Source organism: Streptomyces katrae (assembly GCF_000717655.1).
GTDB classification, from domain to species: Bacteria; Actinomycetota; Actinomycetes; order Streptomycetales; family Streptomycetaceae; genus Streptomyces; species Streptomyces katrae_B.
The window spans coordinates 1-55589 of the sequence record NZ_JNZY01000012.1 but is presented as its reverse complement, the minus strand read 5'-3'; the positions used below and the strand labels follow the sequence as shown (position 1 = coordinate 55589).

The window sequence follows — 55589 nt, the reverse complement described above, 5'->3', positions numbered from 1 at the left end:
CAGCGTGGCCGGGCGCCGGCTGCTGACCGCCAACTACACCTCCGGCAGCGTCAGCAGCATCCCGCTCGCCCCGGACGGCGCCCTGTCCGGGCCCCCCGCGGTCCTCGCCCACCGGGGCTCCGGGCCCGACACGAGCCGCCAGGAACGGCCGCACGCCCACCAGGTGCTGCCCGATCCGAGCGGCCGCTGGGTGCTCAGCGTGGACCTCGGCACCGATTCGGTCCGTATCTGCGCACCGGACCAGACCGCCGGGGCGCTGCGCCTGCACGGCGAGACCGCGCTGCGCGCCGGGACGGGGCCGCGCCACCTGGCCTTCCACCCGGACGGCGAGGCGGTCTACGTCCTGCACGAGCTGGAGCCACAGCTGACCGTCTGCCGCTGGAATCCGGTCTCCGGGCAACTGGAACCGGTCGACGAGGTTCCGATCGCCTCTGCGGGCGCTCCAGGAGGCGTACGGGCCTATCCCTCGGCCGTGGTGGCCTCGCCCGACGGCCGGTTCGTCTGGGCCGCGGTCCGCGGAGCCGACACCATCGCCACCCTCTCGCTCGCCGACGCGGCCGCGAAACCGCGGCTCACGGGCAGCGTGGACTGCGGAGGCAGCTGGCCGCGGGACCTCGCCGCCGAACCCGGGGGGCGCCGGCTGTACGTGGCCAACGAACGCTCCGGGGACGTCACCTGGTTCGACGTCGACCCGCTGACCGGGCAGCCGCGCCGGGCCGGCTCGGTGGCGGTTCCCGCCGCCACTTGCGTGGTCTTCGGCTGACCACGGCCACCCGTGTGCGCACGGCCGAGGGCCCGCGCCCCGGCAAGAATCCGGGGCGCGGGCCCTCGTACGAGCGGTCCTGGGAAGGATCAGTGGGCAGCGGCGCCCTGGGAGAGGCCGAGCGCCGCGGAGTACTGGGTGACGACGAGCTTGCCGAGCGCCGAGTAGGCACCGAGTACCTCGGAGGCGGCGCAGTCGGCCTCCTTGCACGCCGTGTCCAGCAGCCCCTCGGCGGCTTCCGGACCGATCAGGTAGGGGGCCAGCGCGAGCTGCGTGGAGCCCTCGCTGCGCAGCTGCTCGGCGACCGCGGCCACCGAGCCCTCCTGGTCGAGCGCGGCGGCCTTGACGGGCACCGCGAGGCGGGCGGCCAGCAGCATGCCGGTGACACCCGCGACCTGGACGGCCTCCGCGCCGCCGGTGGTGGCCACGATGATGCCGTCGGCGGCGGTGGTGACGGTGAACAGCCGCGCGCGGTCGGCGCGGGCCAGGCCCGCCTCGGAGAGCCGCACGTGCAGGCCCTCGGCGAGCAGCGGGTGCGGGCCGAGCACCTCGGCCAGCTCGGCGGCGGCCGAGGAGTCCATGACGGCCTGGCGCATCCGGCGCAGCAGGTCGGCGTCGGGGCCGGCCAGCAGCGGGACGACCACGGCATCCGGGCCGGTCGGCGCGGGTACCTCGTGGCCGGCGGCGCGGGCGAACTCCGCGCGCGCGACGCGCTCGGCCGCGACCGCGGTCAGCACGTCGGCGAGGGCCGGGAACTCGGAGCCCTCGGCGTCGTCACCCTCGAGGAAGCCGATGCGGGCGTCCAGGCCCGGCAGCTCGGAGCGGCCGATGCTGATGATCTCTTCCGCCAGCCCCCGCGAGGCGGCCGAAGGGGCACCGGGCACGGCGAGCACCAGCGCGGGCGCGCCCTCGGGCGCCACCGCGGGCTCGGGTCGGCGGTGCCGTCCGGCAGGGCGGGGTCGCGGCATTCGTACGGGCAGGCCATTTGCGGGCCCAGTGGGGGAGCTCATGGCGCCGCATGCTACTGGCTTATCGGAACCGAGTGTTCGGGCAGGGCCTCATCGGGCGGCTTCTGTCCGTATTTATCCGTTGAATGTCGTATACCGTTCAACGGATAAATCAACTGGCGGAGGGGAGCCGCCAGTCCACCGGCTGTGCTCCCTGGCGGACCAGCAGGTCGTTCGTCCGGCTGAACGGCCTGGATCCGAAGAACCCGTTCGCCGCGGACATGGGGGAGGGGTGGACGGACTCCACGGCCGGCAACTCGCCCAGCAGCGGCCGCAGATTGCGGGCGTCCCGGCCCCACAGCACCGACACGAGGGGCTTCCCGCGCGCGGCCAGCGCCCGGATGGCCTGCTCGGTGACGGCCTCCCAGCCCTTGCCGCGATGGCCCCCGGTCTTGCGCGGGGCGGTGGTCAGCGCGCGGTTCAGCAGCAGCACCCCCTGCCGCGTCCACGGGGTGAGGTCCCCGTTCGCCGGCCGGGCCACCCCGAGGTCCGCGTACAGCTCGCGGAAGATGTTGTCCAGGCTGGGCGGCCACGGGCTGACGTCGGGAGCGACCGAGAAGGACAGGCCCATCGCGTGCCCCGGGGTGGGGTACGGGTCCTGGCCGACGATCAGCACCTTCACGTCGTCGAAGGGCTGCTGGAAGGCGCGCAGTACGTTCGCCCCGGCCGGCAGGTACGTCCTCCCCGCCGCGATCTCGGAGCGAAGGAAGTCGCCCATCGCGGCGATCTGCGTCGCCACCGGCTCCAGAGCCCGGGCCCAGCCCGGCTCGACGATCTCGTTCAACGGTCGTGCTGCCACGGGGAGTCACTCTACTGGCCCATTCAGTGAGCCAGCACCGCCGCCCGTACGCACAGCACGTCCGGCAGGTGCTCGGCCAGCAACTGCCAGCTGTCCCCGTCGTCGTGGCTGGCGTACAGCTCGCCGTTGCGGTTGCCGAAGTAGACCCCCGCCGGGTCCGCGTCGTCCGTGCACAGGGCGTCCCGCAGCACCGTCCCGTAGTGGTCCCCGGCCGGCAGCCCGCGCGTGAGCGGCTCCCAGGTGGCGCCCGCGTCCTGCGTACGGAAGACGCGGCAGCGGTGCTCCGCCGGGACCCGGTCGGAGTCGGCGTTGAGCGGGAAGACGTACGCGGTGTCCGGCCGGTGCGGGTGCGCGGCCACCGCGAAGCCGAAGTCGGAGGGCAGGCCCGCGCCGATGTCGGTCCACCGGGCCCCGGCGTCGTCGCTGCGGTACACGCCCCAGTGGTTCTGCAGGTACAGCCGCTTCCGGTTGCCGGCATCCTGGGCGACCTTGTGCACGCACTGGCCGAACTCCGGATGCGGATCCGGCAGGAACACCGCCGAGACCCCATGGTTGGACGGGGCCCAGCCGGCGCCGCCGTCCAGGGTGCGGAACACCCCGGCGGTGGAGACCGCCACCGTCACCGCGTCGGGGTCGGCGGGGTCCGTCAGCACCGTGTGCAGGCCCTCACCGCCGCCGCCCGGCACCCAGCTCTTGCGGCTCGGGTGCTCCCACAGCGGGCGGACCAGCTCGAAGGACTTCCCGCGGTCCGTCGAGCGGAACAGCGCGGCCGGCTCCGTCCCCGCGTAGACCACGTCCGGCGCCTCCGGGCCGGCCGGATGCAGCTGCCAGACCCGCTCCAGCGAGGCTCCGGTGTCCTTCGGGAACTTCACGGCGGGCTCCGCGGGCTCCTGCCAGCTCGCCCCCAGGTCGTCGGAGCTGAACACGGACGGCCCCCAGTGCGAGCTGTCCCCGCCGACGAGCAGCCGGGGTACCGGCCGCCGCCGGTCGACCGCGACGGCGTAGACGGCCTGGGCGTTGAAATGCGGCCCGTTCAGCTCCCAGGGGCCGCCGCCCCGCCTGCGGCCGATGAAGAGGCCCTTGCGGGTCCCTGCGAGCAGGAGCACCTCGGACATGGTCGACACCTCCGGACTGCGCCGTCACGGTCGGGCTGAACTTCTTTCCAGCCAGTCTGCACCCGCCCGCCGGCAGCGGCGGGGCAGCCGCTCCGCTGCGCTGACCAGCCGGTCGCCATCGATCAACAGGCGTATCCAAAGGGTGGCTACTTGATCGTAGGAGTCCGAAAGGGGTTGACTTCCACCTCTGCCACCGCACGAGAGGCACTACGTGGCCACCGAGCACCTTTCGCCGCTCGACCTCGCCTTCTGGCGGATCGAATCCGCCACCCATCCCATGCACCTCGGCGCCCTCGCGGTCTTCGAAGCCGCCCCGCAGCACCCGGGCTCCGATTCCGCCGCCGGTCCCGGCCGGGGACCCGACCCCGCGGTCCGTGCCGCCGCACTGCTCACCGCCCGCTGCACCGCCGTCCCCGGCCTGCGCCGCCGCATTCACGACGTGCTGCTGCCGATCGGCGCGGCCGCCTGGTCGCCCGACGCGGACTTCGATCCGGCCCGGCACGTCTTCCTCGTCCGCACCGGCGACCCGCAGGCCGCCGCCGGGCCCCTCATGGCGCGGCCGCTGGACCGCAGCCGCCCGCCCTGGGAGGCGCACGTCCTGGCCGGACCCGATCCGGGATCGTTCGCGGTGCTCTTCAAGTTCCACCACGCCCTCGCCGACGGGCTCGGCGCCCTCGCGCTGGCGGCCATGCTCTTCGACGAGGGCCCGGCCATACGGGGTCCCGCGCGGCCGGCCCCCGTACCGCAGCCCGGCGGCTCCGCCCTGCGCAGCCTTCCCGGCGTCCTGGCCGCCCGGGTCCAGGACGTCGGCCAGGCCCTGGAGATCGGCGCGTCCGTCGCCCGCGCCGGCCTGCCCCTCGGCGTCCCGGCCGCCCTGACGGCCGTCCCGGCGCAGACCGGCACCCGCGCGGTCGCGGGCCTCGCGCTCGACCTCGACGACGTCAACCGCATCCGGAAGGTCGCCGGAGGCACCGTCAACGACGTCCTGATCGCCATGGTCGCGGGCGCCCTGCGGCGCTGGCTGGTGGGCCGCGGCGACCCCGAGCCGGAGGGGCCCGGGCCGCGCGCCCTGATACCGGTCTCCCGTCGCCGGCCGGGCGGCGCGCAGTACGGCAACCGGCTCTCGGGCTACCTGCTCCGGCTGCCCCTCGCCGAGCCGGACCCGCTGCTGCGCCTGCACCGGGTGCGGACCGGCATGGACCGCAACAAGGAGGCCGGACCCGCCCGCGGCGCCGGGGCCGTCGCGCTGCTGGCCGACCACGTCCACCCGCTCGGCCACCGGCTCGGCGGCCCGCTGGTCGCGCAGGCGGCCCGGCTGCTCTTCGACATCCTGGTCACCAGCGTCCCGCTGCCCAGCTTCACCTTCTCCCTCGGCGGCAGCCGGGTCCGGGAGGTCTATCCGCTCGCCCCGCTCGCCCGCGGCCACTCACTCGCGGTCGCGGTCTCCACGTACAAGGGCACGGTCCACTACGGCCTGGTCGCCGATGCGGCGGCGGTGCCGGACCTGGCGGCCCTGGCCGAGGCGCTGCACGCCGAGCTCGACGAGCTTGTACGAGAAGTCTCGTAGTACGAGAAGGTTCGTAGTACGGTGGTGCTCGTACAAGCCGCCGATCCCCGGCGTGCCCCGCCCCATCCGGAGAGTCCTTCATGAGTGCTGCCCCGATCGCCCCCGCGACCCCTGCCGCCGACGTTCCCGCCGCCTTCGCCGCCCTCTTCGCACCCCTCACCCTGCGCTCGGTCACCGTCCCGAACCGGGTGTGGATGGCGCCGATGTGCCAGCACGTCGCCGAGGCCTCCGGCCCGAACGCGGGCGTGGCCCACGCCTGGCACTTCGCGCACTACGCCGCCCGCGCGGTGGGCGGCACCGGCCTCGTCCTCCAGGAGGCCACCGCCGTCTCCCCGGAGGGCCGCATCTCCCCGTACGACCTCGGTATCTGGAACGACACCCAGGTCGAGGCGCTGCGCCCGATCACCTCGTTCATCAAGGCCCAGGGTGCCGTTCCGGGCATCCAGATCGCCCACGCAGGGCGCAAGGCCTCGACCGGCCGCCCCTGGGAAGGCGGCCGCTACGTCGGCCCCGAGGCGGACGGCTGGCTGCCGAGCGCACCGAGCCCGGTGCCGTTCGCCGAGGGCGACCCGGTACCGCACGAGCTGACACGCGCCGAGATCCACGAGATCACCGGCCGGTTCGCGGCCGCAGCGCGGCGTGCACTGGCCGCCGGCTACGAGGTCGTCGAGATCCACGGCGCCCACGGCTACCTCATCGGCCAGTTCCTCTCCTCGCAGATCAACCGGCGCACCGACGCGTACGGCGGCTCCTTCGAGAACCGGGTCCGCTTCGCCCTCGAAGTCGTCGACGCCGTACGGGCGGTGTGGCCCGAGGAGCTGCCGCTGTTCTTCCGGGTCTCCGCCACCGACTGGCTGGAGGAGTCCGGCTGGACCCCCGAGGACACGGTCCGGCTGGCCGGGCTGCTCCAGGCGCACGGAGTGGACCTGCTGGACGTGTCCAGCGGCGGGATGGCCCCGAAGGCGGACATCCCGGTGGGCCCGGGCTACCAGGTGCCGTTCGCGGCCGAGGTCAAGGCCCGTACCGGCCTCCCGGTGGCCGCCGTCGGGCTGATCACCGAGCCCGAGCAGGCCGGGAAGATCCTGGCCGACGGGCAGGCGGACGCGGTCCTGCTGGGCCGCGAACTGCTGCGCGACCCGTACTGGGCCCGCCGCGCGGCCGCCGAACTCGGCGCCGGGGTCAGGGTCCCCACCCCGTACCACCGCGGCTGGTAGCGGAACCGAGGGGTGGTGCGGTCGCCCGGTGTACTACGGTATTTCTCGTACAACACACCGGACCGGGGGCGAACGGAGCAGCAGACGTGACGGATACGGCCACCACCCGTGCGCTCGCCCACCCCGAGCCCGCGCAGATCCGGCTCGAGGCGGTGCTGCACGCGCTGTCGGACCCGGTGCGGCTGTCGATCGTGCGGGACCTCGCGGTCACGCCGGACGAGCTGGCGTGCTCGTACTTCGTCCTCCCGGTCACCAAGTCGACGACCACGCACCACTTCCGCGTCCTGCGGGAGGCCGGCGTGATCCGCCAGACCTACCGAGGGACGGCGAAGATGAACGCCCTGCGCCGTGCGGAGCTGGAGAGCCTGTTCCCAGGGCTGCTCGACAGCGTGCTCAGCGCCGCCGATGCGGAGGAGGGCCGCCGGGCGGACACCACCCTCTAGCCGCCGGCCGCCGCGCCCAGCAGGCCCGTCCAGTCCGGGATCTTCACCGAGCGGCGGCCCAGCGAGCGCCCCAGGTCGGCCTCCGCCGCCTCGATCGCGAGCCAGCCCGGCCACTCCACGGGGTGGAGTCCCGCCGCCCGCAAAGCGTCCAGCGGGTCGCCCGGCAGCTCCCGCCGGGCCAGCGCCCCCGCGTCCTGCAGCAGCGAGGAGGCCGTCTCCTTGGCGCAGGGCCGGTTGGTGCCGATCACACCGGTCGGGCCGCGCTTGATCCAGCCCGCCACGTACTCGCCGACCGAGGCCCGGCCCGCGCGCATCACCCGGCCCGCGGCATGCGGGACCGTCGCCCTCGCGGGGTCGAACGGCAGACCGGGCAGCGGGACCCCCTGGTACCCCACCGAGCGCAGCACCAACTGCGCCTCGACGTCCTCGTACACGCCCGTCCCGGCGACCCCGCCGCGGCCGTCCGGGGCGGTCCGCTCGAAGCGCATCCCGGTGACCCGGCCGTCGGGGCCGCCCAGCACCTCCACGGGGCGCAGGTAGAACCGCAGGGCGATCCGGCGCCGGGCGTCGCCCGGTTCCTGCTCGGCCCAGCCGCGCAGCACCTCGAGGTTGCGCCGGGCCACCGCGGGCAGCGCGGCGGCCGCGCCCTGGCCGGCGTACGCGGGGTCGAGCGCCAGCTCGGCGGGGTCCACCACCGCGGCCACGCCCGGCAGCGTGCCCAGCTCCCGCAGCTCCTTGGTGGTGAACTTGCCCTGCGAGGGCCCGCGCCGGGCCACCATCGACACCGACTTCACCCCGCTCTCGGCGAGTGCGCCGAGGGCCGGCTGCGGCATGTCGGTCGGGGCCAGCTCGGGCTCGCCCCGGGCCAGCATCCGCGTCACGTCCACGGCGACGTTGCCCGCCCCGACGACCACCGCCGAGTCCACTCCGGGCAGGTCGAAGGCCTCGCCCACCGCGTCCGGGTGCCCGCTGTACCAGGCGACGAACGCCGTCGCGGAATGCACCCCGGCCAGCTCCTCGCCGGGGATCCCGAGCATCCGGTCCCGGGCGGCGCCCACGCAGTACACCACCGCGTGGTACAGCTCGAGCAGCCGTTCGGTCGTCAGCTGGGGCCCGCCGACCTCGACGTTGCCGAGGAAGCGGATCCGCTCGTCCTCCAGCACGGTGCGCAGGCTGCCCTGCAGCGATTTGATCTTCTCGTGGTCGGGGGCCACCCCATAGCGCACCAGCCCGTACGGCGCGGGCAGCCGGTCCAGTACGTCGACGCGGACGCCCGGCACCTCACGCTGCTGTACGAGTGTCTGAGCGGCGTAGACCCCGCTGGGGCCCGAACCGACGACGGCGACACGAAGCACGGCGGAGCTCCTCCCGCAGGTGCTCCCAGCATGCCACCGGGTCCGGCGGCCGTCAGCCCATCGCGCGCATCCGGTGGATCTCGGCCGTCTGGGTGGCCACCACCTCGTTGGCCATTTCCTCCACCGCCCCGTTGTTTCCGGTGGCCAGCACCTCGCCCGCCATCTTCACCGCGCCCTCGTGGTGGGCGGTCATCAGGGTGAGGAAGAGCCGGTCGAAGTCGGCGCCCTTCGCCTCGGCGAGCTGTTTCAGCTGCTGCCCGGTCGCCATGCCCGGCATCGCGCCGTGGTCGTGGCCGTCCGGGGCCCCGGAGGGAGCCCGGTAGCGGGCCGACCAGCTCTCCATCGCGCGGATCTCGGGCTGCTGGGCGGCCGAAATGCGCTCGGCGAGCCGCTTGACCCCGTCCGAGGAGGCCCGCTCCGGGACCAGCGCGCTCATGGCGAGCGCCTGCCGGTGGTGTTCGACCATGTGCTGCACGTACGCCCGGTCCGCCGCATTGGGACTGTCGTCCGGCTGCCGGTTCGCGGCCTCCCCGGGGGAGAGGGTGCGGGCCTTCTCGCCCGGTCTGCCGGGGGCGATGACCTGCGCACCACCGCGCTCCGCCGCGCCCTGTCCGTCGTCGCCCCGGCAGCCGGCCAGGGCGAGCAGGACGCCCGCGGCCACGACCGCCCCGGTGGTTCGACCGAGTAAGCCCTTTGCCATGTCCATGGTAAGGAACATACTGCCGGGGTCCTGGTTCCGTTCCCACCACGAGCGGAATCGATCGGACTCCCATGGGAGGGCACAGTGACCTCGAAGCACACCACCAGAGTGCGGCACAGGAGTCTGGGGGCGGCCGTGGCCGCGGCCGGGCTGCTCGCCACGCTGTTCGCGGCCGGTCCCGCGGCCGCCACCCCCGATCCGGGGGACTTATCGCCCGGCGTCCCGACGCAGGGCGCGGACCCGGCCCCGGCCCGCGAACTCGCCCCGGGCGAGATCCCGGGCCAGGACGAGATCGTGCACAGCGCCAACGTCAGCCACCTGACCAACATCCCGAGCACGTACCCGGGCGTCATCAACACCGACCTGGCCTTCCAGGGCAGATACGCCTACGCCGGCAACTACAACGGCTTCACGATCTACGACATCGCCAACCCCAAGGCCCCGAAGGCCGTCAGCCAGGTGCTCTGCCCCGGCGGCCAGAACGACGTCTCGGTCCAGGGGGACCTGCTCTTCCTCTCCACCGACTCCTCGCGCAGCGACGACTCCTGCAACAGCGTCTCGCAGCCCGCGACGGAGAAGTCCTCGTGGGAGGGCATCAAGATCTTCGACATCAAGGACAAGAAGAACCCCAAGTACATCAAGTCCGTCGAGACCAATTGCGGCTCCCACACCCACACGCTGGTGCCGGGCGAGCGCGACATCTACCTCTACGTCGCCTCGTACTCCCCGAACGAGGCGTTCCCGGACTGCCAGCCTCCGCACGACGGCATCTCCGTGATCAAGGTCCCGAAGAAGAACCCGACGCAGGCGGCGGTCGTCGCCTTCCCCGTCCTCTTCCCGGACGGCGGAAACCCGGGCGGGCCCACCAACCCCGGTGTCACCAAGACCACCGGGTGCCACGACATCACCGTGCTGCCCTCGAAGAAGCTGGCCGCCGGCGCCTGCATGGGCGACGGCATCCTCTTCGACATCAGCAAGCCCGAGCAGCCGCGGGTCATCGACCGGGTGCAGGACAACGTGAACTTCGCGTTCTGGCACTCTGCGACCTTCAACGAGAAGGCCGACAAGGTGGTGTTCACCGACGAGCTGGGCGGCGGTGGCGGCCCCACCTGCAACGAGGCCACCGGCCCGAACCGCGGGGCCGACGGCATCTACGACATCACCGGCCGCGGCGACCAGCGCAAGCTCGTCTTCCGCAGCTACTTCAAGATCCCGCGCCTGCAGGCCGACACCGAGAACTGCGTGGCCCACAACGGCTCGCTGATCCCGGTCGGCGGCGGCCGCGACATCATGGTCCAGGCCTGGTACCAGGGCGGCGTCTCGGTGTGGGACTTCACCGACTCCGCCCGGCCCAAGGAGATCGGCTACTTCGAGCGCGGCCCGCTCACCACCGACCGGCTCGGCCTCGGCGGGTCCTGGTCGGCGTACTACTACAACGGCCACATCTACTCGAACGACATCGCCAAGGGGCTCGACGTGCTGCGGATCGACGACTGGCGCACCGACGGCGCGAAGTGGGTGCGGATGGACCGGCTCAACGTGCAGAGCCAGCCCGAATACCACTGACGGCCGACGGTGTCACCCCTTTGAGGGAAACGTTCCGCCGGGCGGTCCGCCGTCCGGCGGGACGCCGAGCTCCCAGTCCAGCCCGTACCGCTGGAACAGCTCCGCCCGCAGCCGCGCCAGCGGCATCGGAGCCCCCGGCAGCAGGACCGCGACCACCGCGCCCATCAGCAGCGCCCGCAGCAGCGGGTAGTCGGTGTCCAGGTCCGCCGACCCGTACCGCGTGACCGTGTCCCGGAGCAGCTCCGCCAGCCGCTGCTGCTCCGGGCACTGGACGAACCCCTCGGCCTGGAGGATGCCCGCCATGTGGGTCCGCATCAGCAGCGGCTCGTCCCGGGCGAGCCCGAGGATCGCGTCGACGGCACGGGCGAGCCGCTCGCGGCCGTCGCCGCTGCGCGGCTCCCGCTCCAGGGCCGCGTCCAGCGTGAGGTGCATCAGCCGGTGCACCGCCGACTGCAGCAGCTGCCGCTTGCCCGGAAAGTAGTACGAGACCAGGCCGCGGGCCGTGCCCGCCCGGTCGGCGATGTCGCCGAGCGTGGTGGCCTCGTAGCCGCGCTCGGCGACGAGATCGACCGTGGCCTGGAGCAGCCGCTCCCGGGAACGTCTGCGCAATTCTTCATTGACCGATGCGCTGCGCGGGGACATGCTTACTCCTGCGTTGACTGGCTCCCAGCCAATATACTCAGCGCACGGGAATCACCTGCTCTGGGTGACGCGGGGGATCACCCAGAGCAGGGGCTCCCACGGGGGAACGGCGGATTTCGGCCTCTCCGCACCCTGGCGGGCGGATCAGGCCGGCGTGACCGGACCCGGCCGATCAGGCGAGCGCGCTCAGAGCCGGCATCAGGGCCACCACCAGCGGTACCGCCGGGACCAGCGTGGCCAGGGCCGTCAGCCGCAGCCGGCGGCCCGCCGACAGCCGCGGCGCAGCCGACAGCAGCCGCCGCACCCGCTCGGACACGTGCGGCTGCGGGCTCGGGTAGGGCCCGAACACCCCCCGGTCCTCGTTGAGACCGACCAGCGCCAGCGCGATCGTCAGTCTCCCGTACCGCCGCGAGGCCACGTCGTCGGCGGCCAGTTCGACGAGCCGGTGCATCTCCGCCTCGAACGCCGCGAACACCGGCACCTGCGGGAATCCCCCCGCCAGCGCCCGCGAGCAGTGCAGCAGCCAGTCGTGCCGGGCCTCCGCATGCCCCTGCTCGTGCGCCAGCACGGCATCCAGCTGGCTCCCCTTGAGCCGCCCGAGCGCGGCCGTGGTCACCACCAGCTGCGGGGCAGCGCCCGGCAGCCACCACGCGTCGGGCCGGGTCCCTTCCAGTACGACGAGGCGCGCCCCGGCCGGGTCCTCCCCGGGCAGCAGCGGCGCCCGTACGAGCAGCTCGGCGCCCCGGGCCCGGCGCCGGGCCCGGGCCCGCAGCACCTCCCGGGTCAGCCGGGCCCCGGTCCACAGCCCGCCGCCCGCCAGGGCCAGCGCGGTGCCCACGGCCCACGGGCCGCCGGTCGGGCCCAGCGCGTACGCGTCGACCACCCCGTGCGGCGCCGCCGCGAAGAGCCGGCCCCGGACCGCCAGCCAGGCCGCGGCCGCGCTGAGCACCATCGACAGGGCGAAGCACAGGAGGACCGCACCCACCACGCACTGCCACACCCACAGGGCGACGACGGGCTCACGGTCGGGCCATTCGGCCCGGGCCAGCAGACGGGGGGCGAGCACTGCGGTCAGGGCGCCGAGCAACAGGAGTGCGGCGGGGACCATCATGCACGCCAGCCTATGAGCGCGGGGCTACCTGCGGGTACGGGCTTTCGTGATTGGTGACGCAGGACACGTTTGCCCGCCGCGCCCCGAAGCGTCACACGCTCAACAGCATCGCCAACATCCCCATCCCCATGGCCAGTCGGCACGCCCGCGTCAGCTCCGTGGGCACCACCTGCGGCCCGCCCGGGACCGGCTGCACGCCCCCGCCCGCCGTCACCAGCCGGGCGCCGCCGAGCAGCACGTACCCCGCGAAATACAGCAGCAGCGCCCCCGTGATCAGCGGCGGGCCCCCGCCGTGCCCGTGCCCGGCGGCCATCGTCAGCGCCATGTACGCCATGGCCAGCGAGCCGACCAGGTGGTGCGCGTGGTGCACCCCGCCGCGCAGCAGCCACAGGGCGTGCAGTGCGGCCCCGCAGAACACGCCCAGCAGGATCCCGGGCCCCCACGGCCCGATGCCCGACGGCACGGCCATCGCCGCCATCCCGAACCCCATCAGCGCCTCGCCCGCAGCCCCGCCGCGTGCCTCGCCGCCCGATCTGCGCACCCGCCGCAGGCAGTACGCACCGCTCACGGCGCACAGCAGCACGAGCAGCCAGGCGGGGAGGGAAGCGGAAAGGGACAGCGCGGGACCGTGCACGGCGGAACCCCCGGTTCGTCGGCGTCACCGGAAGAGATGCCCCGGCCCCGGCGCCCGCACGCCGCCCCGGGTTAGGCTCTGCGTGCCGCACCGGGCATGTCATATGCCGCTGAGCCGAACGGAGCCCCCGATGCCGACCGCCCACCCCACCGCCCTGAACTTCCGCAGTGCCGTGGAGGCGGACGTACCGGACCTGGTGGAGCTCGTCGAGTCGGCCTACCGCGGCGACGCCAGCCGCGCCGGCTGGACCACCGAGGCGGACTACCTGGACGGGCAGCGCACCGACCCCGAAGGGGTCCGCGCGATCATCGACTCCGCCGACGGCGTCCTGCTCGTCGTCGAGCGCGCGGGTGAACTCGTCGCCTGCTGCCAGCTCGAACACCGCGGTGACCACGCCTACTTCGGGATGTTCGCGGTCCGCCCCGGGCTGCAGGGCGGCGGCCTCGGCAAGGAGATCCTCGCCGAGGCGGAGCGCCGCGCCCGCGAGACCTGGGGCGCCGAGGAGATGCGGATGACGGTGGTGAACGTACGGGAGGAGCTCATCGCCTACTACGTGCGCCGCGGCTACCGGCGCACCGGCGAACTGAGCCCCTTCCCGTACGGCGACGAGCGCTTCGGCGTCCCGCTCCGCGAGGACCTGGCCTTCGAACTGCTGGTCAAGCCGCTGTAGCGCGGAGCGGGGAAACCGGGAGCCCGGGGCCGGGCGCGGCCGTCAGGCCAGGAACCGGCCCGTGCTGCGGATCTCCGGGAAGCCGGTGGCCGCGCCGTCCAGTTCGAGTGCCCGGGCCAGCCGCAGCTGCTGCAGGGTGTTGACGGTCCAGCCGGTCACCCGCAGTCCGGCCGCGTGGACCGACTCCACCGTGTCCAGGGTGAGTTCGCGGATGTTCAGGGCGACCGTATGCGCACCGGAGACGAGCGCCCGGGCCACGACGCCCTCGGCCCCGCCGCTCAGCTCCGAGTGGAGCACGGTCCGCACCCCCGGCAGCAGCCGGGCGGTCTCGGCGAGGACCTCGTCGTGGAAGGAGGCCACCTCCACCCGCGCGCTCAGGTCGCGGCGCAGGACCAGCTCCGCCAGCGCGGCGGCGGCGGCCAGGTCCCCGACCGACACCTGGAGCGGGGTCCGGACCGCGTCCACGACCTCCTCGAAGGCCGGAACGTGCTCACCCTGGCCGGCGTCCAGCTCGCGCAGTGCGGCCAGGGTCAGATCGGCGACGGCCCCGGCGCCGTCGGTGGTCCGGTCCACCTCGGGGTCGTGCAGGACGACGAGCACGCCGTCCTTGCTCAGCTGCACATCCAGCGCGATGACGTCCATCCCGGACCGTTCCGCGCGGACGAACGACCGCAGGGTGTTCTCCGGTTCGACACCCATGACCCCGCGGTGACCGATGGTGAGGAAAGTCAAGGTTCTCTCGCTTCCGTCGACGGCGGCTCCCCGCGCGGTCACGGTGTCCCGACCGGCCGCGCGGTGAGGACGCATGCTAGTGCGCCGCGGATGCGATGAGACCGCCCGTGCAGCGCCCGCAACGAGGCCGCCGGCCGGTTCCCGCCAGGGCTGTACGCTGCCGCCGGCCCCGGGGCGGCCCTGCCGCGTCACCCGGGCGTGGGCGCGTCCCCGCCGGCTTGACGATCACCCTGCGCAGCCCCCTTCGCGGCACCGGCCAGCTCGGCGAGATCCGTCAGCAGGGCCTCGCCCAGCTCCAGTTCGGCCAGGTGCTGCCGCTCGCTCCAGCGCAGCGCGAGCGCCGGGAAGGCCCACTCCGGCACGTCGCCCGCCTGCTCCATCGCCTCCCGTACGGCGGCCAGTTCGCCCCGGGTGCGCTCCAGATGGTCGCCGACCATCGCGCGCAGCCGCTCCGGCTCGGCGAGGTGGCCGAGCCAGACCCGCAGCAGCAGCCCGTGCTTGAGCACCGGGGGTCCGGCCTCCGCGGTGTCCGCGGCCCAGCCGGCGAGGGCCTCGCGGCCGGCGTCGGTGATCGCGTAGCGCCGCTTGGCCCGGACCTCCTCGGGGCCCGAGCGCGCGGAGGCCGCGTACCCCAGCTCCTCGAGCCGGCGCAGTTCGGCGTAGATCTGGCTGATGGCCGGGGACCAGTAGAAGAAGCGCAGGGAGGAGTCCGCCCACTTCTTCAGCTCGTAGCCGGTGCGCTCCCCGGGGAAGGACAGCAGGCCGAGCACCGCCCATGCGGTCGGCGGAAGGTCTTGCTTCTTCGACGTATGACTACTAGTCATATTCCGAATTGAAGTGTGGCCGGGCACGGGACGCAACCCTGGAGGCATCGTGAAATTCTCCGTGATCTTCGAAGCTCAGCTCGCCGACCCGACCGTGGAGCGGGAGCACCAGGTCATCCACGACTGCGTGGAGCAGGCCGTGCTCGCCGAGCGCATGGGTTTCGACCGGATCTGGGCCGTCGAGCACCACTCGTTGAAGTGGTACGCGCACATGAGTGCCCCGGAGGTCTTCCTGAGCTGGGTCGCGGCCCGGACGCACACCATACGCATCGGCCACGGGGTCGTCTGCATGCCGTTCAACTTCAACCACCCGGTCCGGGTGGCCGAGCGGGCCGCCATGCTCGACCTGCTCTCCGGCGGCCGCCTCGACCTGGGCGCCGGGCGCGGCGGCACCGTGCAGGAGACCTCCCTGTGCGGGGTCGACCGGGAGCGGACCACCCAGGAGGTCGAGGAGGCGCTGCGGATCATCGGCAGGGCCTGGCAGGAGGAGGAGCTGGAGTACCACGGAGAGCTGATCGACATCGCGCCGCACCCGGTCCTGCCCCGGCCGCGGCAGACCCCGCATCCGCCGCTGTTCCTGGCGTGCAGCCGCACCGAGACCCTCGTACAGGCCGCGGAACTGGGTGTCGGGGCCTTGGTGATGGGCTTCGCCGGGCCGGAGTCCATCGCCGCGATGAGGGCCGTGTACGACGGGGCGGTCGCCGGCCGGGACGGCGCCCGCTTCGTCTCCACCGCGGTCAACGACCACTTCTCGGTGCTCTGCCCGACCATCGTGCTCGACGACCCGGCCGAGGCGCGCCGGATCGGCATCCGGGGCCAGCGGTTCTTCGCCCAGTCCATCGGCCACTGGTACGGCGGGACGGGCATCCCGGACGAGGCCGTGGTCGCGGGCGCCGACGAGGCGGCGGAGATGCAGAGGGCGGCCGAGCAGGTGGTGGCCCGGCTGCACGAGCAGGACATCCCGGTGCGACCCACCTCGACGGCCACGTTCCGCGCCGACCACGCGTACGGGAGCGCCGACGACGCCATCGCGTACGTGCAGCGGCTCAAGGAAGCGGGGGCGGACGAGATCATGTGCCTGATCCAGATGGGCACCGTGCCGCAGGAGGCCTGCCTGGAGACACTGCGGCAGTGGGGCGAGAAGGTCATCCCGCACTTCCGCGGCGCGTGAGCGGCACCGTCCGAGCGCGTGTCCGCCCGGGGGGTGACGGACGTCACCCCCCGGGCGGACACGGGCTGCCCGCTGGGCGGGGCAGACGTGAACCTCGGTACACGAAAGGGGCGAAGCCGTCGCTCGAAGGGCGGACGGCGGGAAGAATTACGGCGTCGGTAGGGGTCTCGCAGGATAATTTCCCGAGCAACCTCTTGAGCAGGAGAGGCCCGCACCCATACGCTGTGTTGACGCGAGGTTCTCCTGTGGAGGAAGTGACATGACGGAAATTCTTGTGCCGGGTTCTGGCGGTGCGGTGATAACCGCCGGTGCGCGGGTGGTCGACCACCCGGCGTGGCCCGGACTCAAGGCCGCCGTGGAGGAGATCCGGCCCTGGCAGTCCAAGGACGGCTCCATCGACTTCGAGGCCGCGGACGCCCCCGCTCCGGCCGATGTCGAGGCCGCCGTCGAGCGTGTGATCGACGCCGTCGAGGCGCTGTCGCCGCTGCTGCCGCACGCCACCGCGTACCACCGTGCGCTCGTCTCCGACCTGCGCAAGTGGGTCGCGGACGGCTTCAAGGTGCCGGACTTCCTGGACTCCCTGCTGGCCTTCCACCCGGCCGCCGAGCGCGCCGACGGGCTCCAGCACCTGGTCGTCTTCCCCATGTACACGCAGAACGGCAACCTCGACCGCAACTTCGAGGCCGTCGTCCTGAAGATGGTGTGGCCCGAGTGGCTCTCCGAGCTGGAGCGCACCCGGTACGACAACCCGCTGTTCCTCGGCATCACCTTCGAGGACTTCACCCCGGGCTACGACACCCACTCCGCCGTGCTCTTCCCGGAGACCATCGCCGTCCGCGAGGCCCCCGAGCGCTTCACCTGGGGCGGCATCTTCTGCGACCGCGAGGCGGCCCGCTACCGCAAGGTCACCGAGGCCGCCGTCGACATCCTGGGCATCGAGCTGCCCGAGGACATCGCCCGCATGGTCGAGGACCAGGAGCGCTGCGAGAAGGCCTTCGTCCTGTGGGACATGGTCCACGACCGCACCCACAGCCACGGCGACCTGCCGTTCGACCCCTTCATGATCAAGCAGCGCCAGCCGTTCTGGATGTACGGCCTGGAGGAGCTGCGCTGCGACCTCACCGCCTTCAAGGAGGCCGTGAAGCTGGAGTCCGAGGGCAACGAGCACGGCCGTGACGTGCAGTACGCCGTCCTCTTCGACCGGATGTTCCGCTTCCCGGTCTCCGGCGACCGCAACCGCAACTACGACGGCCTCGGCGGGCAGCTGCTCTTCGCCTACCTCCACAAGCACGACGTCGTGCGCTGGACGGACAACAAGCTGAAGATCGACTGGATGCGTGCCCCGCAGGTCACCAACCAGCTGTGCGCCGAGATCGAGGACCTCTACCGGGCCGGCATCGACCGCCCGAAGCTCGTCCACTGGTTCAAGGCGTACGAGCTCGTCTCCACCTACCTCGCCCCGCACCCGGGCTCCAAGTGGGCCAAGGGCCCCGACGCCCTCGACCTGACGCAGCCGCCGCGGAAGCTCGTCGACGACGTGCTTCCCGACGAGTTTCCGCTGAGCATGTTCTATGAGGCGCTCGCCAAGAAGCTCAAGGGAGTGATCGCCTCCACGAAGGGCATCACTGCAGTGAACGCCGATTCGGCCGAGCGGGTCGCCGCGTGAGCGCTCGCCCACAGGAGGCTGCACAGATGAACAGCGCTGGGAAGACCGGGAACGGCAAGCTCCAGGGGGCTGTCGTCGCGGTGGCCGGGGCCGGCGGCCCCGCCGGCCACGCGGCCCTGCTCCGCCTCGCCGAGGCGGGTGCCGTGGTCGTGGCGGCCGACGCCGACCCGACGCGTCTCGCGGAGTCCGTGGACGCGGCCCGCTACGCACACGGCGGCGCCACCGTCACCGGTGACACCGTGGACCTGCTCGACCTGGAGGCCACCAAGGCCTGGGCCGAGCGGACCGAGAAGGAGTTCGGCCGCGTGGACGGGCTCGTCCACCTCGTGGGCGGCTGGCGCGGCAGCACCACCTTCACCGACACGGACCTCGCGGACTGGGACTTCCTGGAGAAGCTCCTGATCCGCACCGTCCAGCACACGTCGCTCGCCTTCCACGACGCGCTCCTGCGCAGTGACCGCGGCCGCTACGTCCTCGTCAGCCAGTCCGGCGCGCACAAGCCGGTCGCCAACAACGCCGCGTACAACGCCGGCAAGGCCGCTGCCGAGGCCTGGACGCTCTCCCTCGCCGACTCCTTCCGCAAGGCGGGGGGCGAGGAGGGCCCGGGCGCCGCGGCTGCGATCCTGGTGATCAAGGCACTGGTGCACGACGCCATGCGCGCCGAGCGCCCCAATGCGAAGTTCGCGGGCTTCACCGACGTCAAGGAGCTGGCCGAGGCCATCGCCGGCGTGTGGGAGCGGCCCGCCATCGATGTGAACGGACAGCGTCTGTGGCTCACTCCGCAACCGTGAAAACCGATGCCCGCCGCCACCACGATCCGGCGGTACGCGGTTTCGCGAGCGACAACTACGCGGGGGTCCATCCAGAGATCCTGGAGGCCCTTGCCCTGGCCAACGGCGGCCACCAGGTCGCCTACGGCGAGGACGAGTACACCGAGAACCTGCAGAAGATCATCCGCAGTCACTTCGGCCCGTACGCGGAGGCCTTCCCGGTCTTCAACGGCACCGGCGCGAACGTCACGGCCCTCCAGGCCCTGACGGACCGCTGGGGTGCGGTGATCTGCGCCGAGACGGCGCACATCAACGTCGACGAGGGCGGCGCCCCGGAGCGGATGGCCGGGCTCAAGCTGCTCACCGTCCCGACCCCGGACGGCAAGCTCACCCCCGAGCTCATCGACCGGCAGGCCTGGGGATGGGACGACGAGCACCGGGCGATGCCGCAGGTCGTCTCGATCACCCAGAACACCGAGCTCGGCACGGTCTACACGCCGGACGAGATCCGGGCGATCTGCGAGCACGCGCACGGCCACGGCATGAAGGTCCACCTCGACGGAGCCCGGATAGCCAACGCCGCGGCCTCGCTCGACGTGCCGATGCGCACGTTCACCAACACGGTGGGCGTGGACGTGCTGTCGTACGGCGGCACCAAGAACGGCATGATGTTCGGCGAGGCCGTGGTGGTCGTCAACCCCGACGCGGTCCGGCAGATGAAGCACATCCGCAAGATGTCGATGCAGCTCGCGTCGAAGATGCGGTTCGTGTCGGTGCAGCTCGAGGCCCTGCTCGCCAAGGACCTGTGGCTGCGCAACGCCCAGCACGCCAACGCGATGGCGCAGCGGCTGGCGGCGGGCGTGCGCGAGACCGACGGGGTGGAGATCCTCTACCCGGTGCAGGCCAACGCGGTGTTCGCGAAGCTGCCGCACGAGGTCTCGCGGCGGCTGCAGGAGCGCTACCGCTTCTACTTCTGGGACGAGGTCGCCGGGCACGTGCGCTGGATGTGCGGCTTCGACACCCAGGAGGAGGACGTGGACGGCTTCCTCCAGGCGCTCAAGGAGGAGCTCGCCCGTTAAGGGTGCCAGCTCCTTCGGTAGCTGAATAGATATACCCTCGACCGTAAATTCATTGATCCGCGGTCGGGGGTATGCCTATGCTCCGGGCCATGCAGCTGATCCCGCAAAGCCCAGACGTCCACGCCTATGTGGCGGCGGACGAGGTCATCGACCACGAGCATCCGCTCGTCCGGGAAACCGCCGAAACCCTCTGGACCGCCACCGGCGACGCATATTCATACGCCAAGGTCGCCTTCGAGTTCGTCCGCGACACCATCCCGCACTCCGCCGATTCCGGGGACCTGCGCGTCTCCTGGCGCGCCTCGGACGTGCTGGGCACCCGCAACGGCATCTGCTACGCCAAGTCCCATGCGCTGGTCGCCCTGTTGCGCGCCCGGGGCATCCCGGCAGGCCTCTGCTACCAGCGGCTGGCCGACGACGACGGCACCAACCCTGTCGTCCACGGGCTGATCGCCCTCCGGCTGCCCGGCGCCGCGGACTGGGCCCGCCAGGACCCCCGGGGCAACAAGCCCGGCGTGGACGCCCGGTTCGCCCTGGACGGCGAGCAACTCGCCTACCCCGTACGCCCCGCGCTCGGCGAGGTCGACTACCCCGAGCTGTACGCCACCCCGCACCCGGCCGCGCTCAGGGCCCTGCGGGAGTCCGCCGACCGGCCGGAGCTGTGGCGGAACCTCCCGACGGCTCTGTAGCTGCCGCGGCGCCGCCCGGTCGTGCCGGTGCCTGCCGTGCCACCAGCGCGTGCAGCAGGGCCGCCGCCAGGATCAGTAGGGAGATCCCGGCCAGCAGCGCCTGCGGCGGTGCGGCCGCGGCGAAGCCGACGAGCGCGGCGCCGACCGACGCGGCGGTCAGCTTGAGCCCCGCCCCGAGGGTGAACACCTGGGTCCGCACGGCGTCGGGGGCGTACTCCGAGCGGATCCGGAGGGTGGCCGTCAGCAGCGGCCCGTCGCACACCCCCGCGGCGGTGAACAGCACCGCGGCGAGGGTGACGGACGGGGCGAACGCGGCTGCCGCCAGGGCGGCCCCGGTGCCCGCCATCGCCCAGCGCGCCAGCCGCCCCGGCTCCACCGCCGTGATCCGGCCCAGCGTCAGAGAGCCCGCCAGTGCGCCCACCGCGAAGGCCGTCATCAGCACGCCCCCGGCGCCCGGGCTGTCGAGCCGTGAGGCCAGCAGCACCGAGGTGGTGGTGAGCGTGCCGATACCGACGAAGGCCAGCGTCGTGGCCGAGGTGATCGCCCGCAGCTCCCGGATCCGCCACAGGGCTGCCAGCCCGGCGCCCAGACCGGCGGGGGGAGGGCCGGCGGGTGCGCCCGGGCTGTTCGCCGGGTTCGTCGCCCGGGCCGGCTGCGGGGCTCCGTACGGGAGGGTCGCGGCCAGTGCCGCCGCGAGAGCACCGGCCAGCGCGAGCGCCGCCATCGCGGGCGCGGCCGAGCCCAGCGCGGCGGCCAGGCCCACCACCGCCGGGGCCGTCACCGCGGCGGCGTTGTAGGTGGACGCGTCCCACGCGTACGCCCGGTCCCGTGCGGCGCCCGCCGGGACCAGACCGGCGACCAGGCTGGACATCCCGCCCGTCACCATCGGCCCGCAACTGCCGCCCAGCAGGGCCACCGCGAGCACCAGCGGCGCCGGGGCCCGGCCGAGCAGCACGGACAGGGCCGCCACCGCACAGGTGAACCCGGCCAGCGCGCCCACGTGGAACAGCCTCGGCCGGCGGGTCCGGGACGCGGCCACCCCGGCGAGCGGAGCCGCCAGGATGTGCGGAGCCAGCCAGGCGGTCAGGACGAAGGCCCCGTGCGCGGCGCTCCCCGTGCGCTCGAGGGCGAGCAGCACCACCGCGAGGCTCATGCCCTCCGAGGCGAACCGCGCGGCCAGCGCAGCGGCCAGGTACCGCCCGAACCCGTGCATCCCCGGACCCCCCTCGAGATGTGTAACGTGATAGCGGCACGAGACGTTACGCCAAACGGATGTAGAACGAAAGGATCCGGGGATGACCGACTCCGCGCACGGGTTCTCGGCCGGCCGGCGGCTGATCGATCTCGCCGAGGCGGTTCGCCTGGATCCCGAACTCCCGCGCGCCGAGCTGGCGGCGCTCCTCGAGCGGCACGGTGAGCACCCCCGCGACCTCACCGAGGAGGCCTTCACCGAGGCCGGCGCGGCCGAACTGCGGTCCGCCGCCCGGCGGATGGGCGCGGTCCTCGCCGAGGCCGACGAGGACCGCGCCGCCGAGGCCCTCAACGCGCTCTTCGCACAGTACGGCAGCCGCCCCCGCCTGACCCGGCACGACGGTCACCCCTGGCACCTGCACGTGGACAGGGGGGAGCAGGCCGGGTGGGGCGAGTGGTTCCTCGCCTCCGGGGCCCTGGCGCTCTCCCGGCTCCTCACCGAGTACGGGCGGATCGCGTGGGGTGCCTGCGCCGTCGGGGGCTGCGGGCGGTTCTTCCTCGGCGCCGGGCCCGGCAGCGCCCGCCGCTACTGCTCCACCGCCTGCGCCACGCGGGCGCGGGTCGCCGCGCACCGCAGACGCAAGCGCGCCGAGACGTCCGGGCAGGTGGGGGCGGCCGCGGAGGCGTAGGCGGCCCGGCGGGTGGAAGCAACAGGAAAGTTTCCTGTCGATAACGTTGTCAACTTGGCATGCCCATGGGTACTTTCGGCGGCAGGAATTCCCCGTTCCCCCCACCTGCGACCGGAAGGCGCTTCATGCGTTACGGAGTCCCCGCCGGGCTGGCCGCCCTCGCACTCGGCTTAACCGCGGCCCTGACCCTCACCCCCTCCGCCCACGCCGGACGCCCGCGGCCGGCCCCCGCCGCCGCGGCAGCCCCCGCCCCCTTCGCCCACCCCGGAGTCCTCAGCAGTCGCGCCCAGCTGGACTTCGTACGCACCAAGGTGCAGGCCGGGCAGCAGCCGTGGAAGGGCGCGTTCGACGCGATGCTCGCCAGCAAGTACGGCTCCCTGTCGCGCACGCCCAAGCCGCGCGCCGTCGTCGAGTGCGGCTCGTACTCGAACCCGAACCTCGGCTGTTCCGACGAGCGCGAGGATGCCATCGCGGCGTACAGCGACGCCCTCGCCTGGTACATCACCCGCGACGCGAAGTACGCGAAGAAGTCGGTCGAGCTGATGGACGCCTGGTCCGCGAAGATCAAGGACCACACCAACAGCAACGCCCCGCTGCAGAGCGGCTGGGCGGGATCCACCTGGCCGCGCGCCGCCGAGATCATCAAGCACACGTACACCGGCGGCTGGCCGAACCAGGGGCGGTTCGCGGCCATGCTGCGCGACGTCTACCTGCCCGAGGTCATCAACGGCAAGCCGAACAGCAACGGCAACTGGGAACTGATCATGATGGACGCCGCCGTCGGCATCTCCGTCCACCTCGACGACCGCGCGAGCTACGACAAGGCCATGGCCGTCTACCTGGGCCGGGTCCCCGCGTACTTCTACCTGGCCTCCGACGGCCCGCAGCCGAAGTACCCGCCGCGCTCGAGCATCGACACCAAGAGCGAGCTGGTCGACTACTGGCACGGCCAGAGCACGTTCGTGGACGGCCTCGCCCAGGAGACCTGCCGGGACTTCGGCCACACCGGCATGGGGATCGCCGCGACCATGCACGTCGCCGAGACCTCGCGGATCCAGGGCCGCGACCTCTACCCGGAGTTCAAGGACCGCTTCCGGCACGCGCTCGGCTTCCACGCCGCGTACGAACTCGGCGCGCCGGTGCCCTCCTGGCTGTGCGGCGGGAGCCTGACCAAGGGCATCGGCCCGGCGACCGAGGTCGGCTACAACGCCCTGCACACGCGGCTGGGCATCGAGATGGACAACACCCGCAAGCTCACCGAGGGACGGCGCCCCGCGGGCAGCGAGAACCACTTCGAGGCATGGGAGACGCTGACCCACGCCGAGAACCCCAACTGACGGGCGCGCGCTGACCGGCCGGCACGCTGCTCGACCGGCACGGTCCGGTGGCCCCGCCGTGAACAGCGGGGCCGCACGATCACCCGACCCGGTGGTCCGGGATCAGCCCGCTTCCTTGACCTGAGCGGCCGTCGGCGCGGTGCCGCCCAGGTGCGCCGGCAGCCACCAGGAGTCCTCGGGACCCTTGGGGGCGGCCGGGTAGGCGCGCTGCGCGGCATCCAGCAGCTCCTGCACCCGCTCGCGCAGGCGGCGGGTGATCGCCCCGGCGTACTGGTCGCTCGGCGCCTCGATGGGCTCGCCCACCCGCATCGTCACCGGGATGTGGCTGCGCTTGAGGTTCTTCGGACGGCCCTTGGTCCACAGCCGCTGCGTGCCCCACAGTGCCACGGGGATCAGCGGGACGCCGGCCTCCTGGGCCATGCGCGCGGCGCCCGACTTGAAGCTCTTGAGCGTGAACGACTGGGAGATCGTCGCCTCGGGGAACACGCCGATGATCTCGCCGGCGCGCAGCGAGTCGAGGGCGTACTGATAGGCCGTCTCACCCTGCTTGCGGTCCACCGGGATGTGCTTCATCGCGCGCATCAGCGGGCCGGACACCTTGTGCCGGAACACCGACTCCTTCGCCATGAAGCGGACCAGGCGCTTCTGCGGCCGCGCGGTCAGGCCGGCGAAGATGAAGTCGAGGTAGCCGATGTGGTTGGACACGAGAACCGCCCCGCCCTTGCGCGGGATGTTCTCCGTGCCCTTCATGTCGATGCGGATGTCCAGCGCCCGGAACAGGGTGTGGGCGGCGCCGATCACCGGAGGATAGACGAGCTCAGCCATCAGGGGGAGACCCCGCTTTCTGCCTGGGGAGGTACTCCCGGCCGGAAGTTACGGCTGCGTAGGTACGCGGCCCTTGGGGATCGTGCCCCAAACGCGGCCTGCTGGCCAGCCCAGACGTCTGTGCCCGAGGAGATTCTCGTCACGCCGGGAATGCGGCGCGTGTCCGGGGCGCTCGGATCACCGTACGAACGCATCAATGATGCAGGGAACGAGGTCTGCGGTGACGGCGGGTGTGGTGCGGCTGGGCGTGGCGGAACTGGGTGCGGAGCCCGGGGAGCGGGCCAGCCTGGTGCAGTTCTCCAGCGCGTTCTGCCAGCCCTGCCGGGCCACGCGGCGGATCCTCGCCGAAGTGGCGGAGCTGGTCGAGGGGGTCGCGCACATCGAGATCGACGCCGAGGCCCACCTCGGACTCGTGCGCGCCCTGGGCATCGAGAAGACGCCGACCGTGCTCGTCCTGGACTCCGCCGGCCGGATCGTGAGGCGCGCCGCGGGGATGCCCCGCAAGGTGGATGTGATCGCCGCCCTGGGTGCCGCGGTATGACCGGTGCGCCGGTACACACGCCCGCACGCAGCGTGACGCGCCTCGCATCTGCCCCGTGCGGCTTGACTGTGTACACGAGAGATCGCCAGGCTGGCCGCATGCGGTATGAACTCCTGCTTTACGGGCGGGTCCACGTGGACCTCGTCCGCTACGCGAGCGCGCGTTGTCGGAGCCACTGAACGACCCCGGCCTCCGACCTGATCCGACCGCGCCCGTGCCCGCCGCCTGTGCGGCAGAAGGAAGCTCCTCGATGACAGCCCCGCCGGCAATTCCGACGGCCCATTCCGCACGATTCGACGCCGCCCAGCCGGGCTCGCCCGACCTGCTCCGCTCCGTCTTCCGCCGGCACGCCGCGGGAGTGGCCGTGATCACCGCCGCCGACGAGGGCGGCCGGCCGGTCGGGTTCACCGCGACCTCGCTCAACTCCGTCTCGGCCGATCCGCCGCTGCTGTCCTTCACGATCGCCACCGGTTCCTCCAGCTGGCCCGCGATACGCGACTCCGAGCACCTCGGCGTCCACATACTCGGCGAGCACCAGACGGAGCTCGCGGGCCTGTTCGCCCGCAGCGGAGCCGACCGCTTCGGGCCGGCCACGGGCTGGGCCCCGGGTCCGCACGAGGTCCCGCTGCTCGACGGCGTACTGGCGTGGCTGGTGTGCCGCGTCGTGGCGCGGGTGCCGGCCGGGGCGCACCGGGTGATCATCGCGGAGGCCGTGGCCGGGGACCCGGCGGGGGAGGGCCGCCCGCTCCTGTACCACCAGGGTCGCTTCAACGCGTTGCGCGACTGAATCGTCCCTGCTGGGGCGGGTCTGGGCGGCGTTGGACAGATCACAGTTCACCGGCCTTGCAACCGTGGGGGACCCACGGTGTACTGACGAGTAACATTCCCATCGGAGCGCGGGCCGCCCCGACCGGGATCCGCCCGACAAGGCGCCTATGCTGCCTGCACAAGGCGGTATCAGAAAAAAGACGATGCGGTAGGAGAGCCGGCGTGAGCCTGAGGATCGTTGTCTGTGTGAAGTACGTGCCCGACGCCACCGGCGACCGGCACTTCGCCGATGACCTGACGGTCGACCGCGACGACGTCGACGGTCTGCTGTCGGAGCTCGACGAGTACGCCGTCGAGCAGGCGCTGCAGATCGCCGAAGAGGCCGACGACGCCGAGATCACCGTCCTGACGGTGGGCCCCGAGGACGCCAAGGACGCGCTGCGCAAGGCGCTGTCCATGGGCGCCGACAAGGCCATCCACGTCGAGGACGACGACCTGCACGGCACCGACGTCATGGGCACCTCGCTGGTGCTCGCCAAGGCGATCGAGAAGGCCGGCTACGACCTGGTCATCACCGGCATGGCCTCGACCGACGGCACCATGGGCGTGCTCCCGGCGATCCTGGCCGAGCGCCTGGGCGTCCCGCAGGTCACCCTGCTCTCCGAGGTCAAGGTCGAGGACGGCACCGTGACCGGCCGCCGCGACGGCGACTCCGCGAGCGAGCAGCTGGAGGCCTCCCTCCCGGCGCTCGTCTCCGTGACGGACCAGTCGGGCGAGGCCCGCTATCCGTCCTTCAAGGGCATCATGGCCGCCAAGAAGAAGCCGGTCGAGTCCTGGGACCTGGAGGAGCTCGAGATCGAGTCCGACGAGGTCGGCCTCGAGGGCTCCTGGACCGCGGTCGACTCCGCGGCGCAGCGCCCGGCCCGTACCGCCGGCACGATCGTCAAGGACGAGGGCGAGGGCGGCAAGGCGCTGGCCGAGTTCCTGGCCGGCCAGAAGTTCATCTGAGAACTTCGGCCACCCCCTCATAGCCCCCAGACACTTCGCAATAGCAGGAGAGCAGTCCCATGGCTGAAGTTCTCGTCTACGTCGACCACGTGGACGGTGCCGTCCGCAAGCCCACCCTCGAGCTGCTGACGCTGGCCCGCCGCATCGGCGAGCCCGTCGCCGTCGCCCTCGGCGCCGGTGCCGCCGACACCGCCGCCGTGCTCGCCGAGCACGGTGCCGTCAAGGTCCTCACCGCCGACGCCCCCGAGTTCGCCGACTACCTCGTCGTACCGAAGGTGGACGCGCTGCAGGCTGCATACGAGGCTGTTTCCCCGGCCGCCGTCCTCGTTCCCTCCTCCGCCGAGGGCAAGGAGATCGCCGCGCGGCTGGCCGTCCGCATCGGCTCCGGCATCATCACCGACGCCGTGGACCTGGAGGCGGGTGACGAGGGTCCGGTCGCGACGCAGTCCGCGTTCGCCGCGTCCTTCACCACCAAGTCCCGTGTCTCCAAGGGCACCCCGGTCATCACCGTCAAGCCGAACTCGGCTCCGGTCGAGGCCGCCCCGGCCGCCGGTGCCGTCGAGGCCCTCGCCGTCACCTTCGGCGCCCTCGCCACCGGCACCAAGGTCGTCTCCCGCACCCCGCGCGAGTCGACGGGCCGCCCCGAGCTGACCGAGGCCGCGATCGTGGTCTCCGGCGGCCGCGGCGTCAACGGTGCCGAGAACTTCCACATCATCGAGGAGCTCGCGGACTCCCTCGGTGCCGCCGTCGGCGCCTCGCGCGCCGCCGTCGACGCCGGCTGGTACCCGCACTCCAACCAGGTCGGCCAGACCGGCAAGTCGGTCTCCCCGCAGCTGTACATCGCCTCCGGCATCTCGGGCGCGATCCAGCACCGGGCCGGCATGCAGACCTCGAAGACCATCGTGGCCATCAACAAGGACGCCGAGGCCCCGATCTTCGACCTGGTCGACTACGGCGTGGTCGGCGACCTCTTCGCGGTCGTCCCGCAGCTGACCGAGGAGATCAAGGCGCGCAAGGGCTGACCTGCGCTTCTCTTCGTCGTCTGACCTTTGGCTGACCGTCTCGGGGCCGTGTGGTGTTTCTCACCGCACGGCCCCGAGTCGTTTGGCCGTGTCGGTGGAGGGACCATTGACTGGGCGGAACCTCGACACTAAATTCTGCTATGCGGATCTAAGCTTCCGTGAAGCGGAAAAGAGGAGAGTGCACGATGGGTCAGCAGGAGAAGGTGGCGACGAGCCTCGCAGGCGCGGTCAGCGAGGGCATCAGCGCCTCCCTCGCGCCGGTGGACGCGGAGCTCGCGCGCCACTACCCGGGCGACCCCGGCACCCGCCAGCCCATCCACACCGTCTACGTCCCCGGTGACGTCTTCGCCGCCGACACCATCCGCTCCTGGGGCGACCAGGCCCTCGCGGCCCTCGACCAGCACGCCCCGGACGCCGCGACCTTCGCCAAGGTGCTCGGCATCAGCGACGAACTGGCCGTACCCGTCTACGACCGCGTCCGCGCCAAGCTCGCCGCCGAGCCGATCGAGGACCTCCGCGTCGACTTCGAGGACGGCTTCGGCGTCCGCTCCGACGAGGAGGAGGACCAGGCGGCCGCCCGCGCCGCCCGCCTCGTCTCCGAGGCCTTCTCCAACGGCGCGAACGCCCCGTACATGGGCATCCGCATGAAGTGCATGGAGTCCAACGTCCGCGACCGCGGCATCCGCACCACGGACATCTTCCTGTCCGGGCTGCTGGAGCACGGCGGCCTTCCCGACGGACTGGTCCTCACCCTCCCCAAGGTCACGTACGCAGAGCAGGTCAGCGCGTTCGTCAAGCTTCTGGAGGCCTTCGAGACCGCCCGCGGCCTGCGCCCGGGCCGGATCGGCTTCGAGATCCAGATTGAGACCAGCCAGTCGATCCTCGCCTCCGACGGCACCGCGACCGTGGCCCGGATGATCGAGGCCTCCAAGGGCCGCGCCACCGGCCTGCACTACGGCACCTTCGACTACAGCGCCTGCGTGGGGGTCTCCGCCGCCTACCAGTCGAGCGACCACCCGGCCGCCGACCACGCCAAGGCGATCATGCAGGTCGCGGCCGCCGGCACCGGCGTACGCGTCTCCGACGGCTCGACGAACGTCCTGCCGATCGGCACCACCGAGCACGTCCACGAGGCCTGGAAGCTGCACTACGGCCTCACCCGCCGGGCCCTGGCCCGCGCCTACTACCAGGGCTGGGACATGCACCCGGGCCACCTCCCGACCCGCTACGCGGCGGTCTTCACCTTCTACCGCGAGGGCCTCGAGACGGCCGCCGCGCGCCTGAAGGCGTACGTCGCGAAGGTCGAGGGCGACGTGATGGACGAGCCCGCCACGGCCAAGGCCCTGGCCGGCTACCTCGTCCGCGGCCTGGACTGCGGCGCGGTGGGCGCCGACGAGGTCACCGCCCTGACGGGCCTGACCCGCGCCGAACTGGACGCGTTCGCCATCCCCCGCCGCTCGGCGACCCTGACCGCGACCGCCTGAGGGACGTCCTGCTCGTAGCGCTCGCACGGCCTCGCACGGCCTCGCGCGGCCCCGCCCGGACGACCCCGGGCGGGGCCGCGGTTCTTTGGTGCGATATGTCCTGAAGGTGGTGGTGCGCGTCATGGAGCGCACCCTGGCGAACCCTGGCGAATAGCCGCCACAGGCCCCGTGACCGACAGGCGTCCTGGAGCATGGCGCAGGAACCGGAGTGCCCGGCATGCCCGGTATCCCGCGCTTCCCCTCTGCCGTGCCCGCCGTCTCGCATGCTCCAGGAGATTCACCCATGATCGAACGTCGGGACGTCGTCTCCCGGACGACAGAATCCGTCGTCCGGGAGACGACGTTCGAAGGCCGCCCCGCGGCCGAATACGACCGGCCGAGCGCCTGGCTGCTCCTGACGACACGACCGGTCCAGCCCGAGAACAAATGGCTCGGGCGCCTCGCGGAACTGCCGAACATCCACGACTCGACCCGTCAGTTCATCGAGATCGCCGAAAAGTACGACCACATCGCGCGCTGCGTCGAGTACGACGCCGTCGACGGAGTGACCGAGACGGAACTGCTCGCCGCCCTGGTCGTCATCCGGGAGCTCCGCGAGAAGCTCCAGACCGACGAGGCGCGGCTGCTCGGAGCCGCCCGCCGCAAGAAGATCACCTGGGCCCGGATCGCGGGCGCCCTCGGGCTGAAGTCCCGGCAGGCCGCCGAACGGCGCCACCTCCAGCTGCGAGCCGACCTCGACGAGGCCAGCGGCAAGCGGCTCAAGCAGGCGGAACGGGTGGCCTACGCCCGCGCCTTGCGCGACCGGCCCGACGAACAGGCCTGGGCCGAGCAGCACTGCGCCCGCGCCGCCGAGCTCGGCACCGAACTCGCCCGGTTCCTCACCGTCCTGCCGCCACCGCGCCTCGAGGCGCGGCCCGCCGGGGCGAAGACTTCCGAGACGCGGGCTCCCGGGCGCGAGGGCCTGATCGCCGACCTCGGCGAGGCCCTGGCCGGGCTGGTGGCACTGCAAACCGCAGGACCCGTCCAGAGCGCCTCCGATCTCAACCCGGAGCGGTACGCGGCCGCTTGGCGCACCGAGTACACCCTGCGGTTGCTTGAACTCCTGGGCCGGGCCAGGGAGAACGAGCCCGCTGCCCTCCGCGCGCACCCCGGCCTCCGTGCAGGGATCGACGAGTTCTGCGCGGCGGCCGGCACCGTCGCCCGCCCGTGAGCGCCGCCGGCGCCGCCGACGGGGCGGTCGCCGATCTGGCCGTCGAGCTGCTGATCTGGATGTACGGACGCCGGTCCGCAGCCGGGATCCCCGTACCCCTCGGGCAGTTCGTCTCCGACGAGGACCCGCGGGCCGCCCCGGCGGAAGCAGCCGCCCGCATGCTCCGCGGCCGCGGCCATCTGACCCTGGAGTACGTCTTCGGCGGGGCGCTCGTCGGACCGACCGAGGCGGGACTGGCCGAGGCCGACCAGGTCACCCGCGCCCGCGGACGCGTGGACGCGCAGTTCGGCTACGTCCTGGACGAGCTGGTCCGGCAGGCCGCCGAAGCCCCCGACGCCGTGGTCCGGCTGGTCCCCTTCCTCGCCCGCACCCGCTTCCTGGGGCTCCCGCTGCGCGAGGGCATCGTCCGGCGGGCCGCCCGCTATCTCCAAGGGCACGGGCTGGCCCAGCTGTGGACGGACGACCCGGACGCGCCGGCCCTGATGCTCACTTCGCGCGGCGAGGACTGCGCGATGTCGCTCTCCACTTCGACCGTGAGGCACTACATGAACGACCAGCGACCCCACACAGCGCCCGCCTTCATCATGAACGTGTACGGAGGCGCCGCCGCGCAGGGCATGGCCGTCACGCAGAACCTGGGCGGCCCGGCCGCCGGGACGGCTCTGCTCGCCGAGCGGATCCGGGCCCTCGCAGCCGAACACGGGCTCGGCGGGGCCGCCTTCGACGCGGACGTGGCGTTGGTGCAGGACGTGGACCAAGACCCTGCCCGCCGGGCCGGTGCCTGGCACCGGATCAGGGCGGGCCTGCTCCAGGCCGCGCCCGCGCTCGCCGGGCAGACGGCACTTGCCGGCATCGAACTGGGCCTCGGTCTCCTGACCCGGTAGCGCCCGGCCTGGTTCAGGCCGGGGGGAGTTCGCCCGAGCCGCGGGGGATCAGGCGGGTCGGGAGTTCGATCCGGGCCGGGGAGAGGGCGGCGCCGGCGAGGCGTTGGAACAGGCGGTCGGTCGCCACCCGGCCCAGGGCCGCCGCGTCCTGGGCGACCACCGTCACGCCGGGGCGCAGCAGGTCGGCCAGCTCGAAGTCGTCGAACCCGACCAGGGCCACCGGCGGCCGATGCTCGGCCAGGACCCGGACCACCGTCACCGTCACCCGGTTGTTCCCCGCGAAGACCGCGGTGACGGGGTCGGGGCCCGCCAGCATCGCCCGGGCCGCCTCCCCGACGCGTTCCGGGGCCGTCGAGCCGAGGGAGACCCAGGGCTCGGCCACCGGCAGGCCCGCCTCCGCCATCGCCGCGCGGTAGCCCCGCAGGCGCTCCGTCGCCGTCTGGATGTGCGGCTGGTCCCCGATGAAGCCGATCCGGCGGTGGCCGCCCCCGATCAGGTGCGCCACCCCCTCGCGGGCGCCGCCGAAGCTGTCCGACAGCACCACGTCCGCGTCGATCCGGCCCGCCGGGCGGTCCACGAACACCGTCGCCACACCCGCCCGGATCTCCGGCTCCAGGTAGCGGTGGTCGTCCCCGGCCGGGATCACGATCAGCCCGTCCACCCGGCGCGCGCACAGCGCCAGCGCCAGCTCCCGCTCCCGGTCGGGGTCCTGGGCGCTCGACCCGTTGATGAGCAGCGCCCCATGGGCCCGGGCCACCTCCTCCACCGCCCGGTTCAGCGGCCCGTAGAAGGGGTCCGCGAGGTCCTCCAGAACCAGCCCCACGGTGGCCGTACGTCCCTTGCGCAGCACGCGCGCGCTGTCGTTGCGGCGGAACCCGAGCGCTTCGATGGCCTCCTGGACCCGCCGCACCGTGTCCGGGGTGACCCCCGACTCGCCGTTGACCACCCGCGACACCGTCTTCAGGCCCACACCGGCCCGGGCCGCCACGTCCTTCATGGTCGGCCGGTTGCCGTAGCGGGGGTCGGACGGGCGGCGGGTCTGCGGCACGGGACGGAATCCTCCGGAAGCGGCGGGTACGGCTCTGACCTTGAGGATAAGCACTGGGCCGGGGAGCGGGTTTCCGTGGCAGGGTGATGCGGGCAAGCCACTGGGGGCTCCGGACGAGCCATGCGGAGAGGGGTAGACGTGATTGTCTGGATCAACGGCACATTCAGCGCCGGGAAGACCAGCACGGCCCGCGAACTGACCGGGATCCTGCCCGACAGCACCCTGTACGACCCGGAGCTCGTCGGGGACGCACTACGCCAACTGCTGCCGCGCAAGCGCCTCGCGGAGGTCTCCGACTACCAGGACCTGCCGAGCTGGCGGCGCCTGGTGGTGGACACGGCCGCGGCGATGCTCGCTGAGCTGGGCGGGGTGCTGGTCGTGCCGATGACGCTGCTGCGGCAGGAGTACCGGGACGAGATCTTCGGCGGGCTCGCGGCGCGCCGGATACCGGTGCGGCATGTGCTTCTCGCCCCGGAGGAAACGATCCTGCGGGAGCGGATCGCGACGCGGGAGGAGCCGGGCGACCCGGCGGACGTGGACCTGCGGGTCCGGCAATGGGCGTACGACCACATACCCGCCTACCAGCAGGCACTGGCCGGCTGGCTCGCGGCGGACGCGCACGTCATCGACAACGGGGCCCTGACCGTACGGGAGACGGCGGAGCGGATCGCCGAAGCCGTACGCACGGACGCGGCCCGGGTCTGCGACATCGTGCAGACGCCGGAGCCGACGCGGGAGACGGTGGCCGCGGGGGTGCTGCTCTTCGACGACGAGGACCGTGTGCTGCTGGTGGATCCGACGTACAAGCCGGGCTGGGAGTTCCCGGGCGGCGTGGTGGAGGCGGGCGAGGCGCCGGGGTGCGCGGGGGTGCGGGAGGTCGCGGAGGAGCTGGGCCTGACGCTGGGCGCCGTACCGGGGTTGCTCGTCGTGGACTGGGAGCCGCCGGTGCCTCCGGCGTACGGGGGGCTGCGGCTGCTGTTCGACGGGGGCCGCCTCCCGGCTGCCGCCGCGGCCGGGCTCCGGCTGCCGGGGCCGGAGCTGCGGGCCTGGCGGTTCGTGACGGAGGCGGAGGCGGAGGGGCTGCTGCCGCCGGTCCGGTACGAACGCCTCCGCTGGGCCCTGCGGGCCCGCGAGCGAGGACGCCCCCTGTACCTGGAGGCGGGCCGCCCCACGCCGTAGCCGGCGCCGCGACTGCCGCCCTGCAGACCTGCGGCCCGGTCGGCGCCCGGCCGCGGCGGCCGCACGGCACTGCTGCCGCTGCGCGGGGCTTTCGGTCTCCTCCCCGCCCCGCCCTTCTCCCGTTCACCGGGCTCTGCCCGGACCCGCTGCCGAGCTGCCGCGGCACACGGGACCCGGGCCGCCGGCACCTCGAACGCCGGAGGGGCCGGGAGCTTGGCTCCCGACCCCTCCGGGCGGATCCAGCCCCGCCGGCGGGGGAGGCGCGGGGTCCGGGCGAGCCCGGACTACGGGAAGACCGGCTCCGACTCCGTGGCCGTGAGGAGGGTGGCCGCCGTGTCCTCGGTCAGCGGGTCGCCGTGGCCGAAGCAGGCCACCGACGGGGACAGCGCCGCGAGGCGGCGGAAGGAGGCCTGGGCCCCGTCACGGTCCACGTTCATGACGCCCAGGATCACCTGGCCCACCCCCGCGATGCAGTCGCCCGCGAACAGCACGCCGTGGCGCGGCAGGTGGATGCCGATGCTGCCCGGCGTGTGGCCCGGGGCGTGGACCACCACAGCGCCGCCGCCGAACGGGAGCACCTCGCCGTCCTCGACCTCGCGGTCGACCCGAGTCGGCGGCGCCTCGGGGACCGTCAGCCCCTTCTCGTACAGCGGGACCTCCCAGTCCAGCAGGACCGGCTCCGGCACCGGGAGCTCGCCCCGGATCACCGGAGCCTCCAGCCGGTGCGCCACCACCTCCGCGCCCCAGCGGGCGGCGAGTTCGTCCGCGGCGCCGACGTGGTCGCGGTGGCAGTGCGTCAGCACGATCCGCTCCAGCCGCTCCGGGCTCAGCCCGAGGGAGCGGACGGCCTCCTCGATCGCCGCCGCGGATCCGGCGTGGCCGGAGTCGATCAGGGTCAGGGCTTCGCCGTCGCACCACAGGTACGCCTGACCGATCGGGAAGCGGAGCATGTGGAGCCGCTGCGGGAGTACCTCTACGAGATCCATGCTCCGAACGTACGTGCACCGACTCCGCCCCCGGCACGCCTTTCACCAGGAGCGGAGTTCGCCCTCAGCGCAGGTCAGCCGCGCTTGGACTGCGCGTAGTTGACCAGGAACAGGGCCTCCGCGACCGAGAGGCGTTCCAGCTCCTCCGGCGAGACGCTCTCGTTCACCGCGTGGATCTGCGCCTCCGGCTCGCTCAGCCCGATCAGCAGCATCTCCGCCTCCGGGTAGAGCGTGGTCAGCGTGTTGCACAGCGGAATCGATCCGCCCATGCCCGCGACCTGCATCTCCTGGCCCGGGTACGCCACCTGCATGGCCGCCGCCATCGACGCGTACGCCGGGCTGCTCGTGTCCGCCTGGAACGGCTGGCCCTGGCCCACGACCTCGAGTTCGAGGCGCGCCTGCCACGGGGTGTGCGCCACCAGGTGCGCCTCCAGCAGCTTGATGGCCTCGGCCGTGTCCACGCCCGGCGGCACGCGCAGGCTGATCAGCGCGCCTGCACTCGCGTGCACCGACGGGGTGGCGCCGACCACCGGCGGGCAGTCGATGCCGAGCACCGTGACGGCCGGGCGGGCCCACAGCCGGTCCGCGATCGTGCCCTCGCCGATCAGCTCGACCCCGTCCAGCACCCTCGCATCGGCGCGGAAGTCCGCCTCCGGGTACTGCAGGCCCTCCCAGACCGCGTCCGAGGCCAGACCGTCCACCGTGGTCGAACCGTCCGCGGCGCGCAGCGAGTCCAGCAGCCGGATCAGCGCGGCCAGCGCGTCGGGGGCGACGCCGCCGAACATGCCGGAGTGCAGGTTCCCGCCGAGGGTGTCGATCTTCACCTTGATCAGGGTCATGCCGCGCAGGGTGGCCGTCACCGTCGGCAGGCCGAGCCGGAAGTTGCCCGCGTCGCCGATGACGATCGTGTCGGCGGTCAGCAGCTCCGGGTGTGCCTCTGCGTACTGCTGCAGACCGCCGGTGCCCTGCTCCTCCGAGCCCTCGACGATCACCTTCACGCTCACCGGCACACCACCGTTGGCCTTCAGCGCGCGCAGCGCCAGCAGGTGCATGATGAACCCGCCCTTGCAGTCCGCGGCGCCGCGCCCGTACCAGCGGCCGTCGCGCTCGGTCAGCTCGAAGGCGGGGGAGACCCAGGCGGCGTCGTCGAGCGGCGGCTGCACGTCGTAGTGCGCGTACAGGAGGACGGTCGGCGCACCCTCGGGGCCGGGCAGGAAGCCGTACACCGACTGGGTGCCGTCCGGGGTGTCCAGCAGGGACACGTTCTGGAAGCCCTCGGCGCGCAGCGCGTCGGCCACCCAGTTCGCCGCGCCCTCGCTCTCGCTCCGGGGGAACTGCGCCCAGTCCGCCACCGACTGGAAGGCCACCAGCTCGGTCAGCTCCTGCTTGGCGCGGGGCATCAGCGAGGCGATGGTCTCGGCGATCGGATTCTGGGACATGGGCACGCTCCTCTTGGGTGCGACGTTGTGTACGTGTACGCCGGCCGCATCCGCGTCGTGGGCGTATGCGGGGTACGTCGAAAGTCAGTCCCGATCCTCGCACAGCAGGACGGGGCGGACTCGCGCCGTAGGATTTGCCTGCATCGGAGCAACCGCATGATCAGGAGCATCAGCACATCGTGAGCAGCGACGACAGCACCGTCGGGGGACCCGACTCAGCAGCAGGGCAGGCCGCTCAGGGGGCGGGGGACGCGATGGCCGGGAGCGCCGGCGGAACCGGCGAGGTGTGGGACGTGGTCGTGGTCGGGGCCGGACCGGCCGGCGCCTCGGCCGCGTTCGCGGCGGCAACGGCCGGGCGGCGCGTACTGCTGCTGGAGAAGGCCGAACTGCCCCGCTACAAGACCTGCGGCGGCGGGATCATCGGTCCTTCGCGCGACGCCCTCCCGCCCGGTTTCGTCCTGCCGTTCAAGGACCGCATCCACGCGGTCACCTTCTCACTGAACGGGAAGCTGACCCGGACCCGCCGTTCGCGGCAGATGCTGTTCGGGCTCATCAACCGGCCCGAGTTCGACGCCGCTCTGGTCGCCGAGGCCGAGAAGGCCGGAGCCACCGTCCGTACGGGTACCGCCGTCGCGCGGGTCGAGCAGCACGGGGCGGCCGTGCCCGACCGGCGCACGGTCGCCGTGGTGCTCGCCGACGGGGAGACCGTCCTGGCGCGCGCGGTGGTCGGCGCCGACGGCAGTGCGAGCCGCATCGGCGCGCACGTCGGGGTCGAGATGGACCAGGTGGACCTCGGCCTCGAGGCGGAGATCCCGGTCCCGGAGACGGTCGCCGAGGACTGGAAGGGGCGGGTGCTCCTCGACTGGGGCCCGCTGCCCGGCAGTTACGGCTGGGTCTTCCCCAAGGGCGACACCCTCACCGTCGGGGTCATCTCGGCGAAGGGCGACGGCGCCGCGACCAAGCGGTACCTGGAGGACTTCATCGCCCGTCTCGGACTCGCCGGCTTCGAGCCCGCCGTCTCGTCCGGGCACCTGACCCGCTGCCGCAAGCCCGATTCGCCGCTCTCGCGCGGCCGGGTACTGGTCGCGGGGGACGCGGCCGGGCTGCTGGAGCCGTGGACCCGGGAAGGCATCTCCTTCGCGCTGCGCTCGGGCCGGCTGGCCGGGGAGTGGGCCGTGAAGATCTCCGAGGCGCAGGACGCGGTGGACGCGCGCCGCCAGGCCCTCAACTACGCGTTCGCGATCAAGGCCGGACTGGGCGTGGAGATGAGCGTCGGCAAGCGGATGCTGACCGCCTTCGAAGCCCGGCCGGGGCTGATGCACGCGGCGATCACCGGCTTCCGCCCGGCATGGACGGCCTTCGCCCGGATCACCCGGGGTGCGACGACGCTGCCCGACCTGGTGCGGACGTACCCGATGGCCCGCAAGGCGCTGCACGTCCTGGACGGCAGGCAGGCGCGGAACCGGGGGCAGGGGCAGCCGGAGCAGGAGAGGGAACAGGCCTAGGGTTCCGGGCCCGGGGGCGGCCCCGGGGGCGGCCTGGGGGCCGGGCCTCTTCGGGGCCGGTGTGTGGACGAGGGTGGCGGTCTTGCCGGGGGTGCGGGCAAGGCCGCCGCTGCTTTGGTGCCGGGTGCCGGGTGCCGGGTGCGGGATGCCGGATGCGGGGCGGCGGCGCGGGGTGCGCCCTGCCCGTCAGTTCGACATGGTGATCCGGAAGACCGGGTGGTCGCCGGCCGCCGCCTGGAGCTCCGCGTCGGAGGAGTCCGCGCTCACGCCCTGGAAGAACCGGTTGACCTCCCAGCCCCACTTCGCCAGATAGGCGCGCAGCACGGCGGCCTTCTGCACCGGGTCGGTGAGCTCGGTGACCGTGAAGGTGCGCACCTTGCGGCCCACGCGGAGCTCGCCGCCGCCCGCCACCCGCATGTTGCGGACCCACTGGGAGTGGCCGCGCGCCGACACCAGGTACTGCTCGCCCTCGTACGTGTGCGGGTTGACCGGGATCCGCTGCATCTTGCCGGACTTGCGGCCGCGCACCGACAGCTCGGCCGAACCGGCCAGGGAGATGCCGAGCCGGGCCAGCTTCCCGAAGAGGGAGTTGAAGCGGGTGGCGAGCGGGCCGGCCTGGACGTAGTACGGGTGGGGGGTGGGCGCGTTCATGACTGTCTCCGAGGCTACTGGGAGAGCGGTGCTCTCGCTTGAGATCAGTGTGCACGGATCGCTGCACCAAAGCAAGAGCAGCGCTCTCGAAATGGAGCAGTGACCCCAATTTTGGGCACTGCTCTTTCCCCGTGGCACACTGCTCGCATGAGTACCGTGCGCGGGGCCCGGGAGCGGGCCCGTATCGAGGTCACCGCCGCCATCAAGGACGAGGCGCGCCGCATGCTGGCGGCCGAGGGCGCCGCCAAACTCTCGCTGCGTGCCGTGGCCCGCGAGCTGGGCATGGTCTCCTCGGCCCTCTACCGCTACTTCCCCAGCCGCGACGAGCTCCTCACCGCCCTCATCGTCGACGCCTACGACAGCATCGGCGCCGCCGCAGAGCAGGCCGACGCCCGCACCCTCGCCGACGGCGCCCCGCCCCGCGAGCGCTGGACCGCCGTCTGCGAGGCCGTCCGCGGCTGGGCGCTGGAGCACCCGCACGAGTACTCCCTCATCTACGGCTCCCCGGTCCCCGGCTACAGCGCTCCCATGGACACCGTCGGCCCCGCCTCCCGCGTCGGCAACACCTTCCTCGGCATCGTCCGCGCCGCCCATGCCGGCCGCGGCCTCGCCCTCCCGCCGCTGCCCGCCGACCTGCGCCCCGAAGCCGTCCGGATGACCGCGGACTTCGCCGAAGGGCTGCCGCCCGAGGTCACCGCCGCCCTGGTCGCCGCCTGGGCGCAGCTGATCGGACTCGTCTCCTTCGAGCTGTTCGGCCAGTTCAACCGGGTCGTCGAGGACCGAGCGACCTTCTTCACCCACGCCGCGGGCCAACTGGCCCACGGGGTGGGGCTGCCCGCCGCATGACGGGCTCACATGATGAGGTGACAGATCGCTTGTCTGTTCCTCCTGTCAATGCGGGTGGTTCACCCTTCACCGATCGGGCGCCGGTCTAGTGTTCGTCGGGTCGTGCTCCTGCCCCCGCCCATCGCCGGAGGAACAGCCATGGCCCGCGCCGTGAAGGCCCTCTACGCCGTTCTGATCACCTCCTTACTGGCCGCCCCGGCGCCCGCCGTGACCGCCTCGGCCGGCACGGGAGACGTGGCGGCGGCCGAGGACGCCGCACCGGTCCCCAGACCCCGGATAGCCGGCGTGCGGGGCCTGGAGATCGCCGTCCCCGCATACGCATGGGCCGGCGACCCCATGCTCGGCGACCTCGTCGCCACCACACCCGCCGCCTCCGTGGTCGTCCTCAACCCCGGCAACGGGGACGCCCCCTTCGACGCACCCTGGCAGGCCCGCGCCGACGCGCTGCGGGCCGGGACCACAGCCACCGGCGAGCAGACCAAGGTCCTCGGCTACGTCCACACCGACCACGGCAACCGCGACATCGCCGCCGTCAAGGCCTCCGTCGACAACTACCTCAAGACCCGCGACGGCCGCCTGCACGTGGACGGCATCTTCTTCGACGTGGTCAGCCGCGACTGCGGCCCCGGCAATGCCACCCGCGACCACTACGCGCAGCTGCGCGCGTACGTGCAGGACACCATGAACGCCGCCGACCCCACCGCAGCGGACCTGGTGGTCGACAACCCCGGCACCGCCATCGCCGACTGCTACCTGGAACCGGGCCACCGCACCGCGGACGTCTTCGTCACCTACGAGGACACCTACGCCGCCTACACGGAAGGCGGCTGGCTCGGCGGGAACGTCTTCGGCGCGTCGGGCGGCTACCGCCCCGGCACGGAACTCGACCCGACCGGCACCGCGTTCTGGCACCTCGTCCACGCCGTCCCGGACGCCGCCGCCATGCGCACCACCCTGCGTACGGCGTTCGACCGCGCCGCCGGCTACGCGTACGCGACCGGCACGCTCATGCCGAACCCCTGGGACGAGTCGCCGAGTTGGAAGTTCCGCAGTCAGACCGCGTACGCCGCCACCGTGGGCTGAACGCGTCGCCGTCGGGCCAACGGCGGACTTTCGGCGGTGCCGTGGGCCCGGCGCGATTCCGTAGGGTCGCGGGCTTGAGGGCAATGATCGACGAATCACCGTGACCCGCACGCGTCCCGGCGGCGGCCCTGGCTGTTCGGCACCGTGGCCGCGGCCCGCGTCGCCGCGGGCACAAACAGCGGCTGGTGGCTGACACCCGAGGCGGGCTGGCTGCACGTTCCTCGTCGGGGGGCGCCCCGGCCGGGCGCGGAACCCGGCGCTGGCGCTGGCTGTGGTGGTGGCGGCCGCCATCGTGGCCGGGGCCCGGTACCGGCCTGGCTCGGATGGGCGAGCCCGTCGACGGGCCCGGCGGCGGCCGTGGTGCCGTGGTGCGCGGGCCGGTTCCTGCGCCGCCAGTACCGCGAGCTGGTACGCGCCGGGTGGGAGCGAGCGGGCCTGCCGCGCGAGCACCGGGCCGCCCCACGCGACATCCGGGCCCGCGCGCGCGGCCGTGGACCGGATCGGGCAGGGCCCCGGCCCCCGCCGCAGCCGCCGCGCCCGCCCTCACGGCCCGCCGGCCCCCTCCGTACCGCATGAGTGGGTCCATGGCGCCGACGGCAGGGATCCCGTCGGCCGGGCACTCCCGCCGAACGGCGGGCCGCACCTCCGGCGATCGTCAGGGGTTGCGCAGCCCGCCCGGCCATGATCCAGCCGTGGTCCGGGCACGACCCGAACGCGACGGTCAGCGCCCGTCGTTCTCCGGGCGGCGGGCGAAGCGCCACAGCACCCGGGTGACCCGGAGCAGGAACACCGCCGCAGCCGGCCCCCCGCCCGCCAGGGTCAGGACGGCATCGGTGGTGGGGGAGACGTCGAAGACCAGGGCGGGGCCGTACACCGCCCCGAACACGAGGGCGGCCGCGAGGCCCGCGCTGACGAAGGCGTAGCCGATCTCTACCGTGATCGCGTCGCGGTCCGCCCGGGTCCGTCTCTCCATGCACGCAGTGTCACAGCCCGTACCGTACGGTCACAAGAGCGCCGCAGGCTTCCGCTCAGCCGATGCCGGCCGTCTCGGCCCACTGCCGCGCCAGCGCCTCGTCCCCGGTCACCCCGGGGCCCAGCAGCGGGAGCCGGTTCCACAGGGCCTCGTACAGCCACGAGGCCTCGCCGGTCACCTCGCAGTCCGCCGGGTCGCCCGTGTCGCCCGACACCGTACGGGGCGGCTCCGCCGACAGGTGTACGGTCCACGCCGCGCCCGTGTCGGCGGCGCGGATCCGCAGCACCCGCGGCTCCCCGGTCCGCATCCGGCTGCGCGGCCGCGCATGGAAGCCGGTCAGCAGTTCGTCCACCCCGTCCTCGGCGAACTCCGGCGCCAGCGGTGCGAAGGGCACCCCGAGCGCCGCCTCCGCGTCCATCCGGTGCACGGCCGTCTCGTGCGCCTGCCGGCGCGCCCAGAACGCCAGCGGCGACGGCGCGGCCGTCGGCAGGAAGGTCCAGCACTGCACATCGGCCGGAGCCTCGGTCAGCGTCGAGACCAAGGCCTCGTGCGCCTCCCGGTACCAGGCCACCAGCTCGGAGCCGACCAGCTCGGGGGCGTCCGGGAACGGGCCCGGCTCCACGACCGCGTCCCTGACGTACCCGGCGGCCCACCGGTGCACCGCACCCGTGTGCCTCAGCAGATCGGAAACCCGCCACCCCGGACACGTCGGCACCGGGGCGTCCGTACCCGCCCGTTCGGCCGTGTCGGCGAGCAACTCGCCTTCCCGCACAAGGGCCTCGACATACTCTGTGATCTTCATGCGGGCAGTCTCCCACCGACCGGTGACAATGGGGCCATGGACGGGGAACCCGGGGAACTCTTCCCGCGCGAGCGGACCGAGATCGCCCCCGGCGCCGTGCACGTGCCCGACTGGCTCGCGCCCGAGCGCCAGCGGGAGCTGCTCGAGGCCTGCCGCGCCTGGGCGCGCCCGCCCGCCGGGCTGCGCACCGTACGGACACCCGGCGGCGGGACGATGACCGCCCGCCAGGTGTGCCTCGGACTGCACTGGTATCCGTACGGGTACGCCCGCACCGCGGTGGACGGCGACGGGGCCCCGGTCAAGCCGATGCCCCGCTGGCTCGCGGAACTGGGGCGCGAGGCGGTGACCGCGGCGTACGGCCCGCCGGAGCCGGCCGGGACCGGGGACGGGGCCAGAGCCGGAACCGGAACCGGCGAGGCGTACGACATCGCGCTGATCAACTTCTACGACGGCGACTCCCGCATGGGCATGCACCGCGACGCCGAGGAGAAGTCCGGGGCGCCGGTCGTCTCCCTCAGCCTCGGCGATACGTGTGTCTTCCGCTTCGGCAACACCGCCTCCCGCGGGCGCCCCTACCAGGACGTGCCGCTGCGCAGCGGCGATCTGTTCGTCTTCGGCGGCCCGGCCCGGCTGGCCTATCACGGGGTGCCGAAGGTCCTGCCCGGCACCGCCCCGCCCTGGCTCGGGCTGGCCGGGCGGCTGAACATCACCCTGCGGGTCGGCGGGCTGGGGACACCCCCCGACTGACCGGCGGCGCCGCGCACACCGCCGATCATGCGAGGATCGCTGTCATGAACGGCAACGGGGCCCCGCCGCGGGTGGGGGAGAGGACCAAGCTGGAGCGGGGCCGCGGCGCCCTCGGTCCTGCGCTGGAGCTCGTCCACACGGGCCGGGCCCCGACCCGCGCCGTCCTGACGGCCGAGCTCGGTGTCACCCGCGCCACCGCCGGGGCCGTCGCCGCCGAGCTGGAGGCGCTCGGCCTGATCCGCGTGGACTCCCGCCCGGGCGGTGCGGGCGGCACCCAGGGCCGCCCCTCGCACCGGCTGTCCATCGACGAGAACGGCCCCGTGGCGCTGGCCGCGCAGGTGCACCCCGACGGGTTCCGGGCCGCGCTGGTCGGCCTCGGCGGCCGGATCGTGGCCACCGCCCCGGGCAAGGTCACCGTCTCCGCCGACCCGGCGCAGGTGCTGGGCGCGGTCGTCGAGGCGGGCGCGGCGCTCCTCGCCGAGACCGGCCGCCGCTGCATCGGTGCGGGCCTCGCGGTCCCGTCGGCGGTCGCGGAGCCGGACGGTACGGCGCTCAACCCGCTGCACCTGGCCTGGCCGGCCGGGTCTCCCGTACGGGCCGTGTTCGCGCAGTGCGTGAAGGCGGCCGGGATCGACGGCCCGGCGCTGACCGGGAACGACGTCAATCTGGCCGCGCTCGCCGAGCACCGGCACGGCGCGGGCCGCAGCGCCCAGCACCTGCTGTGCGTGGCCACGGGCCACCGCGGGGTGGGCGGCGCGCTGGTGCTGGACGGCCGCCTGCACAGCGGGAGTTCGGGCCTGGCCCTGGAGGTCGGCCACCTCACCGTCAACCCGGAGGGGCGGCCCTGCCACTGCGGCGGCCGCGGCTGCCTGGACGTGGAGGCGGACCCGCTGGCCTTCCTGACCGCGGCGGGCCGCACCCCGGGCCCGGAGGTGTCGCTGCTCCAGCAGGCCCGCGACCTGCTGCGCGAGGAGTACGCGGAGCCTGCGGTACGGGCGGCCGCCGAAGAGCTCATCGACCGGCTGGGCCTGGGCCTCGCGGGGCTGGTGAACATCCTGAACCCGGACCGGATCATCCTGGGCGGCCTGCACCGGGAGCTGCTGCACGCCGACCCGGAGCGGCTGCGCGCGGTCGTCGCGGACCGCAGCCTGTGGGGCCGCAGCGGGGGAGTACCGATCCTGCCGTGCACCCTGGACCACAACAGCCTGGTCGGCGCGGCGGAACTGGCGTGGCAGCCGGTGCTGGACGACCCGCTCGGGACCCTGGGGGCCGCAGCCTAGGCCGTCCTCACCGGCCTCGCCACTGGGCCGGGGTCACCGCCGGGCCGGCCTCGCCACTGGGCCGGGGTCACCGCCGGGCCGGCCTCGCCACTGGGCCGGGCTCGTCGCCGGGCCGGCGAGCGGCCGCCGGCGCCCGGGCGGCGTTGGTGCTGCCGGGGCGCGGGATGCGGCGGCGGAACCCTCACCCGGGCCTGGCGCCGACCGACGCCGCCACCGACATGCCCGTCGGAACGGCGCCCGGGTCCACGGCGACGACCACCGCCGGCACGGGTTCTCGTACGGGTTTGAAGCCGTTTCCGATCGGACGCTGCTGCGCCGATGCCGCCGGGGCGGCGCGGAGCGAGAACCACACCACCTTGCCGGGGCTGTCGGCCTGGTTCCGCGCGCCCCAGGCCTCGCTGACCGCCGCGACCAGCGCGAGCCCGCGTCCGCAGGTCTCCAGGGCGTCCGCGGCCGCCTCCCGCAGGACGGGAAGCCGCGGATCGCTGTCGTACACCGAGACCGTGAGCCGCCCCAGCCGCAGCTCGATCTCGACCGTGCAGGTCTTGTCCGGCTGCGCATGGCGGTGGACGTTGCTGAGCAGCTCGGTCACGCCCAGCGCAGCCCGGTCTATGAGCGGATCGAGCTGCCAGTGGCGCAGTTGCGCCGAAACGATCCTTCGGATCTGCCCGATCCGGGACGGCAAGGCCTGCAGTTCCACGACGCAGTGCCTGCGTGAATGACTGATCACGGCTGCGACTCCCCGACATGAGTGTTACGGGTGCTGCACCCTCAGTAATGCTCCACCAGGGTCACCCACGGTGCCCGTGTATGCAACCGAACGCGATCGAAAGCGATCCGCATAGATACCCAAAGGGACTGTTTGTGCAGGTGAGGGAGGTACATTGCGAAAGCAGGGGGCGAAGAAACGCACGAAGGAGCAAGGCGCATGAGCACCACCCGTACCTCCGGTACGACGGCTACGACGATCGACGTCGACCGCAGCGACGCGGACTACCGCGCCTGGCTGAAGGAAGCCGTCCGCAAGGTCCAGGCCGACGCCAACCGCTCCGCGGACACCCACCTCCTGCGCTTCCCGCTCCCCGAGGAGTGGGGCATAGACCTCTACCTCAAGGACGAGTCCACGCACCCGACGGGCTCCCTCAAGCACCGCCTCGCGCGCTCGCTGTTCCTCTACGCGCTGTGCAACGGCTGGATCCGGCCGGGCCGGCCGGTCATCGAGGCCTCGTCCGGCTCGACCGCCGTCTCCGAGGCGTACTTCGCCAAGCTCATCGGCGTTCCGTTCATCGCCGTCATGCCGCGCACGACGAGCCCGGAGAAGTGCCGCCTCATCGAATTCCACGGCGGGGAATGCCACTTCGTGGACGACTCGATGAAGATGTACGAGGAGTCGGCGGAGCTCGCCGCCCGAACGGGCGGGCACTACATGGACCAGTTCACGTACGCGGAGCGGGCGACGGACTGGCGCGGCAACAACAACATTGCAGAATCGATTTACCAGCAGCTGCGGTTGGAGCGTTACCCCGAGCCCGCGTGGATCGTGGCGACCGCCGGCACCGGCGGCACCTCCGCGACCATCGCGCGCTACGTCCACTACATGCAGCACGACACCCGCGTCTGCGTCCCGGACCCCGAGAACTCCTGCTTCTTCGACGGCTGGACCGGCAACGACCCGCACGCGAGCAGCGATTGCGGCTCGCGCATCGAGGGCATCGGCCGGCCGCGGATGGAGCCGAGTTTCGTGCCGGGCGCGATCGACCGGATGATGAAGGTGCCGGACGCGGCGAGCGTCGCCGCGTGCCGGGCGCTGGAGCAGGCCATCGGGCGCAAGGCGGGGGGCTCGACGGGGACGGGCGTGTGGAGCGCGCTGAAGATCATCTCGGAGATGGTGGCCGAGGGGCGCAAGGGCAGCGTGGTCACGCTGCTGTGCGACCCGGGCGACCGCTACCTGGACAAGTACTACTCGGACGAGTGGCTGGCCTCGCAGGGCCTGGACATCGCCCCGTACGCGCAGACTCTCGAGGCACTGCTGGCGACGGGCGTCTGGCAGGAGCCGACGGCCTGACCGGCGGGAGCCGCCCGGTGCCCGGGCCGGCGGCGTGTCATGCGGCGTGTCATGTGCCGCGTCATGCGCCGCCGGTCGGGCGCTGCGACGACAGGCGGGCGTCCAGGGCCCGGACCGCCGAGCGGAACGAGTGGCCCAGCCCCGGCCGGGCACCGGTGAGGGCGAGCCGGAAGAGCACCGGGCCGTCGGCGGCGAAGGTCCAGCGCACCTGGGTGCCCGATCCCGACTCGGCGGGGGCGAGCCGCCACTCCTCCAACAGGGCCCGGACCCCGGGGGCGTTGGTCTCGTCGACCCGGTACGCGTAGCGCCGTTCCGGATCCGCCGCCATGATCGTCTCCTGGAAGCGGGTTCCGCCCACCAGGCGGACCTCCCGGCCCGCATCCCCGTGCGTCGGCCGGGCCAGCGTCACTGCCTTGAACCAGCGCGGCCAGCCCTCGACTTCCTCGGCCAGGGCCCGGTACACGGCCTCGGGCGCTGCCGCCGTCCGCGCGGCGAAGCTCAGGCGGACCGGGGCGTCCTCGATGAAGTCCAGCCCCACCGGGCGGAGTCGGCGTGCCATGGGGTGCCTCCTGGAGGTGGGCAGCGGAACGTACGTGCGCATCTGGTGCGCGTACCATAGCTGGCGCCCCGTCAGATGTCCGCTGAAGGTCCGGTCTTCCGGCAGGAGCACCGCTCGGAGGGGGCCTAGGCACGGGGTCCGTGACGCGGGATGCTGTTGCTGCGCTGATCCCGCCCCGCTAGCGGAGGCCGCCGTGCCGGACATCCCCAAGCCCCCGCATCCCCTGGCCCTCGAACTCCTCACACCCCCGCATCCCCTGGCCCTCGAACTCCGTGTGCACGGAGTCCACGGCGCACCCCCCGACGAGCTGCTCGGCGACCCGCGCACCGTCCGGATCACCGGGGACTCGACCGCCGCAGTGTTCCGCCGCGCCGCGGACGCCGACGCCGAGGACCACCCCGAGTGGTACGCCGGCCGGCCCGTGGTCGAGGCCTACTGCTGGTCCCGGCTCACCTCCGGCAACGGCGCCCGCGCCCTGTGGCTGCTGCTCCTGCCCTTCATGGTGGTCAACCTCGCCCACTGGGCCCGGCCGGCCGCGCCCGCCACCGGTCCGGCGCCGCGCGGGGTGCGGACGTACGGGGTCCTCGTACGGGTCCTCGCCCTCAGCCTCACCCTGCTGCTGATCGCAGCCGCCTGCGAGGTCTCGCTCGACCTCCTGGCCTGGCAGTGCGCGGGCTCCACCCACTGCACCGGCTCCCGTTCCTGGCCCGCGTTCCTCGAACCCGGCGGCTGGTGGGGCCAGCCCGGGCGGCGGCTCGTCCTCGGCGCGCTGGTCCCGGCCGCGCTGACCGGGCTGCTGTGGTTCCTGTCGAACCGCACGTGGAGCGCGTACGAGACCCAGCCGCCGCCCGCGGGCACGGCCGTACCCCCGGCCGCCGCGGGCAGTTCGCCCGCGCTCGGCCGGCCCGGCTTCTGGTACGGGCGGCGCATCGTGGCCCGGCTGCGCGCCGCGCACACCGCCGCCGGGCTGCTCACCGTCGCCGCCGCCGTCGCCGTGCCCACCGCCCGCTACGACCGCCGCGCCGGCACCCCCGCCCTCGAGGCCCTCGGCTGGGCCCTGGAGGTGCTGCTCGCCGGCGGGGCCGTCGCCGTCGCCTGGGTCGTCTGCCGGCGCGGCCGCACCGAGGCCCGCGCCGACCACCGCCTCGACCGGGCCGCCGTCACCCTCCTGCCCGGCTCCGCCCTCGCGCTGCTCGCCGCCGTGCTGCTGTACGCCGGCTGGTCCCGCCCCCGGTGGACCTCCGCCGGGCGGCTCCCCGGCGACTTCGCCTTCGGCACGCTCATGCTCGGCCAGGGCTGCTGCGTCCTGCTCCTCGCCGTCGTCGCCGCTCGCCTGTACCGGTCGGCCCCCGACCCGGCGACCGCCCTGTACGGCCTCGGCGGCCCCGCCATCGCCATGCTCGGCTGCGCCCTCGGCGGGGTCATGTCCGGCGGTGTCGCCCAGCGGGTCGCCGACTGGCTGGACGGAGCCGGGGCCCCCGGGCCGGGCGGGGCTCCGCTGCCCGCGCCGCCCGTGCTGCTGTCCTGGCAGGCCGCCGTACTGCCCCCGCTGCTCCTCGTACTGGCCCTGGTCGCCGCCTGGTTCGCGGTGAGCGGGATCCGCCTTCGGCGCGGGCTCGCCGCCGGGGTGGCCGCCGAGTACCCGGGGGAGCCGCCCGACGAGGACCGCAGCCGCCGGATCGCCGGGGCCCGGGCCGCCGCCGCGCTCACCGATTCCGCGCCCTGGTTCGTCGCCGCCGTATCCGGGATCACCCTGCTGCTCGGCGCGGGCGCCCTCGCCGGAGCCTGGATCAGCGGCCGGGTCCCGGGCGAGGCCGCCCGCGGCGCCCACCCGCTGCTGGAGACCGCCGCCCGCGCCGCACAGGACGCCGGGTCCTGGCTCATAGGGCTCGGCTTCGTCCTGTTCGTCACCTGGGGCCGCCGCGCCTACCGGGACCCCGCCGCCCGCCGCACCATCGGCGTGCTGTGGGACGTCGGCACCTTCTGGCCGCGCGCCGCCCACCCGTTCGCGCCGCCCTGCTACGCCGAGCGCGCCGTCCCCGACCTGACCTGGCGGATGACCGGCTGGACCGGCCGCACCGGCGGCCGCCTGGTGATCTCCGGTCACTCCCAGGGGAGCGTCCTCGCGGCGGCCGCCGTCTGGCAGCTGCCGCCGCAGGTCCGCCGCCGGGTCGCCCTCCTCACGTACGGCTCCCCGCTGCGACGGCTCTACGGACGCTGGTTCCCGGCGTACTTCGGCCCCGGCCCGCTCCGCGCGCTGCACGGCGACGTCGACTGCTGGCGCAACCTCTGGCGCGCCACCGACCCGATCGGCGGCCCCGTCCTCGCAGCCGCCCGCGACACCACGGGCCCGGCTGCCCCGGCGGACCCGGGAAGCCCGGCCGCCCCGGCCGGCTCGGTGGACCGCGGGCCGCTCGCCGACCCGCTCGCCTACGGGCGCAGCGCCCGCCACCCGCTGCCCGCGCCGATCCTCGGCCACTTCGACTACCAGGCCGACCCCGCCTTCGCCGCCGAACGCGACGCCCTCCTCGCCCGTTTGGCGGGACCCGCCCGCCGCGCCCGATCGGCGGGGCCGGCCCCGAGCGGCGACACACCCGCCGTGCCGGCCCCCAGGGTCAGCAAGGAGCCGGCAGAGCCGGAAGATCCGCCGGGAACAGCAGGGTGAGCTCGTCCGTGCCCGGATCCGACAGCTGCGCCACCCGGCCCGCATGCCGCTCGACCATCGACTCGAAGGTCTGGCGGGCCGTGCGGCCGTTGCCGAACGCCGGGCCCTTCGGAAGCTCCGTGAAGTACGTCAGCAGTGCCTCGGCCGTGCCCTCGCCGAGCCGGTACTCGTGCTCCTCCGCCTGCTGCTCCACGATCCGCAGCAGCTCCTGCGGACCGTAGTCGCCGAAGGTGATGGTCCGGGAGAACCGCGAGGTCACACCCGGATTGACGGTCAGGAACCGGTCCATCTCCGCCGTGTACCCGGCGACGATCACCACGACCGCGTCCCGATGGTCCTCCATCAGCTTCACGAGGGTGTCGATCGCCTCGCGCCCGAAGTCCCGGCCCGAGTCCTCCGGTGCCAGCGCGTACGCCTCGTCGATGAACAGCACCCCGCCGCGCGCCCGCTCGAAGGCCTCCTGCGTACGGATCGCCGTGGAGCCGATGTGCTCGCCGACCAGGTCCACGCGGGACACCTCGACCAGGTGGCCGCGCTCCAGCACCCCGAGGGAGGCGAGGATCTCGCCGTAGAGCCGGGCCACCGTCGTCTTGCCGGTGCCGGGGGAGCCGGTGAACACCAGATGGCGGCGCACCGAGGCGGCCTTGAGGCCCGCCTGCTGCCGTCGCCGGCCCACCTCGATCATGTCGGTGAGCGCCCGCACCTCGCGCTTGACGCTCTCCAGGCCCACCAGTGCATCGAGCTGGCCCAGCACCTCGCCGGAGCCGCGCGCCGCCGACGACCCCCGGTCCGCGTCCTCCACCGGGCGCGGAGCGGGCACCTGCGCCGCCTGCGCCGCAGGGCCCTGGACCGCGCCGACCGTACGGATGCCCGCGCGCTCACCGGTGAGGGCCCCGGCCGCGGCCGACTGGGCCGCGAGCCGCGACCCGGACTCGTCGCTCGTGCACTCCTCGGCGAGGGGGCCGTCCTCCGAGAACTCGTAGCCGCTGCGCGCGCAGCGCTCGGTGTGGCAGCGGGTCAGCGTGGTGCGGCAGCCGTCGATGACGTGGAAGCCGAAGCCGGAGCTGCCCGTCACCCGGCAGGAGTGGAAGCTTCCGCGGCCGCCCGCCGACACGTAGAACCCCGCCTCGGACGGGGAGCTCACCGTGCACCGCTCCAGCGCGGGGTCGGCGCCCTTGGTGACGATCACCCCTGTCTGGACCGCGTCGATGGTGCAGTTGGCGAGGGTGCCGCCGCTGCCGTGGTCGCGGAACCAGGCCCCGGTCGCAGCCTCCCGGATCCGGCAGTCGTCGACCTGTGCGGTCGCCCCGTCGCTCACCGAGACGGCCGTGTTGCGCACCTGGGACAGGTCGCTGTCCACGACGTCGGCGCGCGAGCCCCGGTCCAGCACGAACACCGCGTCCGGCACGTCGTGCACGCGGCAGGAGTTCAGCGAGGCGGTGGCCCCGTCGCTGATCCACACCGCCGGGTAGTCGCCCGTGCTGTCATGGATCTCGCAGGACTCGGCGTCCACCCGGGTACCCGGATCCCATACCGACAGACCGTTGCGGCCGAACCGGCGGACGGTGGTGCGGCTGAGCGTGAGCACCGAACGGGAGCGCAGGTCCACCGCGTTCTCCGGGATGTCGTGGATGTCGCAGCCGGCGAGGGTGAGCACCGCGTCCGTGTCGAGGGTGACCCCGTCCGTCGCGGTGCGGTGCACCGCGCAGTCGGTGAGCCGGGCCACCGCACGCGCGGCGATCTGCACACCGGTGCCCTTGATCTCGTACACCTCGCAGCCCAGCGCCTCCAGCCCCGAACCCTCGCCGGTGACCGCGATGCCCGCGCCCGACGCATGGTGGATCCGGCAGCGCTCCAGACGCGGATGCCCGCCGCCGCGGACGGAGACCCCGGCCTGCCCGGAGGCCACCACCTCGCACTCCTCGAACACCCCGCCGCCACCGTCCAGCACGGCGATCCCGACGCCCGTCGGGTTCTCCACCGTGCACCGCCGCACCAGGGGGCGGGCCCCGCCGCGCACCTCGATGCCGGCCGCCGACCGGGTGCTCACCCGCAGATCGGTGAGCTCGGGGGAGCCCTCCTCGACGAGCAGCGCGGGCGCCGCCCGGTCCTGCCCTTCCAGGTGCAGGTCCTGGACGACGGCCGAGGCGCGCACCGTCAGCGCGACCCCGTCGAGCGGGGCGATCCGTACCGAACCCACCGAGCCCTCCGGCCCGCGCAGGGTGACGGCATGGTGGAGCACCAGGTTCTCCCGGTAGGTGCCGGGAGCGATGGACAGCACGTCCCCGTCGCCCGCGACGGCGAGCGCGGCGGCCAGCGTCGGATACTCACCGGAGCGGCGCCGCCACCGCGAAGACCCGCCGTGCGTCACCTGGACCGTGCCCTGTGCCATGGTGCTGTCGTTCCCCCGCCCTCGTACTCGCGCTGTCGAAGCGACCGAAACCACCACCGCCGCCCACCGTCGTGGCGACGACCGACCCCGGCCGCTCCACCGTAGCGCGCGCGGAGCCGGTGAGATGCCAGGTCAGCTGCCCGCGCCCGCCCGGCCCCAGTCCGGTCCCGCCGCCGCCCAGGCACGGTCCAGGCGTACGTACCGCCGATGCATGAGCCTTCGTACGACGAGCCGCCGGACCGTCTCCACCAGCGCGGCCGCGCCGACGGCCGCCGCCAGGCCCACCACCGCAGCGTGGGCACTCGCCGAGGACGCGTCGAGGGGACGCCCCACGAGCCGGCCCTGCGTATCGGTCCATATCCGGAACCGGTCCCCGGCCCGCGGCGGTTCCTCCGCGGCCGGCACCGTGCCCTGGTGGCTGCTGCCGTCGGGCGCCGTCCACGACGCCACGATCTGCGTGCGCTGGGGGGACTGCCGCTGCGTCGACGCATCGGCGCTCGCCCCTGCACCCGATGCCGGCTCGGCGGCCGGCCGGACCACCACCGCCGGGACGAGGTACCGCTCCTGCCGCTGTTCACGCGCGGCCCGCTGCAGCGTGCCGTCCACCTCCAGGCCCGCGACCGTGCCGACGGCCGGAGCCACCAGCAGGACGCACACCAGCGCGGCGAACGCCAGCCACGCCTCGAAGAGATCCGTCGGCCGGCGCAACGGATTGCGCCGCCAACGCCACACACCCATGGCTGTCCACACGGTCCGGCACCCCCTTTGCCTCCGTCTGCCTGCGGTCCAAGCCTCCCGCATGCCCCGGCAACGCGCATTCCGGGACGCGCGGCAGTCGTGTCACCCGATCCGGTGCACGAAGTCACGGAAGCCGAAGCCGATCTTCCGTACCTTCCTGCCACACCTGTCGAATGCACCAACGGCCCGCCCACGGTGCTTGGTTCCAGCGTTCCCCCAGAGCCCCTCGAAGGTGTCATTCCGAGGGGCCGCCGCACGCTCACTCCAGGACGCGGACCTCGTCGCCGACCCGCACCGTGCCCACCCGCACCGGAACCAGCTGCCGCCCGAACGCCAGCGACTTGCCGATCCGCCGGTGCCGGCCCAAGGTCTTGAGCGGCTCCTTGCCGCGCTCGGCCGTCGCCTGGTCGGTGGTCGTGACGATGCACCGCCCGCACTCCCGGGCCCCGCGGAAGACGGCGTCGCCGATCGCGATGCGCCGCCAGCCGTCCTCCGCCCACGCCTCGGCGCCGGCGACCACCACACTCGGGCGGAAACGGTTCATCGGCAGCGGACCCTCCTCGGGATGGTCCCCCTGCGCGATCAGCGCGTTGAGCGCGTCCAGCGACGCGAGGGTCACGAGCAGCACCGGATAGCCGTCGGCGAGGCTCACCGTCTCGCCCGGTAGCGCGTACTCCGGGTCAACGGGCCGCCGGACGGCAGGATCGTCCAGGTGCACCAGCCGCGCCGGCACCCCCAGGTAGGCGCTGAACCAGTCGGCCGCGGCGCTCGCGGCGAGCACGGTCTCGACCTTCTTGCCGAACAGGACCACCGGCTCCAGCGGACCCGGCTGCGGCACCTCCACGACCAGCTCGGCCATGCCCGGTGCCGAGAGCGCGACGGCGCCGCCCCCCAGCGGACGCGCCGCGGCCAACGCCAGCCGGGGCTGCTGGCGTTGGGTGATGACCGTGCCCTCGGTGTCGACGAGTGCCCACCGCCGGTCCCCGGACAGACCCCAGGGCTCCACGACCACCTCGTCGGGAGCTGTCCCCGCTACCGACTTGACGGGATGGACGTGGAGCGCCTGGACATACAAATTCGCCATGGGAGCATCCTGCCAGGAGCTCCCACGCGCGCCCCGACGAGCGTCGGCGGGCCCGTCAGTAGCCACGCCCCTGGTACGGGCGGCCGTACGGGTCCTCGTACGAGGCGGCCGGAACCGGAGCCGGAACCGGAACCTGCATCGGGCGCGGTGCGGCCGGACGCATCGCCTCGTACCCGGTGCCCGTGGCCACCGGTCGCGGCTGCTGCGGCTGCGCCTGCTGCATGTACCCCGCGCGGGCCACGACGGGCTGCTGCTGCGGGATGTACGGGGCGGGCGCGTTCTGCAGCGGCATCGGCGCGGGCGCCTGCTGCTGGTACGGGTACCCGTACGCAGGGGCTTGCTGCTGCTGGGGCATGGCCGGGGGCAGCGCGGGCAAGGACGAGGCGAGGGCCGGGAGGTACCCACCGCTCGAATAGCCGGCGCTCGGGGAGTCGTACGCGGCCGGAACGCGGATCGGGGCGATCTGCGGGGTGCCGCGTTCGGCGACGAGGGAGTCGTAGATGGGGGTGTCCGGGAAGGAGGGCGCGGAGTAGTAACCGCCGCCATAAGTGGAGCGGGGGGAGGTCATGGGACCTAAGTTAAGCCCACGACTTCACCGGGTCCATAGCGAGGTGTGACGAACACCGCCCTGACCTGCATATTCGCAGGTCAGAGCCACACCCCTCACTTCTCGTTCATGTGCACGTTTTCGCCACTTGCGCCCCGGGTTGCTCCTACTCGTACTCACCGGTTGGGTGTTGCACCGACTTGCTGCTGACGCAGCGTCACAATTCGGTGACCTGGGATGACATCGACACGGAGGGCGGTTCGCCGTTTCAGGCATCACTCGGACGGGCATAGGTGCGGCCCTTCCAGGCCGCGCCCCGGCCCCGGTAGTGCTGGACGGCCGAGTCGACGGTCATCAGGAGGTACAGGAGCGCCGTGAGCGGAAGCAGTGGAGCCAGCACGGCCGGCTGGCGGTAGTAGCGCAGCATCGGCAGATAGGTACCGGCCATCAGCAGCCAGGCGAGAGCACCGGCCCAGGCGGTGGCGACCCGCCCGGTCGCCAGACCTGCGAGGAAGGCGACCGGGGGGACGAGATAGACGAGCACGAGCCCCGCCACCGTCCCGGCCAGCAGCAGCGGACGGTGGCGCAGTTGTGCGTACGCACTGCGCGAGATCATCCGCCACAGGTCCGCGAGCGCCGGGTACGGGCGCACGCTGTCCACCCGCTCCGCGAGCCCCAGCCAGATCCGGCCGCCCGAGCGCCGCACGGCACGGGCGAGGGAGACGTCGTCGATGACGGCCTGCCGGATCGACTCCGGCACGCCCGCCCGTACGGCGGCCTCGGTGCGCAGCAGGACGCAGCCGCCGGCCGCGGCGGCGGTCCGGCCGGCCGGGCGGTTGATCCGGCGGAAGGGGTAGAGCTGGGCGAAGAAGTACACGAAAGCCGGTACGACGAGCCGCTCCCAGAGGCTGACGACACGCAGGCGGGCCATCAGCGAGACGAGGTCGAGCCCGGCGGTCGTCGCGGCCGCGACCAGCTCGCGCAGGCTGTCGGGCTCGTGCGCGATGTCGGCGTCGGTGAGGAGCAGGTACTCGGGCTCGGTGGCACGGGAGGTCCGGGCGAGCGCGATGCCGTGCCGCAGCGCCCACAGCTTCCCGGTCCAGCCGGGTTCCGGCTCGCCGGGGGAGACGACGGTGAGGGGCAGCCCGGGCTGCTCCCGGGCCAGCCGCAGGGCGAGGGCGCCGGTGCCGTCGGTACTGCCGTCGTCGACCAGGATGACCTCGGCTTCGCCGGGATAGTCCTGGGCGAGGAGCGAGGGCAGGCTGCAGGGCAGCACCCCGGCCTCGTCCCGGGCCGGGACGACGATGGCGACGGAGGGCCAGCGGGCGGGAGCGCTGCGCGGCGGTAGCCGCACGTCGGTCCGCCAGAACATGCCCTGGGCGAACGTGAGCCAGATCCAGACGACGAGGGACGCGCAGGCGGCGCAGAGAAGGCCCATGCGGGCAGTCTGCCGAACCCCGCGGGGCGTGTCCCGCATTCGGGCGCGGGCGGGGGTGGCGGGTTCCGCACTCGGCGGTGGGAGGG

53 protein-coding genes (1 of these 53 running past the window's edge) are annotated in these 55589 nt (G+C 73.3%); 28 read left to right on the top strand and 25 right to left on the bottom strand.

The genetic code is table 11. The features are described 5' to 3' along the window. Positions 1-763: the 3' portion of a lactonase family protein gene (locus tag IF09_RS0117520; protein WP_051832587.1), read on the top strand. Its footprint begins 323 nt before the window's first position; 763 of the gene's 1086 nt are visible here — the last part of the coding sequence; the start codon falls outside the window, past its left edge; its stop codon occupies positions 761-763. 89 nt (positions 764-852) lie between these two features. Here the strand turns inward: IF09_RS0117520 and IF09_RS0117515 are convergent, their stop codons facing one another. The 3 genes from IF09_RS0117515 to IF09_RS0117505 all read right to left on the bottom strand — a co-directional run bounded on the left by IF09_RS0117515 (position 853) and on the right by IF09_RS0117505 (position 3684). Beyond that, positions 853-1773: a sirohydrochlorin chelatase gene (locus IF09_RS0117515; protein WP_078613310.1), complete on the bottom strand. Its 921-nt coding sequence runs from the start codon at positions 1771-1773 to the stop codon at positions 853-855. Between the two features lie 109 nt (positions 1774-1882). Further along, entirely contained in the window at positions 1883-2569 is a 687-nt protein-coding gene (locus IF09_RS0117510) for a uracil-DNA glycosylase (RefSeq protein ID WP_030296723.1), read from the bottom strand. A gap of 23 nt (positions 2570-2592) precedes the next feature. Further along, on the bottom strand, positions 2593-3684 hold the full coding sequence (locus tag IF09_RS0117505; RefSeq protein ID WP_030296722.1) for a WD40/YVTN/BNR-like repeat-containing protein: 1092 nt from the start codon (positions 3682-3684) through the stop codon (positions 2593-2595). A 211-nt stretch (positions 3685-3895) separates the two neighbouring features. Between IF09_RS0117505 and IF09_RS0117500 the strand changes: the two genes are divergently transcribed. The 3 genes from IF09_RS0117500 (at position 3896) to IF09_RS0117490 (ending at position 6908) form a co-directional block, all read left to right on the top strand. Then, positions 3896-5251, top strand: coding sequence for a wax ester/triacylglycerol synthase family O-acyltransferase (locus IF09_RS0117500; protein ID WP_030296720.1), 1356 nt, complete (start codon positions 3896-3898; stop codon positions 5249-5251). An 80-nt stretch (positions 5252-5331) separates the two neighbouring features. Then, positions 5332-6465, top strand: coding sequence for an NADH:flavin oxidoreductase/NADH oxidase (locus tag IF09_RS0117495; protein WP_051832586.1), 1134 nt, complete (start codon positions 5332-5334; stop codon positions 6463-6465). An 86-nt stretch (positions 6466-6551) separates the two neighbouring features. Next, positions 6552-6908, top strand: a complete 357-nt coding sequence (locus IF09_RS0117490; protein ID WP_030296717.1) for an ArsR/SmtB family transcription factor — start codon at positions 6552-6554, stop codon at positions 6906-6908. Here the strand turns inward: IF09_RS0117490 and IF09_RS0117485 are convergent. Together IF09_RS0117485 and IF09_RS0117480 are read right to left on the bottom strand one after the other, a co-directional pair. After that, entirely contained in the window at positions 6905-8263 is a 1359-nt protein-coding gene (locus IF09_RS0117485) for an FAD-dependent oxidoreductase (RefSeq protein ID WP_030296715.1), read from the bottom strand. The genes IF09_RS0117490 and IF09_RS0117485 overlap by 4 nt on opposite strands. Positions 8264-8315: 52 nt before the next feature. After that, entirely contained in the window at positions 8316-8969 is a 654-nt protein-coding gene (locus IF09_RS0117480; RefSeq protein WP_106975086.1) for a DUF305 domain-containing protein, read from the bottom strand. A gap of 78 nt (positions 8970-9047) precedes the next feature. Here IF09_RS0117480 and IF09_RS0117475 point away from each other — a divergent pair, with 78 nt between their 5' ends. After that, complete coding sequence (locus IF09_RS0117475) at positions 9048-10529, top strand: LVIVD repeat-containing protein (RefSeq protein WP_030296712.1); 1482 nt, start codon at positions 9048-9050, stop codon at positions 10527-10529. 12 nt (positions 10530-10541) lie between these two features. Here the strand turns inward: IF09_RS0117475 and IF09_RS0117470 are convergent, their stop codons facing one another. The 3 genes from IF09_RS0117470 to IF09_RS0117460 form a co-directional block, all read right to left on the bottom strand. Further along, on the bottom strand, positions 10542-11171 hold the full coding sequence (locus IF09_RS0117470; protein ID WP_030296710.1) for a TetR/AcrR family transcriptional regulator: 630 nt from the start codon (positions 11169-11171) through the stop codon (positions 10542-10544). Positions 11172-11343: 172 nt separating this feature from the next. Next, the gene (locus tag IF09_RS0117465) at positions 11344-12282 is read right to left on the bottom strand and encodes a M56 family metallopeptidase (RefSeq protein WP_030296708.1); all 939 of its coding nucleotides are present in this window, start codon (positions 12280-12282) and stop codon (positions 11344-11346) included. Positions 12283-12373: 91 nt separating this feature from the next. Further along, positions 12374-12916, bottom strand: coding sequence for a DUF5134 domain-containing protein (locus IF09_RS0117460; RefSeq protein WP_030296707.1), 543 nt, complete (start codon positions 12914-12916; stop codon positions 12374-12376). Between the two features lie 130 nt (positions 12917-13046). Between IF09_RS0117460 and IF09_RS0117455 the strand changes: the two genes are divergently transcribed. Next, complete coding sequence (locus tag IF09_RS0117455) at positions 13047-13586, top strand: GNAT family N-acetyltransferase (protein ID WP_030296705.1); 540 nt, start codon at positions 13047-13049, stop codon at positions 13584-13586. 42 nt (positions 13587-13628) lie between these two features. Here the strand turns inward: IF09_RS0117455 and IF09_RS0117450 are convergent, their stop codons facing one another. Both IF09_RS0117450 and IF09_RS0117445 read right to left on the bottom strand, forming a co-directional pair. Continuing rightward, positions 13629-14318 (bottom strand): glycerophosphodiester phosphodiesterase, encoded by a 690-nt coding sequence (locus IF09_RS0117450; protein WP_030296703.1) that lies wholly within the window; start codon positions 14316-14318, stop codon positions 13629-13631. Positions 14319-14506: 188 nt separating this feature from the next. Next, entirely contained in the window at positions 14507-15142 is a 636-nt protein-coding gene (locus IF09_RS0117445) for a PadR family transcriptional regulator (protein ID WP_051832584.1), read from the bottom strand. 49 nt (positions 15143-15191) lie between these two features. Here IF09_RS0117445 and IF09_RS0117440 point away from each other — a divergent pair, with 49 nt between their 5' ends. The 5 genes from IF09_RS0117440 to IF09_RS0117420 all read left to right on the top strand — a co-directional run bounded on the left by IF09_RS0117440 (position 15192) and on the right by IF09_RS0117420 (position 20517). Beyond that, complete coding sequence (locus IF09_RS0117440; RefSeq protein ID WP_030296700.1) at positions 15192-16313, top strand: LLM class flavin-dependent oxidoreductase; 1122 nt, start codon at positions 15192-15194, stop codon at positions 16311-16313. A 259-nt stretch (positions 16314-16572) separates the two neighbouring features. Further along, a complete protein-coding gene (locus IF09_RS0117435; protein WP_030296698.1) occupies positions 16573-17979 on the top strand; it encodes a DUF6421 family protein in 1407 nt (468 codons plus the stop codon). A gap of 26 nt (positions 17980-18005) precedes the next feature. Beyond that, entirely contained in the window at positions 18006-18770 is a 765-nt protein-coding gene (locus IF09_RS0117430; RefSeq protein WP_030296696.1) for an SDR family NAD(P)-dependent oxidoreductase, read from the top strand. Next, the gene (locus IF09_RS0117425; RefSeq protein WP_030296694.1) at positions 18767-19828 is read left to right on the top strand and encodes a threonine aldolase family protein; all 1062 of its coding nucleotides are present in this window, start codon (positions 18767-18769) and stop codon (positions 19826-19828) included. Before IF09_RS0117430 ends, IF09_RS0117425 begins: the two co-directional genes overlap by 4 nt. 89 nt (positions 19829-19917) lie before the next feature. Beyond that, positions 19918-20517 carry a transglutaminase-like domain-containing protein gene (locus IF09_RS0117420; protein ID WP_030296693.1) on the top strand — a complete coding sequence of 200 codons (600 nt, stop codon included), beginning with the start codon at positions 19918-19920 and terminating at the stop codon, positions 20515-20517. Here IF09_RS0117420 and IF09_RS0117415 read toward each other — a convergent pair. Then, entirely contained in the window at positions 20453-21730 is a 1278-nt protein-coding gene (locus IF09_RS0117415) for an MFS transporter (protein ID WP_037635228.1), read from the bottom strand. The genes IF09_RS0117420 and IF09_RS0117415 overlap by 65 nt on opposite strands. Before the next feature lie 82 nt (positions 21731-21812). Here IF09_RS0117415 and IF09_RS0117410 point away from each other — a divergent pair, with 82 nt between their 5' ends. Together IF09_RS0117410 and IF09_RS0117405 are read left to right on the top strand one after the other, a co-directional pair. Further along, positions 21813-22397: a CGNR zinc finger domain-containing protein gene (locus IF09_RS0117410; RefSeq protein ID WP_030296690.1), complete on the top strand. Its 585-nt coding sequence runs from the start codon at positions 21813-21815 to the stop codon at positions 22395-22397. 125 nt (positions 22398-22522) lie between these two features. Beyond that, on the top strand, positions 22523-23734 hold the full coding sequence (locus tag IF09_RS0117405) for an alginate lyase family protein (RefSeq protein ID WP_030296688.1): 1212 nt from the start codon (positions 22523-22525) through the stop codon (positions 23732-23734). 102 nt (positions 23735-23836) lie between these two features. Here the strand turns inward: IF09_RS0117405 and IF09_RS0117400 are convergent, their stop codons facing one another. Beyond that, positions 23837-24559, bottom strand: coding sequence for a lysophospholipid acyltransferase family protein (locus tag IF09_RS0117400; RefSeq protein WP_030296686.1), 723 nt, complete (start codon positions 24557-24559; stop codon positions 23837-23839). A 196-nt stretch (positions 24560-24755) separates the two neighbouring features. On the opposite strand from IF09_RS0117400, the gene IF09_RS0117395 reads away from it, so the two are divergent. From IF09_RS0117395 to IF09_RS0117365, 7 genes are all read left to right on the top strand, one after another. Beyond that, complete coding sequence (locus IF09_RS0117395) at positions 24756-25100, top strand: thioredoxin family protein (RefSeq protein WP_234321042.1); 345 nt, start codon at positions 24756-24758, stop codon at positions 25098-25100. Between the two features lie 250 nt (positions 25101-25350). Continuing rightward, complete coding sequence (locus tag IF09_RS0117390) at positions 25351-25887, top strand: flavin reductase family protein (RefSeq protein ID WP_030296682.1); 537 nt, start codon at positions 25351-25353, stop codon at positions 25885-25887. A gap of 203 nt (positions 25888-26090) precedes the next feature. Then, positions 26091-26876, top strand: coding sequence for an electron transfer flavoprotein subunit beta/FixA family protein (locus IF09_RS0117385; protein ID WP_030296680.1), 786 nt, complete (start codon positions 26091-26093; stop codon positions 26874-26876). 59 nt (positions 26877-26935) lie between these two features. Next, positions 26936-27898, top strand: coding sequence for an electron transfer flavoprotein subunit alpha/FixB family protein (locus IF09_RS0117380; RefSeq protein WP_030296678.1), 963 nt, complete (start codon positions 26936-26938; stop codon positions 27896-27898). Between the two features lie 185 nt (positions 27899-28083). Beyond that, on the top strand, positions 28084-29382 hold the full coding sequence (locus IF09_RS0117375) for a DUF6986 family protein (RefSeq protein WP_030296676.1): 1299 nt from the start codon (positions 28084-28086) through the stop codon (positions 29380-29382). Between the two features lie 283 nt (positions 29383-29665). Then, positions 29666-30592, top strand: a complete 927-nt coding sequence (locus IF09_RS41810; protein ID WP_051832582.1) for a hypothetical protein — start codon at positions 29666-29668, stop codon at positions 30590-30592. After that, entirely contained in the window at positions 30589-31476 is an 888-nt protein-coding gene (locus IF09_RS0117365; protein WP_030296674.1) for a hypothetical protein, read from the top strand. Before IF09_RS41810 ends, IF09_RS0117365 begins: the two co-directional genes overlap by 4 nt. A gap of 13 nt (positions 31477-31489) precedes the next feature. On the opposite strand, the gene IF09_RS0117360 is transcribed toward IF09_RS0117365, so the two are convergent. After that, a complete protein-coding gene (locus IF09_RS0117360) occupies positions 31490-32524 on the bottom strand; it encodes a LacI family DNA-binding transcriptional regulator (protein ID WP_030296672.1) in 1035 nt (344 codons plus the stop codon). Positions 32525-32662: 138 nt separating this feature from the next. On the opposite strand from IF09_RS0117360, the gene IF09_RS0117355 reads away from it, so the two are divergent. Next, on the top strand, positions 32663-33703 hold the full coding sequence (locus IF09_RS0117355; RefSeq protein ID WP_030296670.1) for an NUDIX hydrolase: 1041 nt from the start codon (positions 32663-32665) through the stop codon (positions 33701-33703). Between the two features lie 284 nt (positions 33704-33987). Here IF09_RS0117355 and IF09_RS0117350 read toward each other — a convergent pair whose 3' ends face one another. After that, positions 33988-34689 (bottom strand): MBL fold metallo-hydrolase, encoded by a 702-nt coding sequence (locus IF09_RS0117350; protein ID WP_030296669.1) that lies wholly within the window; start codon positions 34687-34689, stop codon positions 33988-33990. Positions 34690-34763: 74 nt separating this feature from the next. Next, on the bottom strand, positions 34764-36128 hold the full coding sequence (locus IF09_RS0117345; protein WP_030296667.1) for a dipeptidase: 1365 nt from the start codon (positions 36126-36128) through the stop codon (positions 34764-34766). 254 nt (positions 36129-36382) lie between these two features. Between IF09_RS0117345 and IF09_RS0117340 the strand changes: the two genes are divergently transcribed. Beyond that, entirely contained in the window at positions 36383-37633 is a 1251-nt protein-coding gene (locus tag IF09_RS0117340) for a geranylgeranyl reductase family protein (RefSeq protein ID WP_037635224.1), read from the top strand. 186 nt (positions 37634-37819) lie between these two features. Here the strand turns inward: IF09_RS0117340 and IF09_RS0117335 are convergent, their stop codons facing one another. Continuing rightward, positions 37820-38284 (bottom strand): nitroreductase/quinone reductase family protein, encoded by a 465-nt coding sequence (locus IF09_RS0117335; RefSeq protein WP_030296663.1) that lies wholly within the window; start codon positions 38282-38284, stop codon positions 37820-37822. A 147-nt stretch (positions 38285-38431) separates the two neighbouring features. On the opposite strand from IF09_RS0117335, the gene IF09_RS0117330 reads away from it, so the two are divergent. Both IF09_RS0117330 and IF09_RS0117325 read left to right on the top strand, forming a co-directional pair. Next, positions 38432-39130, top strand: a complete 699-nt coding sequence (locus IF09_RS0117330) for a TetR/AcrR family transcriptional regulator (RefSeq protein WP_030296661.1) — start codon at positions 38432-38434, stop codon at positions 39128-39130. Between the two features lie 138 nt (positions 39131-39268). Beyond that, positions 39269-40213 carry a spherulation-specific family 4 protein gene (locus IF09_RS0117325; RefSeq protein ID WP_078613306.1) on the top strand — a complete coding sequence of 315 codons (945 nt, stop codon included), beginning with the start codon at positions 39269-39271 and terminating at the stop codon, positions 40211-40213. A gap of 721 nt (positions 40214-40934) precedes the next feature. Here the strand turns inward: IF09_RS0117325 and IF09_RS0117320 are convergent. Together IF09_RS0117320 and IF09_RS0117315 are read right to left on the bottom strand one after the other, a co-directional pair. Then, positions 40935-41186 carry a DUF6332 family protein gene (locus tag IF09_RS0117320; RefSeq protein ID WP_030296657.1) on the bottom strand — a complete coding sequence of 84 codons (252 nt, stop codon included), beginning with the start codon at positions 41184-41186 and terminating at the stop codon, positions 40935-40937. Positions 41187-41241: 55 nt separating this feature from the next. After that, positions 41242-41988 carry a maleylpyruvate isomerase family mycothiol-dependent enzyme gene (locus IF09_RS0117315; RefSeq protein ID WP_030296655.1) on the bottom strand — a complete coding sequence of 249 codons (747 nt, stop codon included), beginning with the start codon at positions 41986-41988 and terminating at the stop codon, positions 41242-41244. Between the two features lie 36 nt (positions 41989-42024). Here IF09_RS0117315 and IF09_RS0117310 point away from each other — a divergent pair, with 36 nt between their 5' ends. Together IF09_RS0117310 and IF09_RS0117305 are read left to right on the top strand one after the other, a co-directional pair. After that, positions 42025-42735, top strand: coding sequence for an alpha-ketoglutarate-dependent dioxygenase AlkB family protein (locus IF09_RS0117310; RefSeq protein ID WP_030296654.1), 711 nt, complete (start codon positions 42025-42027; stop codon positions 42733-42735). Positions 42736-42779: 44 nt separating this feature from the next. Beyond that, the gene (locus IF09_RS0117305) at positions 42780-44015 is read left to right on the top strand and encodes an ROK family protein (RefSeq protein WP_030296652.1); all 1236 of its coding nucleotides are present in this window, start codon (positions 42780-42782) and stop codon (positions 44013-44015) included. A 181-nt stretch (positions 44016-44196) separates the two neighbouring features. Here IF09_RS0117305 and IF09_RS0117300 read toward each other — a convergent pair whose 3' ends face one another. After that, positions 44197-44745 carry an ATP-binding protein gene (locus IF09_RS0117300; protein WP_030296650.1) on the bottom strand — a complete coding sequence of 183 codons (549 nt, stop codon included), beginning with the start codon at positions 44743-44745 and terminating at the stop codon, positions 44197-44199. Positions 44746-44943: 198 nt separating this feature from the next. On the opposite strand from IF09_RS0117300, the gene IF09_RS0117295 reads away from it, so the two are divergent. Beyond that, a complete protein-coding gene (locus IF09_RS0117295; RefSeq protein ID WP_030296648.1) occupies positions 44944-46080 on the top strand; it encodes a PLP-dependent cysteine synthase family protein in 1137 nt (378 codons plus the stop codon). 61 nt (positions 46081-46141) lie between these two features. On the opposite strand, the gene IF09_RS0117290 is transcribed toward IF09_RS0117295, so the two are convergent. Beyond that, complete coding sequence (locus tag IF09_RS0117290) at positions 46142-46639, bottom strand: SRPBCC family protein (protein WP_030296646.1); 498 nt, start codon at positions 46637-46639, stop codon at positions 46142-46144. Between the two features lie 202 nt (positions 46640-46841). Here IF09_RS0117290 and IF09_RS0117285 point away from each other — a divergent pair, with 202 nt between their 5' ends. After that, positions 46842-49304: a hypothetical protein gene (locus tag IF09_RS0117285; protein WP_234321048.1), complete on the top strand. Its 2463-nt coding sequence runs from the start codon at positions 46842-46844 to the stop codon at positions 49302-49304. Here the strand turns inward: IF09_RS0117285 and IF09_RS0117280 are convergent. From IF09_RS0117280 to IF09_RS0117260, 5 genes are all read right to left on the bottom strand, one after another. Further along, complete coding sequence (locus tag IF09_RS0117280; protein ID WP_030296642.1) at positions 49255-51696, bottom strand: right-handed parallel beta-helix repeat-containing protein; 2442 nt, start codon at positions 51694-51696, stop codon at positions 49255-49257. The two genes, IF09_RS0117285 and IF09_RS0117280, sit on opposite strands and share 50 nt — an antisense overlap. A gap of 132 nt (positions 51697-51828) precedes the next feature. Beyond that, positions 51829-52434 carry a hypothetical protein gene (locus IF09_RS0117275; protein WP_030296640.1) on the bottom strand — a complete coding sequence of 202 codons (606 nt, stop codon included), beginning with the start codon at positions 52432-52434 and terminating at the stop codon, positions 51829-51831. A gap of 259 nt (positions 52435-52693) precedes the next feature. Next, a complete protein-coding gene (locus IF09_RS0117270; protein WP_030296638.1) occupies positions 52694-53518 on the bottom strand; it encodes an MOSC domain-containing protein in 825 nt (274 codons plus the stop codon). 55 nt (positions 53519-53573) lie between these two features. Next, the gene (locus tag IF09_RS0117265) at positions 53574-54086 is read right to left on the bottom strand and encodes a DUF6643 family protein (RefSeq protein WP_030296636.1); all 513 of its coding nucleotides are present in this window, start codon (positions 54084-54086) and stop codon (positions 53574-53576) included. A 247-nt stretch (positions 54087-54333) separates the two neighbouring features. Continuing rightward, positions 54334-55503, bottom strand: coding sequence for a glycosyltransferase (locus IF09_RS0117260; RefSeq protein WP_030296634.1), 1170 nt, complete (start codon positions 55501-55503; stop codon positions 54334-54336). Positions 55504-55589 lie beyond the last annotated feature (86 nt).

Excerpts from the sequence above, each read along its gene's own strand:
- IF09_RS0117515 (WP_078613310.1), bottom strand. The coding sequence starts at position 1,773 with ATGAGCTCCCCCACTGGGCCCGCAAATGGCCTGCCCGTACGAATGCCG.
- IF09_RS0117505 (WP_030296722.1), bottom strand. The coding sequence starts at position 3,684 with ATGTCCGAGGTGCTCCTGCTCGCAGGGACCCGCAAGGGCCTCTTCATC.
- IF09_RS0117495 (WP_051832586.1), top strand. The coding sequence starts at position 5,332 with ATGAGTGCTGCCCCGATCGCCCCCGCGACCCCTGCCGCCGACGTTCCC.
- IF09_RS0117480 (WP_106975086.1), bottom strand. The coding sequence starts at position 8,969 with ATGGACATGGCAAAGGGCTTACTCGGTCGAACCACCGGGGCGGTCGTG.
- IF09_RS0117470 (WP_030296710.1), bottom strand. The coding sequence starts at position 11,171 with ATGTCCCCGCGCAGCGCATCGGTCAATGAAGAATTGCGCAGACGTTCC.
- IF09_RS0117465 (WP_030296708.1), bottom strand. The coding sequence starts at position 12,282 with ATGATGGTCCCCGCCGCACTCCTGTTGCTCGGCGCCCTGACCGCAGTG.
- IF09_RS0117455 (WP_030296705.1), top strand. The coding sequence starts at position 13,047 with ATGCCGACCGCCCACCCCACCGCCCTGAACTTCCGCAGTGCCGTGGAG.
- IF09_RS0117445 (WP_051832584.1), bottom strand. The coding sequence starts at position 15,142 with ATGACTAGTAGTCATACGTCGAAGAAGCAAGACCTTCCGCCGACCGCA.
- IF09_RS0117435 (WP_030296698.1), top strand. The coding sequence starts at position 16,573 with ATGACGGAAATTCTTGTGCCGGGTTCTGGCGGTGCGGTGATAACCGCC.
- IF09_RS0117430 (WP_030296696.1), top strand. The coding sequence starts at position 18,006 with ATGAACAGCGCTGGGAAGACCGGGAACGGCAAGCTCCAGGGGGCTGTC.
- IF09_RS0117420 (WP_030296693.1), top strand. The coding sequence starts at position 19,918 with ATGCAGCTGATCCCGCAAAGCCCAGACGTCCACGCCTATGTGGCGGCG.
- IF09_RS0117415 (WP_037635228.1), bottom strand. The coding sequence starts at position 21,730 with ATGCACGGGTTCGGGCGGTACCTGGCCGCTGCGCTGGCCGCGCGGTTC.
- IF09_RS0117410 (WP_030296690.1), top strand. The coding sequence starts at position 21,813 with ATGACCGACTCCGCGCACGGGTTCTCGGCCGGCCGGCGGCTGATCGAT.
- IF09_RS0117405 (WP_030296688.1), top strand. The coding sequence starts at position 22,523 with ATGCGTTACGGAGTCCCCGCCGGGCTGGCCGCCCTCGCACTCGGCTTA.
- IF09_RS0117400 (WP_030296686.1), bottom strand. The coding sequence starts at position 24,559 with ATGGCTGAGCTCGTCTATCCTCCGGTGATCGGCGCCGCCCACACCCTG.
- IF09_RS0117395 (WP_234321042.1), top strand. The coding sequence starts at position 24,756 with ATGATGCAGGGAACGAGGTCTGCGGTGACGGCGGGTGTGGTGCGGCTG.
- IF09_RS0117390 (WP_030296682.1), top strand. The coding sequence starts at position 25,351 with ATGACAGCCCCGCCGGCAATTCCGACGGCCCATTCCGCACGATTCGAC.
- IF09_RS0117380 (WP_030296678.1), top strand. The coding sequence starts at position 26,936 with ATGGCTGAAGTTCTCGTCTACGTCGACCACGTGGACGGTGCCGTCCGC.
- IF09_RS0117375 (WP_030296676.1), top strand. The coding sequence starts at position 28,084 with ATGGGTCAGCAGGAGAAGGTGGCGACGAGCCTCGCAGGCGCGGTCAGC.
- IF09_RS41810 (WP_051832582.1), top strand. The coding sequence starts at position 29,666 with ATGATCGAACGTCGGGACGTCGTCTCCCGGACGACAGAATCCGTCGTC.
- IF09_RS0117350 (WP_030296669.1), bottom strand. The coding sequence starts at position 34,689 with ATGGATCTCGTAGAGGTACTCCCGCAGCGGCTCCACATGCTCCGCTTC.
- IF09_RS0117345 (WP_030296667.1), bottom strand. The coding sequence starts at position 36,128 with ATGTCCCAGAATCCGATCGCCGAGACCATCGCCTCGCTGATGCCCCGC.
- IF09_RS0117340 (WP_037635224.1), top strand. The coding sequence starts at position 36,383 with ATGGCCGGGAGCGCCGGCGGAACCGGCGAGGTGTGGGACGTGGTCGTG.
- IF09_RS0117335 (WP_030296663.1), bottom strand. The coding sequence starts at position 38,284 with ATGAACGCGCCCACCCCCCACCCGTACTACGTCCAGGCCGGCCCGCTC.
- IF09_RS0117330 (WP_030296661.1), top strand. The coding sequence starts at position 38,432 with ATGAGTACCGTGCGCGGGGCCCGGGAGCGGGCCCGTATCGAGGTCACC.
- IF09_RS0117325 (WP_078613306.1), top strand. The coding sequence starts at position 39,269 with ATGGCCCGCGCCGTGAAGGCCCTCTACGCCGTTCTGATCACCTCCTTA.
- IF09_RS0117320 (WP_030296657.1), bottom strand. The coding sequence starts at position 41,186 with ATGGAGAGACGGACCCGGGCGGACCGCGACGCGATCACGGTAGAGATC.
- IF09_RS0117315 (WP_030296655.1), bottom strand. The coding sequence starts at position 41,988 with ATGAAGATCACAGAGTATGTCGAGGCCCTTGTGCGGGAAGGCGAGTTG.
- IF09_RS0117310 (WP_030296654.1), top strand. The coding sequence starts at position 42,025 with ATGGACGGGGAACCCGGGGAACTCTTCCCGCGCGAGCGGACCGAGATC.
- IF09_RS0117305 (WP_030296652.1), top strand. The coding sequence starts at position 42,780 with ATGAACGGCAACGGGGCCCCGCCGCGGGTGGGGGAGAGGACCAAGCTG.
- IF09_RS0117295 (WP_030296648.1), top strand. The coding sequence starts at position 44,944 with ATGAGCACCACCCGTACCTCCGGTACGACGGCTACGACGATCGACGTC.
- IF09_RS0117290 (WP_030296646.1), bottom strand. The coding sequence starts at position 46,639 with ATGGCACGCCGACTCCGCCCGGTGGGGCTGGACTTCATCGAGGACGCC.
- IF09_RS0117280 (WP_030296642.1), bottom strand. The coding sequence starts at position 51,696 with ATGGCACAGGGCACGGTCCAGGTGACGCACGGCGGGTCTTCGCGGTGG.
- IF09_RS0117275 (WP_030296640.1), bottom strand. The coding sequence starts at position 52,434 with ATGGGTGTGTGGCGTTGGCGGCGCAATCCGTTGCGCCGGCCGACGGAT.
- IF09_RS0117270 (WP_030296638.1), bottom strand. The coding sequence starts at position 53,518 with ATGGCGAATTTGTATGTCCAGGCGCTCCACGTCCATCCCGTCAAGTCG.
- IF09_RS0117265 (WP_030296636.1), bottom strand. The coding sequence starts at position 54,086 with ATGACCTCCCCCCGCTCCACTTATGGCGGCGGTTACTACTCCGCGCCC.
- IF09_RS0117260 (WP_030296634.1), bottom strand. The coding sequence starts at position 55,503 with ATGGGCCTTCTCTGCGCCGCCTGCGCGTCCCTCGTCGTCTGGATCTGG.